This is a genomic window from Rivularia sp. UHCC 0363 (assembly GCF_034931125.1).
Classification (GTDB): domain Bacteria; phylum Cyanobacteriota; class Cyanobacteriia; order Cyanobacteriales; family Nostocaceae; genus Rivularia.
In genome coordinates this window covers 57,672-115,342 of sequence record NZ_JAYGHM010000014.1, presented here as the reverse complement: position 1 = coordinate 115,342, position 57,671 = coordinate 57,672, and the positions used below count along the sequence as shown (strand labels likewise).

Below are 57,671 nucleotides of genomic sequence, written 5' to 3'. Positions count from 1 at the left end.
ATTTTTTTCTTTAGTAAATCACTATCTGCTTTTAGGTGATAATTATCTTCACAAATTTCAGCATAAGCGCAGTAACTACAATTTTTATCGGATGCGATGGCTGAGTAATTTTCATTTAAAATTTGCTCTACCAGTACTTCAGCTTCTTTACCAGTTTCTTCTAGTTGAGCAGTATCGAAAGTATGTAAATAATCATGACGTAAATAAGCAATATGGGCTGTTTTACTATCTGTAGATTTTGCGTAAGCCCAAAGTTGAAAACGGTGATGTTGTGGGTCTATTTCTTGGTCGGTTTTAAAGTCTAATACCCAGTTTTCTCCTAATACATCAATAATTCCATTCAAAGTTAATTTTCCAATCTTCAAATTAACTGACTTTTCTCTTTCTCCTTGTTTAAACGGTGTAAAATCTGCGACTTCATCGAATCGTTTTGCTAATTCTAAAGCTGTTTTAACATCTTCTAAAGGTAAAGTATCATTGAAACTAGATAATATATCAATATCGCGAATATCTTTTTCTAAAGCTAAATGAGTCAACGTTCCTATTTGTTTCGCAGTACTAAATCCGGTTCCGATTCCCGGATTACCTTGGATAAAGCGGTATTTGAATCGTTTGGGACATAAAGCATATTCGCTCAAAGCTGTGACGGGTAATTCAAATAATCCCGAACCTACAGAATTGATAAGTAATTCACTTGGAACTTTTGGTAAAGTTGGTTCTAAAAGAACTGGGGGTTTTGCTAATTCTGGGTTGAAGGGAATAATATTTATAGGAATTCCCGCATTTGTTAAACCTGGTTTTAATAACTCTAACCCACCACCATTTTCCTTATTAGCTGTCAGAATTAATTGGTCGCGAGCGCGGGTTAAAGCAACATATAATATCCGTAAAGCTTCTGCTTGTTCTTGTTGTTTCCGCAGATATTCTAAATAAACATAAAGTACGGGTTTGATTGTTTCACTTTGTTCATCTTCTAATTTCAAGGCTACACCGCAACTAGGGTCAAAATATACTACTTCGCTGTTACTGGGTTTAGCACGAGTTAAATCGGGAATCACAACCACAGACCATTCTAAACCCTTCGCTGCATGAATCGTCATTAAAGCTACAGCATTTGATGTAGATAAAGGGAGACGGGGAATTTCTATCTCTGCTGCTGCTAAATTTTTCAAGCGACGTACCACTGCAAACACATCGCTGTTACCATGTTCTAACTGACGTACAAAATCGAAAAAACCTCGCCAATCGGCTTCTCGTCGTGCTGCTCCTGGTAAATTAGTAATTACCGCAGTGTAACCAGTAAGATGGTCTGCAAGTTGTAAAAGTCGAGTTGGTGATTCTAAATTTCTTTGGTTTAATAATTCACTTAATACTTGAACCGGACGCTGTAGTTCGGGAATATCTGATTTTTTTAACTGTTTCCACCAGTCGATTTTGGATTCTTCTGATTGATTTTGAATAAAGGTAAAAAGTACTTTATCGCTAATCGCAAAAAATGGACTGCGTAATACTGCTATCAAGGCTAAACTATCGCTGGTATCGGCTAAAAACTGCAACAAAGCCCAAGCATCTTTAGCTTCTCGCGTACTTAATAGATTACCACCACCACGATTAGCAACCGGAATTCCTAAACTTTCTAAAGCTTCACCGTAAACTTCTAAAGGCTCCCAAGTGCGGGATAAAATAGCAATATCTCCCGCAACTAAGGGACGCAACTTACTAGTCTTTTTGTCATGAATAATGGTTTGATTATCCAGCATTTCTTTAACTAATTTTGCAATATGTGCAGCTTCAGCCCGTAATGTTTGAGCTTTGAGAATTTTTGATTCTGCTTCAATGGCAAATACTCTAACTGCTGGATAATTATGCGGAGATTCTACACGATGAGCATCTAAATTTTGATGTAAATTTCCTAATAATGGTGTAAATATATGATTGATATTGTCAACTAAAGATTTATGAGTACGGAAACTGGTACTCAATATTTCTTGTGTTCCACCATTATTTTGAATTTCATCGCACCAACTGAGAAATATGTCTACATCTGCACGACGAAAGCCATAAATTGATTGTTTCGCGTCACCAACTATTGTTAATAAATTATTTTGGGTTAATTGTTTTAATATTTCCGATTGTACTGGGTTTGTATCTTGAAATTCATCGATTAAAAATGCTTTCCAACGTTGAGCATAATAAAATTGTACTTGATTATCTTGTAAAGCTCGTAAAGCACAAACTTCTAAATCGGAAAAATCTAAAAAACGTTCTTTACGCTTGACTCGATTAATATATTCTCGTACCAAATTAAAAGCTTCCCGAAGTGAGGGTAACATAGCTTTTAATTTCTCATCAGCAATACCAATTTCTAAAGTAATTAAACCAGCATTAAGAAAATTTTCTACCAAACTTCGTAATTCTTTGATGCTTTCCTTAACAGCTTCTAAACCTCCTTCAACCCAATTATTTTTACTACCAACATTTATTTTTAATCCATTAATAATTGATAATTCTTCCCTGGGATTTCCTCCCATTTCTAAATTATTAATGGCTTGCAATGCTGGTAAACGAGTTTGTATTTCTAATTTATCGTTTGCTTTACCGGAATAACTTTCTAAGGTATCCCTTGCATTTTTCCAAACTGGATTTTGCAACAACTCATTCAATGCTTGCTGTTGTAAATCTTGTGCTAATTGTTGCCAACTATCGGTATTTTGAGTGAAAGCTTTTTCCGCGCTAATAGGGTCAGAAAGTAGTATTTGCAAGCCTTGAGACATTAACGAATAAGGAACCCGATCGTAAAGTTGTATCGGCAAAGTATCCAATGCTTCATCCAACCACTGCTGAGTTTTAAGCGAACCTTCCAACTTATCCAAAACGGTAAAATCAGCAGGTACACCAGCAACTTCCGGATGCTCCTGACAAATCCGCATCGCTAAAGCATCGATAGTACTAATTTGAGCCGCTTCTAATTCTGCTATTAAATCAGTACGATTGGGGAACCGTTGAGAAACCGAACTACGAATTCGCGATCGCAATTCAAAAGCCGCTTTTTTGGTAAAGGTAACTGCAACTATTTCTAAAGGTGAAAAATCTGCTTGCAAATGGTGAAGATAGCGTTCTGCAAGCATATAGGTTTTACCAGTTCCCGCTCCTGCAATTACAGCGACACTACCACAAGCATAAGCTGCTGCTTGCTGTTGTAAAGTTAAACTCATACTGCACCCCCCTTACGACTTTGACGAGAACCCTTGCGACAAACTAAATCGTAAGCACAATAATTACAGGCTTTTTGATCGACATCTGGTTCTACTGGATAATATCCTTGTTCTAGGTGATTTTTAATTTTTTCCGCAGCAGCTTGGAGAGTTTCTGCACTGGGCTGTTTTTTGCTAATCTTCTTACCTTTAGTCACCGAATAATAATAAGCATCGCTAACAGTTTCCCCAGGAAATAAAGTACCCGCAACATCCATATATAAAGGCATTTGAATATCTATATTAGCTTTCCCCGCTTCATCTTTAATTCCTGGTGCCACTGAAGAACCACTTTTATAATCTAATAAAACTAAACCTTCTGGCGTGCGGTCAATTCTATCAATTCTTCCAGTTACTTTTAAACCATGCCATTCCCCAGTGAATTCGGTTTCTAACTGTATAATTTCCGCTCCTTGTTGACAAAAATCCGGTTGATTGCAAGCACGATTTAAAACTTTCAAATGTTCGCGCGATGTAATTGGTTTAGAAATATTCGGAATATATAAATGCTCTGAAAGAAAAAAAATAACACCTCAATTTTTTAATAGACTAATGGACTATTGACAGCGATCGCAATTTTTACCTTCACTAGAAGCGGATTGACTGCATACTCCACAATGGGGACAGATAAAAGCATTATGGTTATCTTTCATCCAGCAAGGAACGCTAAGAACATCTCTACCAAAAGTTCTTTCTACCCAACCGGGTTGACGATTGTCTCCTTCTACCTTTGTTGTCAGAATATAAGCATACTTCTTGGCACAACTTCCACAGGAACGAGTACCCCAGGTAATATCGCACTTACTACATCCACAACTGAAACATTGACTATTTAAAACTGTGAAACTATCTTTTAAATTACGACAAACTGGGCATATTTGTAACGGTTTGATACATTCACCAGCCTGAGATGGTAAATGTTTTATTTTTTCTAGCTTTTGGACTTCCCCTTTTTGTTTTGAAGCACGAGATTTTAATTGATTAATTAAGTTATTAATATTTGTGTTAAAAAGCTGTTCTTCTTCTAGTGAAGGTGAACGCAAAACTCGAATTTGATTGGATTTACTTTCTTTATTTATCCAATCTGTATTTTGCAGTAAATTATCTGGAATATTAATTGCAATAGTAGGTGGATATGATTGATAACGTTGACCGTTCAACCACCAATGAATAGCACGAGCTAATCTTTCAAGGCTAATAATATCAAGCGGGCTGACTGGTAAAATTGACATAGCAATTTCTTGAGGAAGCTTATCATTACCAAGGGTATTTATCTTTCGTTGAATCTGTAGTGGAAGTTTTTTTCTCTCTTCTTCTGTTCCGGGATAAAGAATAATAGTTTGATATTGGGTAATATTTTTAAGGCTATTAGAAAAGGTTTCAATTATAGATAAAATTGTCTCAGAATTATCGGTAGCAGTAAGGTTTGCCAATATTGGTACTAAACGCAAATATTTAATTGCATCTGATTTGAGCAAAAAGGAACCATCTTCAAGCCAAGTTAAGTATATGTTACCTAATGCTCCTTGAAATAGGATATCTTTATTATTGCGTGTAGGAATTTGATTATCAACAGCTTCAAAACCGAACCCCTTATTATTCCCATCTCCTGTTAAAGCCAGTCCGATTAAAAGGAGGCAAAAGGATTCAAATCCGTGTAAAAGCTTTTGATTTTCCTCAAAGACTTGACGAGAGTTTTTGATTTGTCCGCTATTTATTCGACTCCATTCTCTCCATAACAAATCAACATACCGATAATGCTGGTCATTAACTAAGATATTAGTCCTTTTGAGAGTATTTGCTACCACCGTGCGTTGCGGAATCGCTTTGTACAAATCGCTTCCCATCAAACCTTGTAATTTATACCGTAGCTGCAATAATTTTTGTAATGTTGCTTGTGCTTTTTTTAATTCTGTTGCACCATCACAATAATTTCCCCAAAGCGTGTAAATACGTTGTTTATTTCTCCAATGAATATCGCTAGTTGTACCAGATAAATATTCAGCGTCCTCAAATTGTTGTTGCAGAGCTTTTACTTGTTGAATACGCTGGCGTATATATATTAATAAGTTATCTACAAGTTTGACAGTAACTTTGTTTTCGTAAATGTCTAATAACTCTTCTTTGATCATACAAAGAATTCGTTTGGGAACAACAGAGCAAAAAGTTCGCCTTTCCCAATCTTCTGTGTGGGAAGATAGAAATTCAGCAGCATGAGGAGAAATTCTTTGAGCGCGAGAAACTGGTAATCTCTCGGTTTCCATCTTCAAGTAGCTTCGAGGACGACGACAAACTTCTTCAATATGTCCCAAATGCTTTTTTGTTGTTATTTCTAACGATTGTATATTAATTTTTTCTTGTATTTCTGGTACTAATGGCGGTAGTTTTACTAAATCATTCCAACTGGCTGAGTTAGATATTAATTGTTGTAGCTCAGAATCAAAAAATTGTAAGCTTTCAAATAGTATATCTGAAGGATATTGCCATTTAGAAAATTTTATTTCAACAGTTTTACCGTCATCAGAACGTATTGAGCAACGATTGCTTAAGTCAGGAAAAATATATTCTCTAGAATGTATCTTTAGTTCGCAAGTATTAAGAAATACTCTTTCTGAATCGGTAATAACTTGCCATTGACCTAAAATAATTTTTTCGGGGAGTTGCTTCGTAGTTTGTCCCGTAAAACGATTATAAAACAACATAATTAATATTCCTCTCCTGGCTCAAGTCTGCGTAGCTCTGCGTCAATAATTGCTAGCGATTGGTCTGGTTGTGTGTCTAAATCAAACCATTCTTTCAATAAATCATCCTTGAGCTTTCTTAAATCGCTTGACGGGATATCGTGGCGATCGCGAATTTTTCGTAATATTTTAGTGGCTAATATCTGATCGCAAGCTTCACCTTGGGTTCCTCCAGATGCAATGACTACGGGGACAAAATCTTTAATTTGTCGTTCCAATCGATTCCCCCAACCTACTTTAAATCGGCGTTCGAGAAAGTCTGCGAAGGTATCGTTCAAAAATTGATAAACTTGAGATGCTTCAGTTGCATACTTTGTTTGTGCGCGATTGAAGGACTTTATTAAGGCTTGATGGGAGATGGGATTTCTCGCTTCTAATTGTTCTGGTAGATTAAAACTTTGATCGTGACGACGCTGTAACTCCATGATATGGGAACGGTCGTAAGTTTTATCGGCAAATTCCAAAGTTGTTTCATCTTGGTTTGCAGTTCCGACAAACCAAACATTGGGGGGAATCGCAAGTCTGTTTTGATTTTGAAATAACTGGGGAGATCGTTTGTCTAAATCTGTTGTTAAACCAATTGTCGGAGAATCTTGTTCGACTTTGGAAAGAAAGTCAGCAAAGTATTGTTCGGGTCGCGAAAGGTTCATTTCGTCTAGTATGATGATATAAATCCGTTCGCGATTGCTTGGACATTGGGCTTCATACAGAGCTAGGAGAAAATCGGACTCGTAAAACTTTCTTTCAAAAGCATTAAAATATCCTATCAAGTCTTGGCGATCGCGCCAACCTGCTTGTACTTCCACTAACTTATAATCACCACCCGTAGCACGAGCGAAAGCAACGGGTAAGCTGGTTTTTCCCGTACCGCTAATACCTTGAAGGATATGTAACTGACTCATTGCTAAACCAGCCAGAAAAGCTCTAATATCTCGTTTGGAGTAATAAAGTCGCTTTTGAGTATTGTTATCGAGCATTGTAGGAGATAATGCAATACGCGATCGCAAATCTTCAGCAAATTCTTCTAAGTCAGGAATATGCTCGTGAAGCGGAATTTCTCTTTGTAATCTTGCATCAGCATCCATCCTAAAGCATTCAGGGAAAGGACTTTTATTTTTAGAATCAGATACAGCTTGATCTACTTCTGCTTTTAACTCTTCTAAAGCTGCTTTGAGACGAGTATTCCTTGCGTCTAATGCTTCTTTTTCATCTCGTATAGTCTCCAATTCCGTGACAGCAATACGGTTGGAAGTAACGCTTCTTTGAAGTTCTTGTAATCTGGTGCTGAGTTGAAAGCGTTCTGTTTCCCAAACTTCAAGTTGTGATTCTAACTCTTGTAATCTAGCAGCAGCAGTATCGCTGAGTTTTGATGCAAGTTGTTGTTCTAATACAGCTTTTTCACGTCGTAAATTTTCTAATTCTTCCAGAATCTCGTCAGGAGTTTTTTGTCCAAATCTTCTATCTGCTTCATGTCTTCTAACCAACTTAGCCTGAAACTGTTCTCTTAATTGTTGAGCAGATTTGAGACGTTCTTCAAGTACCTCAACTTTAACTTTTAACTCTTCTGTTATTACTGCTGTTTTTTGCTCAATCTTATCTGACAAAGCTTGCTTATCTTCTTTAAGTAATTCTCGCTCGGTTTCCAACTTTCTGTGTTCAAGTCGTAACTGTTTTCGCTGATTATCTATTTGCATTCGCGCTGTTTCTATTTCTTGCTCTTTTTCCGCAATTTCTTTTTCCATGAATGTACGCTTTTGAGCAATTTCAATATCTAACTTTTTTCGAGTTTCAGCAATATCTTGATACAGTTGTTCCCGTACATGACTCAATTCTTGACTTTGATTTTCAAGTTCAGCTAAAGCAGCGCGATTTTGTTTGATAAAACCTGCTTCTGCATTTAACTCACGTTCGCGAAGTTGTCTTTCTAAATTACTTAATTCTGCTGCACGTTGATTAAGCTTTTCTCTAACTTCAATTAATTGTTTATTTCTTTTATTAATTTCTTCCTTCTTTAATTCTATCTGTGTTTTATCCTCATCTAATTCTTTAATCTTTATTTCTACCTGTTCTTCTTTGACTTTAATATTTTCTATAGCTGTTTCAAAAATATTAGCCTGCTTCCAACAATCTTCTAGCTTAAAATCATTAGTCAGTGTTGAAGCGTTAGCAGATGATATTTGTTCTTCTGTTAATACTCCTTTTGCTTTTTCTGCAAAAGTATCAATCTTTTCTTGAGATGGTTTATCTCGATCGGATGCAGTTTTAGCAGAACTTGATAATACGGATGATTTGGGTTCAGAAGGTAGATTTCCCGATCTGTGGCGATTTTTTGAATTACTCATAAAAATTATAGTTAATTATAAAAGTTATCTATAGTTGATAATTAAGTTCTAACATTCTGGCAACGAATTCATAAACTGTCGATATTTGTTGCGATACTTCTGTTAATTCTAACCGCTGGCTTGTAGAATGACCGCTTTTATCGCGTAATTCAGCCAAGGTATTTAACCTAATTAACATATCTGGTGCTTCTTGAGCTACCAAATACAAGGGATGATTACTATGATTTCGAGCAGTTAATAAAGCAGCTAAAAGATGAGAGCGTAAAGAACCTTCACCATAATCACTAGCAGACTTGATTTTCCCACACTTGACGTAGAGTAAAGTATTGGGAAGAGGTATATCAAAACCTAATTTATCCGCAATTCCGTTAAGAATACTTTGATTATATTCTCTATCGTTCTTAGATATTATTTTCCAATTATCATTTGTGGGATATTTATTCCTAACAATTAGGAGAAGTCTTTCAAGAGTTTTCTGAGCTTTTATCAAAATGTCATCTAGTTTATCTGTTAAATACTTTTGATTCTCCAGATTTTTGGCTTCTACATGACTTCTTTCCATAGCCAATAAATCATCAAATAAATCATCCCATTTGCGTATATCTAAAGTTAGTTTATCTTCAACTCGGGATACAGCTTCATCATTAATCATTTGCATAAAATCATTAAAATTTGTACCCGATTCATCCGCATACTCAGCAATCATTTCTTGAATCAGTTTTTGTAAACCTCTCAAGGTAGAATTTTTCTTGATTTGAATTTCTAACTTTCTCCTGAGTCTGGGACTATCTCCCAATCCAAAAGGGTCACAAATATTCCAACTTGTAGAAGTAAATTCGTTTTCTGGTAAATAAATAAAAGTCGAAAGCCATACAGGAATTGGTTCTTCTTCAACAAAGGATATGCGTTTTAAATCAGGTACTTGTTCAAAATTCCATGCATCTTCATCATCATCTCTATCTTCGGAATTTTGATATCGTAATGCTTTACTATGTTTTCTAACTGCTTGTAAAATTTCTGATGCAGAAGGTTGTTTTTTGATAGTATTATCTACAGGTAAAGGCATATAAGCTCGTTGGTAATTTGGCTTTCCTGTAGTACCAAATACTAAATCTGGATAACCATCGTTATTGTATTTCACATCAATATATTCTTGACGCTCCATAAAACGGGGAAATAATTCTCCCGTCCAAACATCTTGAAAAATAAACCCAGCTACTAAGTCTTGTGTTTCTAAGTTTTCTGTTTCTAAAATATCTAATCCTTTATCAGTTAATAAACCTTGACGATTGATAAATCCTCTATCTGATAACTGTTTAATTATCAACGCAGCCAAATCACTTCCAATATCGAGTTTTTCTCCTATTTCTACAGCAGTAAATGCTCCTACACGACACATTCCTAAAACTGCTTTTTCGAGAATATTGATTTTTCTAGTACTAACTCTTGGTGCGACTACTCGATAACACCATGCTGGTAAAAGTAAATACCGTCGCTTGCTCCAGCGAGTAGAAGAACGGGGATTATAATTAATTATCTGTGTCTCTTTTTTAAAATCCATATTCGCAAAATATCAAATTATTTGACCGCATGATTGTTGACAAAGTTGATAAAAATCGACCAGTTCTCTTACAGCTAATGGTGCATTTTCTGTTTTTACCATTCCTAAGTCTCCTACAGTAATTAAAAGACGTTGTTGACGGCTCATTGCGACACAGAGACGGTTTTCTAACATTAAAAAGCCGTATTTTTTTGGATATAATTCTTCACTAGCTGCGTTGATATCATTGCTGCGAGTAATTGAGAGAAAAACCACATCAAATTCCTTTCCTTGAAAAGCATCTACTGTTCCCACTCTCAACCTTTCCACAATTTTACCTTCGTGATTTCTGGTTTCTCGGTAAGCAGAAACAATTTGATAATTTCCCTCATCTGTTAATTCCGCTATTCCCACATGACAAAGTGCTTTCCAAACTTCTGTAACTTGTGCCGAATAAAAGGCGATAATACCAAACGTCAGCCGCGTATCATGGTCAATTAAATGTTTCAACTCTTGAGCAATTCGTTTCGCTTCTATAGGACGAGATTTACTTCTTCCTTGAATTTCTTTACCAGCGTTTAATGGAACATTTAGCCAAGCTGCAACGATATTCTCATAACCGGGTAAATAATGAACGAATTCTTCTTCAACTCTACCCGCACGAATCGGCGGTTCTCCGTGATATTCGTAAAATGTTCTACTAACAAAATCTCCTAAAATAGGATGCATTCGATACTGAGCATCTAAAGTAACTGTTCTCTTGATACCATCATGCTTTTCTAATTCTTTCATCTGAAGGAATAACCGTTCAAAAAGACTTTTTCTTAATGCATTTTTGGTGACTTCTGTAGATTGTCCCAATTGACGTTCTATATCTTCTTCAAGAATATGAGGAAGTTGACGGTGGTCCCCGACAAGAATAATTCTTCTTTCGGCTTTAGACATGGGAATAAATAAATCAAGGGGGTTAGCTCTTGCTGCTTCATCTACTATTACTGTCTCGAATACAGCTTCATGGCTACCCGTCACCGACTGCATTTGTTTACCTGATGACTGCTGACAAGTAGCTGCCAGAACTACCGTGTAATCGCGCAGCATTTCTCTAACACCTTCAGGGTCAGTTTTTAAGTCTTCCAAATACTCAGATAAAACTGCTTCTACACCTGCTTTTGATTGGCGAACTCTTTGATACATTTCTTCTCTGACTTGATTAAGTAAATGCTCAATTTCTGGGTCAGCAATAGGAGTAGTAACGGGAACTTTTTGAGGAATTAATTTTTCTAATAATTTTTCCCGCAGCGATGCTAATTTATCCAAAAACGGCGGCATTTCTTCTTCCAACCAGTCCGCAGCATCTTGTAAAAGTTGCTTTTGGGAAGCATCTAAAATTTGCAACGGCTCCAAACGGCGAAGTGCTTTCATTGCTTGTAATGAACCATCATCAGAAAATGCTACTGGCTGGATTCTCAGAGATTTTACTGCTTTTAATGCTAAATCTCGTTCTTCTGAGTTTTCTGTATTTTGCAGGTCATATCCTTTAGACAGTCTGCTTTTGTATTCCAATAATTTATCGCTCAACTCACTTTTTATCTTTCCTTTAGTCAGTTCAAATATTTCTTTTATTAAAGTCGCCGTTTGTTCTCTGGTGCCGGGAGTTAAGATGTAACTTGAAACCCGATTCTGTACTTCTCGTAAATTAGCACTTTCCGGTAATTCCGGGAATGCGGCTAACTCTGCTTCCAAAGATTCGATGCGCGATCGCCGCCAGCGATCCACATTATCCGCAGTTTCATTACCTTGTGTTTTCCCACCTATCCTCACTGCTGGAAGTCCAAACACAACAGACTTTTCAGCGGCATTTTCCACAGCATCATGTTGGTAACTTGTCAACAGTAACCGATGAGATACACTGTTACCACAATCTTCACTAATTTCTGCTAATCTTACTTGCAAAGCACTAATGACTTTGGTTTTTCCCGTACCTGGGGGACCTTGAATTAAAGCGATATCGGGAGTATTCAAAGCTACTTGCAAAGCTTCTTGCTGTCGAGAAGTTGGAGAACCATTAAAAACTTTTTTGGTATCGGGAGAAAGCGGTTTATGTTGACGAGTACGACGGGTAGGAACGCGCTGATTTTCTAAAATTAACCCTAACTGTGGCATCGGACATTGAGCAGTTCTGATAAGTTGTTCTGCTTTATTACGACGTGTTAAACGAGTCACATCTCCTTGGAGTGAAATAAACAAAAAGCCTTTTTTGGGAGGAGATAAATCATCATCTAGATTTGCAGGGGCAATATCAATAGTAGTACGAGATAAACTTACATTTTCTATCTGTCCGACAAAAGATTTTGTTTGACTTTTGCTTTCTTTATCTAGACTAAAATTTGGCTGAAACTCGCTAGCTTCTACAGAAAAATTTGTTGCTCCTACAAGCATTCTCAGGCTTTGTTCTAAATGATTTTCTGGTACCAAGTGAAATCTGTAATTACCATTTGGTAAGAATTTATAGTTGTTATAGCTTACCCATTTAAACTGTTGGGCTTTATCAACAATGCTATCAATCTCTAGTTGATTATAATCTTTCCAAAGTGCTAAATAACTTTCTGATTTTTCAACAATTGAATCTAACTCATTACGAGTATCTTTTCGGATAGTACCTGCTAGTGAAATATCGCAAAAAGAAAACTTTGCTTCTACCAATACAATCGGTCGCTGCTCGTTATAATCCTTGGGTTGTCTTGCACTTTGTATGCTGTCAATAATTAGCTTATCATTTGAATTGCGGCGGATATTAATAGTTCTTCCCGTTCCATATAAACGAAATGTATTTTCTAAGCCGTTATGGATTATTTTACCTGCCTGAAGTAGCGCACGCTTACCCCCATCTTCTTTCAATTCTGGAAGCAAAAATTGTCCTGTCAGCCATCCGATAATTTTCTCAACTGGTTCTTTCTTATTCAGATGTCTGTCGCGAATATCTTCAACAATTTTTTCATCGATACCAATTTGTAAATCATCAGGTAATAAAAACTTTTGAGGAAATTCATGTATCTGTATCATCAAAGTTGTTGGTGATTTCTTCGGAAGTATCAAAGCCACCCAACATAAACGCGGTAAATTTCGCTCAATAATTCCTTGTAAAATATTTTTATTCTTTTGATCCGTTCCTCTAATCTCCCAAATATCTTCTTTGGAGTGACGTAGGAGAATTTCACCAGTATTTTCTGGCTGATATAAGAAAACTTCGTTTTTAACAGCTAATATATCTGTTCCTGTAAAAGCATTACGCTCTCTTTGTTCGACTTCCACGGTGTAAACCAGTCCGCTTTGAACATCGCTGATTCTCATACATTTTCTCCTGGAAACAGATAAAAACTAGCAAGACGATGGGAGCAATCAAGACTGTTGAAATGTAAGAGCCAAGAACCGTCTCTTCCAGTTTTTGCAGGAAAGCGTACCCATTTTTCCCGTACTTCCTTCTCTATTTGAGTTCCTTCAGATGTCAACCAGAAACATTGACCGTTAAGACTGCGTACTTTAATATTTTCTCCTTCTAAAACAAGTTCAATATTAGGATTATGACTATCTATACCAGTTCTACCGCTAATAATTCTATTAGTTAAAATTAAAGGCTCAGAAGAATTTAAAGCGAGAATTTGTAAAGGTTTTTGTTCTTTAAAACGTCCTTGTAGCATTTCCCAGCGTTGAATTGCAACTCGAACAAAAGTAGGTCTGGGATAATCGCACCAGGGACAATTTTTTTGATTTATGTAATATGTACTATTACATTGCGGGCAGCAAATAGTACAATCTGCTGCTGAATATAGTCTTTCAGCCCATTGTCCAACACCTGGTCTTTTAGAAGGTTGATTAAGACCTATTCCAAAACATTTTTTTGATAATTCTATTAGATATGGGGAAAGAACAATATCTCTCGGAAATCCCTGAGTAGTTGAGTTTTTATCATCTTCGGAGTCATCAATCCAAGGTAATTTTCCTTCCAAGGCTTGTGTTTCTAATTCGGGTTCTCCATCGTTAACCATATCCCCCATTAATGGGTGAACCAGAGATAAAGCTTTAAATGTTATAACAGCAAAAGCATGAGCATCAGTAAGAGTATTAACACCCGACTTTCCCGTAACTAATTCCGGTGCGCCAAATTCGGGAGTATAAACATTTATGGAAGATGAGGAACTGCTATCTTGAAGATTGTCAGCATCAATAAAACGGATAATATCATTATTGTTAACATCAGCAGATATAAAGATGTTATTAGGTGAAGGGTCGCTATAAACGAGTGCTTTACCGTGTAACTGAGCTAAACTTTCTGCACAACGCGCTAGTAATAATAAACGACGGCGAAGTCCCCCACCTTCCAAATACCATTCAACTAAGCAATTCGTATTTTTAGGAATATTAATTAGTTTGCTAATAGGAACCATGTCAGTCAAAAGTTCCATCACATAGCCAAGATATGGAGCTTCTAACATATATGTCGGACGTGCGACGAAAAGTTTTTCTATGTCATACAACATCTTTACCGATGTTAGTTGCTGTCTTAAAGCTTTACGACGTGCAGGGGAACGGTCAAAAATTATTTTTACTGCATAATTACCATTTTTTACAGCAAAAACAGCACCTTGTCCTCCGCGACCTAATTCTTTACCCAGTTGATATACATTTCTAAATTCGTCTACTACTCTTTTATTTTGCTCTGTCATTAAACTGCACCTCCCAAATCATTTCGATGCCAAAGAACCGCCAAAGTCTTATCATCTAGGTGTTTGGGTGTAGACCAATTTCGCAACTCATGACATAAAGCTCTCCACCTGGTTGCGGGTTCCATATAAGCGAATTCTTCTACGACACATTTGATAAAATCTCCTACCTGCTCCCCTATCAAATCGTCTGCTATCCCATCAGTAGCTAATAAAACAGCAGCCCCAGGAGCTAAACTTGGTCTAGTGATTACAGACCATTCTTTGGTTGACTTTGCTATACCCAAAGCCGTAGTTTGATTGCAAAACCCGGTACGCTCATCACCAATTAGAACAACTTTGCCATCGCTTTCCCTTATTGCGGCGATTCCATCCCCTAATTTTGCTACAAGTACTTCCCCAGAGGGAACAACCACAGCAAATACGCAAGTGGCAGCACTATCTTCCTCACTAATAGGTAATACCCGCATTCCCCACAGTATATGTACTAACCGTAATAACATTACTGGCGACGCACCTTTAATTTTTGCCCAGTATTGCAGTGCATCTTTTACCGCTCGACAAGCCATACGCGCTCCAGTGCGAGCATTTGGCTTAGAACCCATGCCATCACTAACTACAATAGCGGTACCAAAACTACCACGCATAACTTCCCAAGCATCTTCATTTGGACGACCTTCACGTTTGTGAAGCGGTCCTTTTACAGAAGCACCAAAGCATTGCACCTGAGTTAATAATTTCTGTGCCATCAGAACATTTCTAGGTCTTCAACATTACCAAAGTCTTTAATAGATACAGTATTGGGACTCACACTTCTAGAACGACTTGTCACGCTTATTGTTACCCAACGGAAGAACTGCCGAATTTGATGTGCTTCATCAGCGCGAAATACTGGTATATCTTGCTGCTGTTGATTTTGCAAAAATTCCTTTAGCACCTCATAGTCAGCATCCGAACCAATAGCCATCGACAAGCGCAATGCTTTAGAAGCTCTGGGGGAGTCGAGTAATTCCCGTAGCGGTTGTTTCCAGTCATCTGTGAGATGACCTGTTTGATTAGTCGGTTGACCGTCAGAAACCAAAACAATAGTAGGATGATAATCCCGGCTAGCTATTTGATTTTTATCTTCTACAATACCCTGAACTACCTCAAAAGCTTCTCCCATAGGTGTAGAACCAATCGCTTCCATATCAGTCCATTCAACCTCGGATGCAGCTTGCAAAGGTAGATGGATGTTAGCTCCACCTCTACCGAAAGTCACCACCGCAATATGGATTTCGGCACGAACATCTTCCTCCTCTTGGAAAGAAGAAATCATTTCGGCGATCGCCCTGTTAAGTGTTTCTATCTTGCCATCAACGCTCATACTCCCGCTAACATCTGCAAGGATTATGACAGGCATCTTTTTAGCAGCAGAAACAGTATATTTACTAAACTTGCCCATTTCAAGAATTATATTTTTATAAATTCAAACATCTTTTATTGGCGCTATGACCAATAAATTATGTAAGTATATTTGAAGGCTATACCCATGTTTAAAACAAATAAGCATAGTAAGACTAAGCTAAAAGTAACACTTTATTAAATTTTACAACTACCGGATTATCACCGAGATATCTTGAAACTTTACGGATTAGATAATAATTGAATTATGGTAAAAATATCCATAGATTAAAAGAAAACAGCATCTAGAGTAACCATTCCTCGAATTTCATTTAAAATATCTATATGATTAATAGACCTACAAAGGTTGATAAAATTTTTGTAAGCATTTGTATTAGGTAAAATTACTGTAGTTTGATTGATTTCAAAATTAAAATCGTCAGGAATGCGCCACTCCCGCTCATGAGTCCAATCAATTACATTAGTATCATCACTTAGTTCTAATCTCACAACCCGCCACAATTCATGACTCGATAAATAGTTTTTGGCATCTTGAGTATTATCATAAATTACTGGTCTTCCACCCTGACGATAAATATATGGCTTTGGAAACATTAATCCTGCACCCACATAACGCACCTTCGCTTGAGGATTTTTACTCCGATATTCTTGTTCTGAATAAATATTTTGTGATAACTGATAAAGTGGTGTGTCTTGGAAACAAACTGCTTTTCTTGCTCCACAGATAAGACCCGATTTAGTGGAACTACCAATCAAGCATTGTTCTTGAATAATTTTCATTAAGACTTCAATCGAACTAAATTCTTTACCATTTATATTTTTAGGTCTAGTTAAATGTATAAGATGTCCTGTTAAATCGGAGCGTGAAGCAATTCTCTGTTTCCAATTTTCTATTGTATAGGGCATAATATTTTCAATATAGCTTTGTGTAAGATTTATTTAGCTTTTGTACCTTAGCTAATCCCACCAATCTTAGTATTCCCATAAATTAAGTTAAACGAACACTTCTTAATAATTCGTATTTTAGTTAAGTAATATAGAAGTATATTGGGTTTTTTAAAGGAGTATATTTTGTCGTACACCTTCCAAACTAATACTTCATTTAAAAAAACATTTTGTTCTATTAAAACTAAATTTTTAGTTATTTTAATAAGTTAAATTATTTAAGATTCCTCACCAACACTTGAGTAATAGCTTCTAAGTAAAATTAAAAAAATAGTATCATAAAATTTATCCTTCGTCTTACGGAGCTAATTTACAAATCGTTTATTTCAATGCAACTGCAATATCCGAGTACAAGTATCCTTGACTAAGTAAAAAGTCGGCTAAACCTTTTATCTTTCCTCTTTTATAAGCAGTGGAATAACCTTTGATTTGCCGTTGCTTACAAAACAAGCGTAGGTTTCGGATACCCAAATCAATTAACAACTCAGCTTGTTTCTGCTTCTCAACAATTGTTATTGCTTCTTCTTTTATTGGTTGAATTATTTCCGATTCGGATTGTATATTAGTCACTTCAACCCAATCTAACTTGCAATCTGCTGTAAGATGTTGCTCACAATCGTAAGTTAGATAGCATAAAAGCCCAAATATCAAACAAAACAAAAAGATAGGAAACAATAAATCGTTGATAGTACAAACAATTTCGGGAGTTGTGATAAATTGAGTTGTGAACATTGCGATTTCCTCTAATTAATAACAATTGGGTAGCGGTTATCGATTACTACCCAGTAGTGGGGGAAAATCCCCCGTGCTGAGTAGTTCGTTACCGCCACTAATAACTAGAAATTAGAGGTGGAGGTTTCATTCATATTTAAGAAGAAAATTCAAGCTAAGAATCTAATTCATCCACGCCGTTATACAAAAAGTCAATCAACGTAGATAAATTGTAATTGTCTTTAAGCTTTGGAGGGCAAGCAGGGTTCAGGGCAAAAAAGGGTTCGCCATTATGTAAAAAAGTATGGACAACATTTGAGTCTTTCTCTTTTACAAATATCTTAAAATCATCCACACTAATTGTTGCATCTGCTCCTATTAGAAAAAGACTTGCTTTTTCGATAAAATCAGCGTGTGAATAATCATGCTGAAATTGTCGCTCTTGACGCAAGAAGTAGACATAATCAACAATATTTCCCTCTTCAAGCCCAGCTAGCCTATTAGAATAAGGAAGAAGCTTTCCATCAAAATCAAAGCTAAATTGACCATAGGTTTGAGGATGGAATAAACTAAGAAAATCGTCATACTTAAAAATTTTCCAACCATCTAATTTTTGAGCTAATGATGCAATAACTGCATCATCTTCATAAGGACGAAGCGCTTTCCTTTTATCCCAGTTTTTATCAGGACAATCGACTCCATCCCATCCATAAGGGTAGATACCGCAAACGATTTTATCTTCGCCGTGTAAATTTTGACATCCTTTGCAAGATTGCAAGTTGGAGGGATTAAAATCTCCTCCTTGACGTGCATGAATATACGAACGATGAATGTCCAAGTGTTCGCGTAATGCCTCTTCTGTTAATGGTTGATATGACGAAAAGGTTTTACCTACCAAACCTGGGTTAATTTCACTTTGATTTTCGTGGATTAACGCCAAATCTTCTTCATTCTCAGTAAGTACGCAATTGCATAGGTTGATTGAATTTGATTGCATACGAGGAGCAACCATCAACCTGTTAATTGATGGATTCCCTTTGATTTCCACGAAATAATAGGTGTAAACGCAAGGCTTTTTCACCTTTTCTTCTGGCTCACTTGCTAGTTTAAGGCTTGTAAATGATAACAGTTGATTACTTGATACTTCTTCCTCGCTCAATTCCTCATGCAACTTTTTTGAAACTGATGCTAATGCGAAAGCGGAGCTAATACTTCCCACGCCAACCGTAGATGAGATTAAAGCAAAACGCCACACATGATTCCAAGTATTTCCTTGCCGAACAATACCGCACTTTTGCAGTGAGTATCCTCCTACAGCAACAACTGCGGTAATACAGCCACTAAATACAGCAATCAGACAAGATGCGCCAAGAAAACAGCTAGCTTCATCCAAAAAACTTGATAATCTTCTTCGTAACATATGAACCTCCATACATTGTGTTTTAACTAATATTTATTAGCCCCGCACAACGCAGGATATGAAAACTTTTTAGTCAAACCTACTATCTACTAAAAGTGCGGTATTTTTAATAGCAATTAATTCGAGTTCGGTATCCTTAAAAGCTCCCAATGGCAATAGCAAGAATCGAACTTACTTTTACTCACCAGAACTGCCGGGTACCTCGCTTAAAATTAAATCAACTTTAGGCAATGCATCAATTGCCGTCTTCAATTCCTTCTCCTTCCCCAATCCATCTATTCGCTTTTTTATGACCATAGGTAGAAACTGTTCCCCAATTGGAGGTATCAGCATAATAATTCAACGCTTATAAGGCACAACAGAGGGCTTCTTTATTCTTGTTTATTTCTTCTTTCATAAAACTATGAATTCAATAAATATTGCTCAAGCTTTGTGGATAGAAAATTATTAGATAGTAAAAAATTATCTAACAAAAATTCAGGAGTAGGGGATAGTCGTATTATTACAACATCATTACCAGAACAACGATGATAATAATGAACTACCGGCGATTGAATTACTGTCAAATTATCATTACGAATTGCTTTAGCACTAACTAAACCATCCATAATGAATTTTGCAGCTGCCGCCGTATTATCAGCATCTCTACCAAAGTTACGTAAATACCAATGAAATTCAATCCAAATTTTATCATTTAAGGTAAATCCACAGTTCTTAACAAAGTTAGCGATTTTATTTGTCCACTGCTTTTTTAATTTATTACTTGGTTGCCAACCACTACGGGCAGTATTGATAATTTCATTCATAGTTGGCGGTAAGGGCATTTTAAGTTCATATATCATCTTCTTCACACCCTTGACTACTTAAAAAATTTTCTACAACAGTTCGATATTTTTTGTACGATTTACCGTCATATCGAGAAATATTAAATATTGCTTTAACTATCTCATCAACACGATAATTCCTTCTATATAAATTTAATATCGAGTTTTTGGATTCATCATCGAGCTTTATCTCAAAGCCAAAGCTATTATCAAATTTTGCTTTATTATCTTTATGGCTGAAGTTTATATTTCTAGAAAAAGTAAACTCTTCAATATCTTCTGGTTTCCACGCATTATAAATATCTTCCTGATTTATTGCTTCTTCCAAAAGCTTTTTAAAATATTCCGGTTCTTCTGCATCGCCGACATAAAGAGCTTGAAGCCGTACAATTTTGGTAGAAGTTTTATATAAAAAATCTCCATAGCCCAATAAGTTAGCAGCCAAGGTATTATCGTCGCCCAAGATAATACAGCTATCTTCCGGACGAGTAGTCGCAAATGCCGTTTTGGCAGGGAAATTACTCCGAATTAAAGGATTAATAACGTTTTTATCTGGACGTTGGGTGTAAAGCATTATGTGAATCCCCGCACCCCCAGCCTTAGCTAAAAGTTTCATCATGTCCAATTCAATAGCGTCGCAGTAATCTTTGTCAGTTAGCAAGTCAAAACATTCGTCTGCCCATGTCGCTATCCGAGTCATAATTAAATCTGGGTAATGCTTGCGATTGAATTCGGCTATCGTCTCTACACCTACCTTCTCAAACTCCCGATATCGGGCTTCCATATGCTCCACCAGCAAACTAAATAATTTGGCGCTAGATTCAGCATCTTTAGCTACGGGTGCAATTAGGTGAGGTAACTTAGAAAATTTGCTAAAAGTAACTCGCTTAACATCTGACAAAGCCAGTTGAACTACCGACGGGGGGTAACGACGTGCTAGGTAAAGTATCGCTGCTTTCTCAAATTGTGATTTACCCCCACGAGTTCTTCCACCACCAAGAATATGAGTAACGTTTTCGTCAGAGAGCGGGATATCAACATATTTCCCATCAACACCAACACCACCGGGGATGACAATATTGTGTATATCTATTGGTGAAGAGAAATCAGCGTAATCTTTGAAATAAACAATTTCTCTATACCTACGGGGGACATCAATAGCAGCACCTCCAGGAACAACAGACACCATTGGTGGGGTGTCCATATTCAAAGTGTCTCCAAGTTGCTGCACAAAGTCGTTACCAAAATCTTGAATTTTCTTAAATGACACCCCTTTACCCAATTTTATTTTGATGCGGTTAAAGGTGGGACCGCATTGTGCATCAATATATTCTGCTGCTATCTTAAATTCGGCTAAGGTATCTACAATCAGCTTTCCTGATTCGGAAGTTGTTATGTTCGGTTGTTCGATATCTGTTTTAGCAGATTCCAATGCCTCAATTGGCTCCACACCTTGAGCCTTGGATATCATTACCGCTGCGCGATCGCAATACTTGATTATCGTTTCATCAGTAGTTGAGCGGGCAATATCAATGAACCACTTAATCGGTTTATTGTCACAAAATGCCCTGTAAAGATGTTGCAGTATTATCCGATATGCAACTTCTTTATATGCAAAGTTTTTAATAGTCTCGCACTTTTTAATTAATTCATCAATATCAAGTTTAACTAGTTCGCTATGTACGTTATCTAATTCCCATGCGGAAGGAATGCGATTGATATTTATATAACGCAGTGCATACTTAGCAAACTCAAATTGCTCCAAGTTGCAGCTATTTGATAATTGATTTAGTATTGCTTCGTCGTTCTTATTTTGGTTTACTAAATAAAATATATAGTTAAATAATTCTGATAAATTGTTAAAATCACGCTCATTCTGCTCGTTATTGAAATCTAAATTATCAATAATAGCAATCGCATTGTCGTGTAAACTATCGGGCAAATTAGCAATAGTTGTTTCTAATATTTCATCTTTACTCATGCCACTGTCATGAGCATGAACTATAGCTTTATATATATAATTATCTAGTTCCATGACTAAATTACTCCGCGATTAATTAGTACTTCATTGATTGCCAATCGTCTGCGGTTTTGGTCAATATCAATGCATCCACGCTTCCATTGCGTTGAATTTCGAGGATAAGCAGCAAGCCTTGATATGTAATATGGTTCTCTACTACAAATGTTGAACAAGCCGGACGCACTTAAATTGAATGCATCAATTCGGGAGCGACGAATAGCATCATCAATAGATAATCCAAAGGATATATTATTTGCATAAATTTGAGGAAAATTATCGCTAACTCTAGGTGCTGCTTGATTCCATAAATCTACGGCATTAATATAGGCAGCAGTATGTTTATTTACATCAAGATTATGCTGTTGAAATAATTTATTTAATCGCGGTAAACGAGATTTTATTCGATGCAAACAGCCGCGATTTGCACCATCAATATCACCCGCTTTACTTTTACCGTAGTCGCTACAAAAGCCTTGATTTAATACTCGCTTACCTCCTATTTTTGATGGGTCAATATGACCATAATATAATGAGGTAAATTGACCATTTTTTTCGCAGTTCCCCTCAGCGCGGCAAATAGCAACATTACCGGGACTTTCAACATTAGCAAACAGTTTTTCAGCATTATTCCTATCTATGTAGCTGAAACCTTGATTGATTGATAATCCAAATAAAGGGGAGGACAGGATTAATAAAGATAAGATTGTGAGGTGATGGGGACGAATCATTTTTTTATCTTCGGCGTTGCTGTAGATAGGGACGCGGGTTTACTGGCTTATTATTTAGCCTCACCTCAAAATGTAAATGCGGTCCGGTGGAAAATCCCGTACTTCCCACCTCCCCAATCATTTGTCCTGTTACAACTCGTTGTCCTTTTCTTACAGAAAGCGCCTTCGCATGACCGTAAAGGGTTGACTTTCCCGCACCGTGATTGATGATAACAGCTTTACCATAACCACCTCTGGAACCAGCAAACTCAACTAAGCCTGCTTCAAAAGCATAAATTGGAGTACCTTCATCAGCTTTAAAATCAATACCGGAATGAAATTTACGTTCTCCAGTAAGGGGATGAATTCTCCAACCAAAGCCGCTCGTGATAGGTGAACCTTTTATCGTGGGAAAAGCTGTACTTTCTGATTCGGTCACGTTATTCGTAGTTTTTGCAAGTTGTTGGAGTAATCGAATCGGGAGTTGAGACTCAACCCATCCAGAAAATTGGGGAAACGCGATCGCCATACATAAAACCAAAGTAGAAAAACCATATTTCCAATTAGGGGAAATTGGATTTACTACCGCAGATCCTTTTGTATTCGTATCGGTAGTACTACTAAAATCAATCAGGAGTCGCATTGTGGCAGCCAAATCTAGCTTGAAGAACTGCTTCTAAGTCATTGTCAGGAAGGGAGCAATCCGGTTTTTGAGAAGGTGTTGTGGAAGTCTTTTTATTATTTAGTCTCGGCAACCTGACATAAATATTGGATAGTTTAATATTAGGCTGCCAAAACTTTAAGTATCCAGGTTGGGCTACATCAGCAAAGAATAAGCATAGTACCAGCCAAAATGTAATGCGGACAAACATTAGTCAACCAAATCCACAACTGGAGTTAGATTGGGCAAGTTCTCCGGCGTTAATTTAATCTCTCTATTCTGTACATAACCAGGTCCTGAATAATTACCATTGAGCATAAAGTTAATTCCACCAATTGCCAGCCATATCATTACGATGGCAATACCTACGGGAGAAGCAATAACGTCCTTGAGCCAGTAAAAGATATACCAAAAGTACCGGAGATTGTTGTGCGGATGAAAACGGTCTGCTCTCCAAATATCGGTAACAGGAATATGAATCTCCGGTACTCGTTGCACGTTTGGTCTATTTACGTGGTGTACTGTAACGGGTTGTTGCTCGTAACCTGTCGATGACGGTTCTACGTTGATAGTCGGTTGCTGATATTGCTGTTGACTCGCTTGTTGCAACATTTGCGATAATTGCTGCTGTGTTGCTAATTGACCGGGTTGAGAATAGTCAACGTTAAAATCTCTACGTCTATTGTTTGCCATGAATTATCTCCTATTTGTCAGTCCAATAATCTTCTTCTTCTAAAGCATTCTTGAATTGTTCGGGCGTTATCGGCACGCTACCGTCGGCAGTACGACGACGAAATTGAACTAAGTTTTGAAATTCGGGCTTAACACTTTCATATTGCTGGGATTGAATTGGTTCCATGTCGGGGATTGCAACATCATCGTTTAATTTTTGACTGTCGATTTCGGGTATAGATGGGGTAAGAGGTGTAATTGGAGCCTCAGTTGAATCAATACCAAGGTCAATGTTGGAGTTGTATTCCCAAATTGCCCAACCAATTAACCCGATGCTTGCTGCAAAAAATACTCCACCCGATAACCAATTCAAATTAGCTCCCGGAGATTTCATCATCGCAACAGCGGGACGCGATGAATCACCAACACTCGTCTTTATAGGAACCCGCTGCATGGCACCCAACACGTTAAACAGCGAAAGCACGAAACATATACCCGCGCCAATAAATTTGACATACACATCTATTAATCTCCTTTATCTTGTTTTGATTTTTTTAATTGCTGCAATTTCAACCTTCTCAGACGTAACGATTCGGCTATCCGTTGACGTATTATCGGTACTTCTGATAACTGCCGCACGGGGTCTTTATACCCTTGCACCCGCAAATAATTAGCTTGGGATAGAGCGTAAGGTTCTTGTACCGTTTGGATTTGCGTTACCATCTGATTCAAGTCAACAATCGGTCTATTTTGTAGATTCTCAGCATAATCTATGGCTTCTAACTTACCTAAAAGCAAAACCGCAGCACCACCCGTACTCAACTTTTGCTCAACTCTAGTACCATCAGTTTTGGTATAGCTATAGGTAAAAGTATTATTACCCGCTGCCACCTCAACCAAAGCATCCATCGTATCCTGCTTGGTAATAGCCAGTGCTGCCATGTGGTGCAATCTAAAAAAAGCTGATTTTTCATTACTCTGCTGGTTGTTAATATTTTGCAATATTTCTCCACTCCATTGCGCCGCAGCTAATTGCCGCCACCCCGTTAGCGTTACTTCTCCATCAACACTGGAGTTTTGTAACTCGTCGGGATGGAAGTCGGTGCGGGTAAGTTTTTCAATATAAACCCGCCGTCGGGAATCTACAATTTCTTTAGCGCGAGTAATAGCAGAAACACTAGATGGAACTTCACCGCGTCTACCTACAATAATTGCAGCAGCAGCCAGCACCGAACCCAGTCCAACCGTCGCACAACACACCCACAACACTATATCGATTTTTCTGCTGCGCTTTTTAGGTATAGCATTCGTATTACTCGAATTAAATTTGTCTCTTTTAGGAAGTAGCTGCATGGCTATAACCCGTTATCAATTATTAAATAGAGAGGTTCTCTTGAATAAGCTGCAAAAGTTGAACGCAGCATACAAACCCAAGCTCCACCAACAACTGCGCCCATCAGCAATAACAAAGGATTCAATGCAAGTGCTGCACCGACTCCCATCATTTGCCCTACAAATCCGCTGATACCGCATCCAGTCAATATTCCGCCACCAATATTAATTAAAAAATCTTTAATTGCTCTCATGATTACTAAATTCCCTGGTTATCTTTAAAATCAAAGTAAGCGCGATCGCAATTCCAACCAAGCCACCGAACAACGAACTACCAATAACTTTGGGTACATTTATTTCTTGTGGAGGAGATAACACGAATCCCGCTACCATCCCGGAAAAATTACCCAAAAACACAATCCCCATTCCCTGCATCGCTACAACCTTATATTGATTTGTCATTTGAGCAAGGTAAGAATCGCATATCGGCATCATCAAGGTGATGACTTCTCTGGCAAGGATTTTGTCTTGTGGCGAGATTTCAATTGTTGGGGCTGTATCGCTAACGATGGATGCGGCTCCTCCCCCCAATTGACTTTGCCGAAAAAATCGTTGTCGATGCGCTCGTAAATCTTGTTTTGATTTTCTTCTAATTCTGTAGATGTTTCTTGAGTTCCGTTAAATAACAAATCCTCCAACATTAAGGTAGAAGATTCGATAACTACTTTATGACGCAATGCTGCTAGCTGTTTTCCTCTAGCAACATCTGAATGCAGTAATTTAACAAAACTATTAGTTGATGCTTCTGAGGGTTTTACACCAAATCTTTGCTCAATATACTCATCTTCATTAAATTCATGCTCCTTACCCGAACGCTCATCGCGCATTTGTAACAAATGATTGGCAGCTTCTTCTAATGACATATTTTCAGCCGCAGCAACTTGTTTTAATTGAATCAGATGCTCTTCTACATCAGGTTTGAGAGTATTATCTTTATTTATTTTTAACTCTAATATTTGACATACTTTAGCTACTATTTCAGGGGTGGTTTGCAAACTTTGAGCTACTGCGTTGATGTGCTTCATTTCTTTCTATCCTCCTAATTACAACTTTTACAATTGGGTTTTGTTGTTCTTCTTCAGGAATATGCTTAGTCAAAAAATCGTACAAGCTAAGTCCGTTTGTTTGACGCATAAACTTATCTAATCCACCAGCAGGAATTACTTTGTGATTGAGTCGATGGAGGGTATTATCCCTCGCACCTCTCAGTTAGATCCGTGCGTACCCGTTTCCGTGTACACGGCTCCCGATATTCTTAAGCTTTGCGGCTTTTGCTCATGTGAATATAATCATGGCAAGACTCGTGTATCGCCACTAGATTTTTTGTTTTCCAGTTGTTATGATTACCGTCAATGTGATGTAAGTGAACTCGCTCTTCGCTTGTAAATTTCAAACCACATTTTGCACATGAATGGTTTTGCCTTTTAAGGGCTTTAGAGGTATGTCCGTCATATAACTTGCTGTTGCGTTGGCTCCAGTAGGTTATATCTCTGTCATAAGGAGATTTATTTCCTATAACCATGACGTGTTTGCTTTCGGAGTAGGAGACTTTTGGGAACGCTTTTTCTATCAACCTAGTGGTAGATTCTTTAGTGTTCTTGGTTTCCTTGTTGAATACCTTAAATGCTCTGTGATTGATGTGCCATAGTGAAAACCTTGAGCCATCCATCTTGCAGAATTTATGGTAGTTTCTCCAGCCTCTAACTATTGGTGCAAGCTTTTGGGCTTTTACCTTGGAACCATAATTCGAGTTATTGACGATTTTCTTAACTTTCTCACGGAATTGTTTGAAGTTGTCCACTGAGGGAGTACTTCTAAATTTTCCGTTGCTTTGTACTTTGAAGTGCCAGCCTAGAAAGTCAAATCCCGAAGTCGCGGCGGTTATCTTTGTTTTTTTCTCACTTACCTTCATTCCTCTATCAGCTAGGAATTGACTGATTCTTCCAAGTATCTCGTTCGCATCATCTTCAGGTCTGAGAATTATTACCATGTCATCCGCATAACGGATTGATGGTTCTATCATCTTACCGTTGATACCTTTGTATCTATGAATACTTTCAATACCGTTTAATGCGATGTTAGCTAATAGCGGACTCGCCACTCCACCTTGCGGTGTACCTTGTTCCGGGAATTCTGGATTTATTCCTGCTTTTAAGCATCGGAATATTCCTGACTTGATGCCTTTAGGGGCTATGAGGTTATCCATTATTGCGGTGTGACTTATCCTATCGAAGCATTTTTCAATATCGAGTTCTATGACTCGCTTATTTATTCCGTTGCTAGTTGAGCGCAGGTTAGTGAATAGGATTCTCTGAGCATCATGTGCTGAGCGTCCCGGTCTAAAACCATAGCTTTTTGCATGGAAAGTTGCCTCGTGTGCAGGTTCTAGGGCGTATTTAGCTAGGCATTGCCATGCTCTGTCTGCCATAGTTGGAATTTTCAGCATTCTGGTAGTTCCATCTTTTTTAAGAATGGGTATACTACGTAGCTTCTGGTGATGCCAGTTGTTACTAGTCTTCTTCAAAAGTGCTTCCAGTTCAAATCTCTCTTTAAAATTAAGAGATTTTTTACCGTCTACACCTGCTGTTTTCTTGCCTGCGTTTAGCTGAGTTACTTGACGTATAGCCAAAAATCTAGCCGCTTTGGACTTCAGAATAAGCTTTTGAAGTGACAAAGCTTTACGCTTGTCTCCTACTCGAATAGCTTTGAACACCCTGCATTGAAGGCGAAATAAGTCTTTACGGAATTTCTTCCAGTTTAGATTCTTCCAAGATTCACTAGTAGTTTTACTGTGCCTAATCATGCTCTACTTCCGCTAAGTGTTTTCTGAATACCTTGCAGCAATTACGCCGCATCCTACCCGAATCAAAGGGATTCCGTATCTCGTCTTACCTACCTGGGGTTCGACTGCCCCAAGACCTTTGATTCGTTTTTATTCGTTCCCTCAGATGATGAAGCATCATTTGATTGCCTCTTTTTGTTCCGTTAGGTGTAGCCAATTTAACCATCGGATACCCTGGATTCTTGCTGCTACTATTTAGAGGGTGCAGCGGGTATAATCTCCGATGAAGTCAAGGTTTTTGTGTCATGCCTTGCTTACGAGTAGGTTACTTTTCTAGGCTCAGTTTCACCGTAGGAACTCCCTGTTAGCACCAGTGTCAACCCATGACAGTCGTCTGATTGCGCCCTGTTCCCAGCTTCACTCTACAAGAATCGAGCCTGTTCGGTGTGGGCAGATAAGGAGTCACGCTTGAATCTAGCGGGTAGGACTTTCACCTACATCAACCTGAGAGTTCAGTGCTTAACACGTGGTTAAGTTTCACTGGCTTAGTTATGTACGGACTGATTACCGTGATTCACTAAACAACGAATCGCACCTAAATACTCTTCGTGAGTCAGCCGTCTTATCTTTGTCGCTACATAAAAAAGGTCGGCAATTTCTACTGCATCTAAAGCAAAGTAGCCGCCACGCTTTTTCGGCTTAACTATTCCCGCATATGGGTACCAGTACTGTAATGCCGCAATTGAAATCCCATATCTTTGGGATAGAGACTTTTGCGTATAAATAATGTTTTCTTCACATTTCATCGAAATTCAAAAAATACTTTAAGCAAGATAAACTCTCTTGAAAACTTGGCGACAAGAGTTGTGAACTTATTTTTATTACACAAGTCTTGTTGCTTTGGTTGAAGTTAAAATCAATTCAATCGGAACTTAAGTCGCTGTACTTTACACATATCATATAGACATAGATTTAGAAGCTTCACAAGGAAAATTGCATATTCAAGCAAACTTTCTGAGTTTTCGGAATTTGTAGTTTTAAGAAAAATTATCGTTTACTCTGGTATTTGTTTGACCTTCATGGTTTCGCCTGGGTTTACATCATGTTGAAGTCCCAAAAACTCAGCGTATCGGCTTGGACTCCAACTAATGTTGCTATAACTTGATTATCTTCAACGCTAATTAAGGTATTATCAGCGTTGTCGTTCGTACCTTGTGTAATGGTAAGTTGTTCAAAACTCAAACCATCTGCTAATCCGAAATAATCTTCACCGATAACAAAATCGTATATTGTATCAGTTCCGCTATTAGGTGCGAGGACAAACATATCAATTCCACTAGCACCGTACAACGAATCATTAATAGAGACTCCCACCCAAATCTTCACCTGTGACAGCTATTGTGTTATGGAGAATTGGGATGCGGCAGGACATCCCAGCGAAGTCCGGGATGGAGAATTTGGTGGTCGAGTTGTAGTTGAACAGAAACGCCAGTTTACAGATAAAGAGAGATAAGTTATAAGAGCATAGTAAGTTTTTACTATCGGGAAGGCGGCGGGTTTAAGCCCTCTCCGTCGCTACGCGCACGACCGACCATCGCCCTTCCATACCCCTTGCTTGTAACTATAGTTCCCGTCTTAGATTTTGCGATCGCTATCTATTCGTGCATCTTTTTTTCTTCAAAGGTATTTATAGAGCGATACGCCGTAGGCATCGACTTCGTAAGACATAAATGCGATATTGGTTTGTACGGGCTGGCTCCAAGGCAATCGGCACGCGCCCTGGAAGGACGATCGCGGAGCGTCGGCAAAACGGTTGATCTGCGTAAAGCAGCTTCCTCTTGACGGTTGCTGCTTTTAATAACTATTAATCCATCAATTCCAACACTGACGGAAACCACCGCAACTGCTGGATTGTTTTGTTATTTCTACTCGCTTCTTGCAAAATCACCTTACCGTGCTGCTTGCCTAGTTCGGTTGGTAAATACAGCGGCTGCCCATCCTTCTTTGCTGTTGGACTAGGTTCGAGTCAACAGTACCAAAGCAAAATACACAGGCGATCGATCGCTTCACTAATCTCTTTCGCTGTTGGCTGTTGAACGCTTAACTCTTCTTATGGTTGAGAAGTTGGTTGCTGCCAACCTTTAATTTGCTGCATTCAAATTCTGATACCAGTAGCTATGAAAGCTTTGCAAGCGAATCTTGCTTGTTCGGTGCAATATCTCCCAGCATCGAACAAGCAAGATTCGAGGATAATAGTGATCGCTCCCTCTAATCTTTCCCAAAGGGTTGTCCCCAGCGCGTCCAGTTTTTTTATTGAACGGACTTTAACGATTTTTTTGCGTTTGAGCAATTTCGGTTAGTTTTTGAAAAAATTCTTCTCTAGTAATTTCAGAATTCAAAACTTGGTCGTGATCAGCTTTTAACTTGTTTTGAGCTTCAATATCAAAATTTACAATGCTTTGGGGACTCATCATTCCAACAACGCCATCTTCGTCCATAGGTAAGCTTCTAAGAAAACTCCGATAATATTTTGAATCGTGCTTTTTATTCCACTCATCAAGTGGAAAAGTTTTAATCGGATCAAATATTTCAAGTGCAACTCTACGCGCATCAGCTTCAGTATTCCATACCGTTAAACTGTCAAATCTTGTCGCTCCCGGTGGTTGTGCCATTACTAACCACTTACCAGACCTTTTTGACTGCTCTACCCAAGTATAAGAAAAACCTTTTTCACCAGGATTAGTTTCGGTAACTACACAGCAGTATCTGTCTTCGTTGTCGCTAAGAACTTGAAAGTTTAAGTTTGGGTTGCTAATTGCTAAATCATTAGCAACTCGTTTTAAAATTGCAAATCTTTTCTTGGTAGTATGAAATACTGGTATTAAATTGCGATTCGCTTTGAGATTGTTTAATAAGTAACTCGATTTGAGTCTTGATACTTGAATAAGCTTTGTCTGGTTTTGGATTTGGATTAAAGCCCTTAGACATAAGCACTCATAAAATTAACTGCTATATTTCATGTCTTTAATAATATGTCGATGGATAGTAATGTAATTTGTGGGTTGTTGCACAATTAGGACAAATACTATGTGATTTTGCAAAATGTGGGTTGTAAAGACCCAATTAGTAAATTAATTTTCCTTAGTTTCAGCAACTGCATTACCCAATCTTTTGAGAATCTTGAGAACAATATCCAGCTCGTGGTTGACCGGGAGCAGAGAGTAAGCCCGTGAAAAACCGTATAGGGGCTGTTCGGCGCTGAAATCCAATTTGAGAAAAATAAATTCATCTCCATTGGTAGCTAGTCCAAAAGCTAGATTACCTTGTCGTGGCTGGGCAAGCATATAGGCAAAGAGTTGGGGAAGGGCAACACCTACAGGAATCGCGCTTCGTTTGGATTCAAGCGATAGAATCCATAAATTATTGTTAACTACTAAGGTGTCAATAAAACCACGGAGAGTTTCTACCGTATCATCAATAACTAGTTCTACTCCGAAGGGAGAACGGATTTGGTATGGCTCGTCAAGAAATCCGGCTAGTTCCAGAAGTGGGGACACAATAAGCAAATTAACAGTACCTTCCAGAAGGAAGCCGTCTTCTTGCTGGTAATCAAACCGCTTCTTAATCTTGCCAACTCCGGCTTTTTCTTCCTGGGATAATTCTTGCAACTCCTCGGATAACTCGCTGAAAAATGCCAGGTCTTTGGATTGTTCTAAGTTGAAGCTTCTTTTTAAATCTTTGAAGCTTTTGATTCTATCGGTGACGGCTAAGGTCATTTATAATAATTATCTATAAAGGTAGTACAATGATACTGTAATTTATTTAAATAGGAATATCCCCGAATTTTTGAATCAATTCTGGAGTCATACTCGCCTTAGTCATTTGCAAGAAAGCTTGTATAGTTTCCTCAGCTTTAGCGCAAACACTTTCTACTGATTGGGTTTCCAAGTCTTTTGCTAAATGCTTGAGGATTACTATAGCAAACTTTTCACTTTCAGCTTCAGCATTTTCTTTGATAGGAATCAAAAGGTGGTGCTTAGGATTTGTGATGATTGCAAAAACGGGGCTTGAGATATAGCTGAAAAAACTTTCTGTTTCAGCGAATTCTTCCATTTTCCTAGCAACCTGGGCTGGTACCTTCTCGTCTTGGCAGAAAAGTTTAAAAAGCATCTAGAATCCTCAGAAGACCTCGAATGTATTTTTGAAATAGTCAAAAGCCAACATGAGTATTGAAGCGCATAAAAGGGGGAGTTAGTAAGAGGGCAGAAGAATAATAATTTACCAATTACCCATGAACCATTACCAATTACCAATTCCCCAATCAAATGCATCAAATAACAGTCGGCGAACTTAATATAGATGTAGTCAGAAAGAAAATCAAAAACTTGCATTTAGCAGTATATCCACCATACGGACGGGTACGAATCGCCACACCATTAAACATTGATGACGAAGCCGTGCGTTTATTCGCCATCTCCAAACTGTCCTGGATAAAAAAACACCAAGCAAACTTTAACTCTCAAGAGCGCCAATCAAAACGAGAATTCGTATCTGGTGAAAGTCATTATTTTCAAGGAAAACGCTATTTAATAAACGTTATTTATCACCAAGGAAATTCTAAAGTAGAAGTTAGGAATAATACCTATATTGACCTTTACGTCAAAGAAGGAAGCAACGAAACCCAACGCAAAAACGCCATGACTTCCTGGTATCGCAAACAATCAAAACAAGACATTCCCCAATTAATCGCCAAATGGGAGCAGATTATCAACGTTGAAGTAGAAGATTGGGGAGTAAAGCAGATGAAAACCAAATGGGGAACCTGTAACACCCAAGCAAAACGCATCTGGTTAAATCTAGAACTCGCTAAAAAAGATCGGCATTGCTTGGAATATGTTGTAGTGCATGAAATGGTGCATTTATTGGAGAGAAGTCATGGGGAGCGGTTTGTGGCTTTGATGAATAAATTTATGCCCAATTGGCGGTTTTATAAGGACGAGTTGAATCGTTCTGCCTTGGGGGATTATTGAGTTGGGTTTTGGGACTGCATTGTAAGTGAAGGGGTGGAATATTATTAAATAATATTTTATTTATCATCTGATCTCTGTAATTTTACGGATTTTCGGGTGCTGGTTTTGAATGTTCTTATAAAGACCTCAGCCCTTATCCCATGAACGAACAGCGTCAGCAAGACTATCTCAAGCTCATTCAAAGCCTGTTAGATTCGCCCAGTGGTGAAGAAGAGATTTTAGCCGCACACCAAGATTTACTTGATGTTGGATTTGTGCATACGGTAGAAGAATTAGCACAGATATATTCTCAACATGGAAATGAGAATACAGCAAATTGGTTGCAAAATTTGGCAAGTTATCTTAAAGAAGTGTTAAATCTAGATAATCAAGTAGATTTGCAATTTCTGAGTGAGGAGGAGATAGAAGCATATTTCCAATTCGTGGGGGAGGTGCTACAAGCAACCGCAGACAGCAAAGGTAATCCCCAGGTAGTCTACCCCTTACTGGCACAGAATACAGACAAGCTCGATGGAGTGTTTGCACAAATACTACGTCGCTTGGAAACAAATACACTGAGAGAAGTGAAAGCAGATGCAAAATTTATAGCAGAAGGTATTTGTGACTTTAGCAATTTAATTCAGCAATTCCCCTTTGGTAACAAAGCCAGCAATATGGAAATTGCTATCACTGGCTATAAAGTTGTGCTAGAAGTCTACACCAGGGAAGCTTTCCCTCAAGATTGGGCAATGATAAAAAATAATCTTGCAAATGCCTACAGCGATAGAATTAAAGGAGACAAGGCAGATAACATCGAAAATGCGATCAAGGCTTATACTGCTGCTTTAACTGTCAGAACCAGAGAAGCTTTGCCTCAACAATGGGCAGCAACGCAAAATAATCTCGCAATTGCCTACAGCGATAGAATTAAAGGAGACAAGGCAGATAACATCGAAAAGGCAATCGCTGCTTTTACTGCTGCTTTAACTGTCTACAAAGAAGAAGCTTTGCCTCAAAATTGGGCAATGACACAAAATAATCTCGCAATTGCTTACAGGGATAGAATTCAAGGAGACAAGGCAGATAACATCGAAAAAGCCATCGCTGCTTTAACTGCTGCTTTAACTGTCAGAACTAGAGAAGCTTTGCCTACTGATTGGGCAGCAACGCAAAATAATCTCGCAATTGCCTACAGCGATAGAATTAAGGGAGACAAGGCAGAGAACATCGAAAATGCGATCAAGGCTTATACTGCCGCTTTAACTGTTTACAAAGAAGAAGCTTTACCTCAAAATTGGGCAACAACACAAAATAATCTCGCAAATGCCTACAGGGATAGAATTCAAGGAGACAAGGCAGATAACATCGAAAAGGCAATCGCTGCTTTTACTGCCGCTTTAACTGTCTACAAAGAAGAAGCTTTGCCTACTGATTGGGCAATGACGCAAAATAATCTTGCAATTGCCTATAGGGAGAGAATTAAAGGAGACAAGGCAGATAACATCGAAAAGGCGATCGCCGCTTCTACTGCTGCTTTAACTGTCAGAACCAGAGAAGCTTTGCCTACTGATTGGGCAGCAACGCAAAATAATCTCGCAATTGCCTACTGGGATAGAATAAAAGGAGACAAGGCAGATAACATCGAAAAGGCAATCGCATCTTATAATGCTGCTTTAATTGTCAGAACCAGAGAAGCTTTCCCTACTGATTGGGCAGATACGCAAAATAATCTCGCAAATGCCTATAGGGAGAGAATAAAAGGAGACAAGGCAAATAACATCGAAAAGGCGATCGCATCTTATAATGCTGCTTTAATTGTCAGAACCAGAGAAGCTTTGCCTATTGATTGGGCAATGACGCAAAATAATCTCGCAAATGCCTACTATTCTAGAATTAAAGGAGACAGGGCAGAGAACATCGATCAGGCGATCGCATCTTATAATACTGCTTTAACTGTCAACACCAGAGAAGCTTTCCTTCAAAATTGGTCAATGACGCAAAATAATCTCGGACTTGCCTACAGCCATAGAATAAAAGGAGACAAAGCAGATAACATCGAAAATGCGATCGCTGCTTCTACTGCTGCTTTAACTGTCTACACCAGGGAAGCTTTCCCTCAAAATTGGGCAGCAACGCAAAATAATCTCGCAATTGCCTACTATTCTAGAATTAAAGGAGACAGGGCAGAGAACATCGATCAGGCGATCGCTGCTTATACTGCTGCTTTAACTGTCTTTACTAGAGAAGCTTTGCCTGAAAACCATGCACAAAGTTTGTTTGGACTGGGAATTACTTACCAAGACGCAAACAAGTTTGTCTTAGCATACAATACTTTTGAATCTGCCATTGCCACAGTAGAATCTTTACGGGAAGAAATAGTATCTGGTGAAGAAAGCAAACGCAAACAAGCGGAACACTTTAACAACGTTTATAGCCGCATGGTAGAAGTTTGCTGGCAATTAAATAAGATTACCGAAGCAATTGAATATGTTGAACGTAGTAAAACCCGCTATTTAGTTGAACAAATCCTCGAACGTGACTCTAAAACCATCTTCCCTCCAGAAGTAGTGACTCAATTAGAACAATACAGGGATGAAATAGCCGTAGGACAATATCAAATCCAAAATGGCAAAGCTGAAAATCCCCAAGTTCTAGCAAAACATCTCCAAGAATTGCGACAGCAGCGTAATGAATTGCAAAACCAATACTTACCCGTTGGTTATGGTTTTAAATTTGACTCCTTCCAACCTACTTTAAATGAGCATACAGCCATTATCGAGTGGTATATTCTCAACGATAAAATTCTGGCGTTTATTGTCACAAAACAAGGAGATGTAACAGTTTGGCAATCCCAACTAGAAGATCGAGAAGCTTTGGGAAATTGGATAAATCAATATTTACAGAACTATTACAATCAAAAAGACCAATGGCTGAATAACTTAGGGGAAGAACTCAATAAATTAGCCTCGATTCTGCACATTGATGAAATATTAAACCAAATACCAAAGCACTGCGATCAACTCATCTTAATTCCCCATACGTTCTTGCATTTATTCCCCCTTCATGCAATTCCAGTAAATCGAAATTCAGAAAATCCGCTTTGTCTTCTAGATTTATTTGCTGGTGGTGTGAGTTATGCACCCAGTTGTCAACTACTGCAACAGGTACAAAAACGCAAACGACCTAATTTTCAATCTCTGTTTGCGATTCAAAACCCCACAGAAGACTTATATCAAGATTATGAAAAGGATTTAGGAGCAGTTTCAGCTATCAAAAAACAATTTACTGATAACTATGTTTTGAAACAAGCAAATGCTAAAAAAGCTGAAATTCTCCATCATGATGAAAACACAAAACTTTTTACATTAAATGAAAAATTAGCTCAAGCTAATAATATATTTTTCTTTTGTCACGGTTTCTTTAATCCGAATTCTTCCTTAGATTCCGGTTTACAACTAGCCGATGAAAATATTACTTTGGCTGATATAATTTCTCACTTCAAGTTGAACAACTGTCGCTTAGTGACTCTTTCTGCTTGCGAAACAGGTGTGATAGATTCCAATAATGTGAGTGATGAATACATTGGCTTACCTTATGGCTTCCTTTTAGCTGGCAGCACCAATGTAGTTAGTAGTCTCTGGACTGTAAGTGCTACTGCTACCGCTTTATTGATGATTAAATTTTACGAAGAATTACAGACACAAAGTAGTATTGCAATAGCTCTCAATACCACTCAACGCTGGTTAAGGGATACTACAGCACAAGGATTTCAAGATTGGCTGAAGAACTCACAACTAAGTAAGGCTTGGCAAAGAGAACTAGATAAATATTTTGCCCAGAACTATAGTGCAACTACCAAACCCTTTGAATCACCTTTTTATTGGTCAGCTTTTTTTGTTACAGGTAAAGGAGTATAGTTAATGTCAATTTACCAAAATAGTATTCCTACTTTATAACTGTGGATAAAATGATTTTTTAGAGTTTAAATGAAGTAATTGTGTAAAAGCTAGTCAGAAATAAGGACTTAGCAGAAGCATAAAGTATAACTAAAAACTCAGCTTACAGGTTTTATAAAGTTGCTCGAGTACCGCGACTAACACCACAACGGTTAATTTGAATATCAAATTATTGGCTAATTTCCGTAGTTTTCCGGAATTTAGGGTACCGATGTTGATTTTTTATCATACAATGTGTGGTTGCTCACCCCCTTACTCATGAAAGAACAGCGTCAACAAGCCTATCTTCAATTGATACAAAACCTGCTGAGTTCTAGTAGCAAAGATGAAATACAAGAAATTTTGGCAGCAAACCAATATTTACTTGATGCAGGTTTCTTGCAGACGGTAGAAGCATCAGCACAGATGTTTTCGCGGCAGGGAGATGAGAATAAAGCAAATTTCTTGGAAGCCTTGGCAAGTTATTTTAGGAATTTTCTATTTTTGATGCAGGTACTCCAAAAAACTGAGTCAAGCCAAGGTGATCCGCAAGTAATTTATCCTCTGCTTGCAAAGAATACAGACAAAATTAATGAAGTATCAATAGAAATATTGCGTGAGTGGGGCGTAAATGTACTCAGAGATGCACAAATAAATCAGGCAAAATATCTAGCAGAAGTTATTCAGCTTTTTAGCAGTATAGTTAGTAGATTCCCCTTGGGTAACACAGTTAGCAATATAGAAATTGCCATAACTGGCTTTAAAGTCGTCTTGACAGTTTACACCCAGCAAGCTTTTCCCTATGAATGGGCAGGTACACAAAATAATCTTGCTAATGCTTACCTTTGTAGAATCAAAGGGGAGCAAGAAGATAATTTAGAATTAGCAATTGCTTGTTATCAAGAAGCTTTGAAAGTACACACTTTTGAAGCATTTTTCTATGATTGGGCAAGGACGCAGAATAATCTTGCTATGGCTTACTTTTACAGAATCAAAGGGAAGCGAGCGGATAATTTAGAGCAGTCACTAGTTTATTCCCAAGAAGCTTTGAAAGTATTTACTTTTGAGGCATTTCCCTATGATTGGGCAGGTACACAAAATAATCTTGCTACTGCTTACATTGAAAGAATTAGAGGGGAGAAAGCAGATAATTTAGAGCAGTCACTCGTTTGTTTTCAAAATGCTTTAAAGGTCAGAACTTTTGAGGCATTTCCTTATGATTGGGCAAGGACGCAAAATAATCTTGCTAATGCTTACATTCAAAGAATTAAAGGGGAGAAAGCAGATAATTTAGAGCAGTCACTCGTTTGTTCCCAAGAAGCTCTCAAAGTAAATACTTTAGATACCTTTCCTGTTGATTGGGCAGGTACACAAAATAATCTTGCTAATGCTTACATTGAAAGAATTGAAGGGGAGAAAGCAGATAATTTAGAATCTGCGATAACTTGTTCCCAAAATGCTTTGAAAGTGTATACTTTTGAAGATTTTCCTTATGTTTGGGCAAAGGTTAAAAACAATCTTGCTAATGCCTATATTTACAGAATCAGAGGGGAGAGAGCAGAAAATTTAGAACTGGCAATTGCTTGTTTGCAAGAAGCTCTCAAAGTACAGACTTTAGAGACTTTTCCTGTTGATTGGGCAACCACGCAAAATAGTCTGGCTACTGCTTACCTTGACAGAATCATAGGGGATAAAGCTGAAAACCTAGAGCAGGCACTTGCTTGTTTTCAACAAGCTTTGAAATTATATACTTTTGAAGATTTTCCCAATAAATGGGCAAGAACGCAAAATAATCTGGGTGAATTTTACTCCGACAGGATAAAAGGGAATAAAGCTGAGAATTTAGAACTGGCGCTCGCTTTTTATCGGAATGCTCTGAAGGTCTATACTTTTGAAGCTTTTCCCTATGAATGGGCAATGATGCAAAATAATATCGCTACTGCTTATATTAAAAGAATTAGAGGGGAGCAAGCAGAAAATCTAGAACTGGCAATTGATTGTTTTAAAGAAGCTCTTAAAGTAAGAACTTTTGACGCTTTTCCTGTTGATTGGTCAGCCACACAAAATAATCTCGGCGCTGCTTACACTGAGAGAATTAAAGGAGAGCGAGCAGAAAATTTAGAACTAGCAATTGCTTGTTTGCAAGAAGCTCTTAAAGTAAGAACTTTTGAAGCTTTTCCTATTGAATGGTCAAGCGCACAAAATAATCTCGCTCTTGCTTACACTGAGAGAATTAAAGGAGAGCGGGCAAAAAATTTAGAATTGGCAATAGCTTCTTGTAATGCTAGTTTGGCTGTAAGAACACACGAAGCCCTTCCCCAAAATCATGCAGAAACTTTATTTATCCTTGGGAAAGTTTACCAGAATGCAAACCAGCCCAATTTAGCTTATACTAGCTTTGCATCTGCCATCACCACTACAGAATCCTTACGAGAAGAAATAGTTTCTGGCGAAGAAAGTAAGCGCAAACAAGCAGAAAAATGGAACGAGCTTTATAGCAACATGATAGAAGTGTGCTTGGAATTAGGTAATATCACAGAAGCAATCGAATATGTTGAGCGTAGTAAAACCCGCAATTTAGTTGAACAAATCCTAGAACGTGACTCAAAAACTATCTTTCCTGCAAATATTGTTACTCAATTAAAAAAATACAGAGATGAGATAGCTACAGGACAATATAAAATTCAAAATGGCAAGGCTGAAAATCCCAAAGCTTTAGCACAACATCTGCAACATTTGCGACAGCAGCGTAATAAATTACAAAACCACTATTTACCTGTTGGTTATGGCTTCAAATCTGATTCATTCCAGTATATTTTGGATGAGCGTACAGCCATTATTGAGTGGTATGTTCTTAAGGATAAAATTCTGGTATTTGTTATCACCTACAAAGGAGAGTTAAATGTTTGGCAATCCCAAACAGAAAACCGAAAAGCTTTGGGAAATTGGGGAAGTCAATATTTGCGGAATTACGATAACAAAAAAGAAGAATGGCAGAATAGCTTAGGGGGAGAACTCAAAGAATTAGCCTCCATTTTGCACATTGATGAAATATTTGCCCAGATACCAAATCACTGCAATAAACTTGTCTTAATTCCCCATCACTTCCTGCACTTGTTACCCCTTCATGCACTCCCAATAAGTCAAAATTATGAGAATTCACCTTGTCTAATGGATTTATTTACTGGTGGTGTCAGCTATGCTCCCAGTTGTCAAATACTGCAACAAATACAAAAGCGAGAACGTCCTGATTTTCAATCCCTGTTTGCGATACAAAACCCTACAGAAGACTTATATCAAGACTATGGTAAGGATTTAGGAGCAGTTTCAGCTATCAAAAAACAATTTACAGATAACTATGTTTTAAAAGAAGCAAATGCTAAAAAAGCTGAAATTCTCCATCATGATGAAAACACCAAACTTTTTACATTAAATGAAAAATTAGCTCAAGCTCACAATATATTTTTCTTTTGTCACGGTTTCTTTAATATTAGTTCCTCCTTTGATTCTGGTTTACAATTAGCCGATGAGAATATTACTTTGGCTGATATAATTGCTCATTTCAAATTGAAAAATTGTCGCTTAGTCACTCTTGCTGCTTGCGAAACAGGTGTAATTGATTTCAATCTGAGTGATGAGTACATTGGCTTACCCTACGGTTTCCTTTTAGCTGGTAGCACAAATGTAGTTAGTAGTCTCTGGACTGTAAGTGCTACTGCTACTGCTTTATTGATGATTAAATTTTACGAAGAATTACGGACACAAAATAGTATTACAGTAGCTCTAAATATAACTCAACGCTGGTTAAGGGATACTACAGCACAAGGATTTCAAGACTGGCTGAAGAATTCATCACTGAGTTTAGCTTGGCGAAGAGAGCTAGATAAATACTTTGCCCAGAACTATAGTGCAACTATTAAACCCTTTGAATCACCTTTTTATTGGTCAGCTTTTTTTGTTACAGGTAAAGGAGTATGATTAATGTCAATTTACGACAATAGCATTCGGGCTTTTATTCAAGTTATTGAATCTAAATCTAACTTGATTTCTCATCAAGATTGGGATGAATTGCATCAACTATCTAGCAATTTCCCAGAAGATGTGGAAGAAATATCAGAAATAATTGAAAATTGGTTACAATTTGATTCCCGCAATCAAATTCTACAAGCTTATGAGCAGAAACTAGAAGTAATCAGTTCTTCATCTTCCATTGACTTAGATAAAAATTTGGGTATAGCTAATAGCCAATCTCCTACTAAACCCAATCAGCCTAGCCTACCTTACAAAGAACTGTTAGATAATAGCATTAAAAAGAACTCGCCTTTGTTGAATCCCCCACCACCTAAACAGCAGCAGTGAAGAATTTTACCATCAGTCTTTATACTTTCCATCTGCGCCATAGTTTGACGGATGCTCCCGATGAAGTTGATGTAGATGCTAACCTTTTATGGGAAAATCTAGCAAAGCTGGGTGAAAATTCACTTTTATTTTCTTATTTGAAAGATTTACGGTCAAAATTAATTTGTTATCACAATGGCAATTACTACCCCGAAGCTGAGCAAGGTATGCAAACTGAGTGGTTAACAGATTCTGGCAGCATAGATTTAGGTAGCATTTCTACAACAGAAGGTTTTAGAATTAATGCCAAGATTCAGCCTTTTGTACTTAATGATACTTATGCTGCGGATCTTACTCTTTTCCCAGAATCACCCCACATACCCATTGATGTAGCGCAACTGCAACATTTCCAACCAACTTCTCTGCTACCACATAATATTCAAGCATCTCTAGGACAAACGTTATGGATTTATGGGGAAGTAGATGCAAATGAAAACTGTCAAGAACTTGCTAACCAATACGCAGTTGCATTGTTTGCAGGAACAAACTTAAATCCGGTTTTTATCAAGCAGGGTGAAATTTTTGGTAGTTTACTATTTGAATACGAAGCAGCCGATCCCGATGATGCTCAAAACCTAACTAAAAAATCTCATATTTTGATATGCCTGAATAATAATCAAGCTCAAACACCAAAACTAGCAGGTGAAGCCTATGACTGGCTATTAAATTTACTCTGTTGTCGTCACAAAATTCTTTATATTTATCAGCAAGCTCGCAATCGCTACCCAGAAGCAAGAGTTATTTATAGTTACTTAGAAAAAAAGATAAAAGATTTTTCCAATCTTATAGCTGATTCCCAAGACCTACAACCACTCAAAGAATTACTGGCAGAAATGCCACAAAAAAGCCTTGAATATGCTCGTTCTCTTCAAGACTTAGAATCACATTACACAGCTATTTCTACAAATATAAGTAATTACAAAACTTGTTTAGAAAAAATTACCGCTATCGGAGGAGATACTCCCAAATTCTGGCAAGACTTTCTAAATCGCGCCGAAAAGCAATGGCAGCAACAAATAGAAACCTACCTCAAATATCTTACCCCCGGTCAAAACCTCTTTGAGCAGATGATTGGGATAATTCGCGGCATAGTAGAAGTAGAACAAGCTAAACGCGATCGCTCTTTAGAAAATACCATTCAAAGATTAGGTATAGCCTTTGGCGGCGGTGCAATAGTTTCTGGTGTTGTCACGCAACATATAGATAAACCCTTCGCACCAGGGATAATAAATTTTAAGTACCCAGTTCACCCCCTAGCATCATCTTTGCTGTGGAGTTTTGTGGCTACCACCTTTTTTTGGTTCTTAGCGTGGTTGTTTACTAAACCCAAACGGAAGAGGAATATACGAAGTTAGTCGCATGACAAGCGCTATGTTTCTGATACTAAGACTCAAAATGAAATTTTACACGATGAAGAATTAAGCAAACTACTCAAAGAGTTGGGTGAAGATTACTAGCAATTAGAATTACTTGATAATTACCCCATGTTTACCAGAAAGTGTCCCCAATGTGGTATAGATTTTGACCGGAATTACACGGCACGAGTTCATTAGGATTGTCCCGAATGCGGCGGTTGGAAAGATGATTCAGTATAAAATTTCACGATTCAAAAACGCGATCGCACAACTTCTTCAAAAACTCTACTGACATATTAAGTTTTTTTGCAATTGTTTCAATTTTATAATTGTCGGGATAATCTTTACTGAATAATAAATCCGAAAGCAATTCTATTCTTTTTGTAGTTCTTGTTTCAACAAGCTTGTCAAGCTGCCCTTGCAATAATTGAAAACCCTGAGAAACTACAAGCAATTGCTCTTCAGGAGATAGTGACTTCATCCAACCAGCAGCAGCATCTGGGGAAAGGGTTGACTCGGATTCATTATCTATCTCGATCTCGCTTACTGGGGTAGGTTGAAGTAATTCTTCTAAAGTTATAAAACCATTTAGATAAGAGTAAGAAATATTTATAAGAACAACCGATAAAGCTTACTAGCCTTTCTAAGGAATCTCGGCTTAGTTCTGATTGGCATCTTTCCCAAGAACCCCAGGTGGCAAAACTAATACCCTTTAACTCTTTGCTTCGTTTTTTGGTAAACGAACGTAACGACTCTTCCCCACGAAGCCGTTTGCATAAGGCAGAAAGCCGTTGCTTATGTTCGTCATCATCATTTGACATAAATAACTTTGATTCTTTTGCAAAAAGTTACTTATAAAAATGAGAAAACTTTCACTAACTAAAATGGCGATCGCACAACTTCCTTAAATCTTCCACCGACAGATCCAACTTTATTGCAGTTTCTTCAATTTTGGAATTTTCAGGATAGGTATTGGCGGACAATAAATTTAATAGCAATTCTATTTTCTCTTTAGCTCTTGCTTCAACAAACTTATCAAATTCTTCTTGAAATGCTTGTAAACCTTGAGTTGCGACAAATAGTTTATCTTGTGTAGCTAGCGATTTTACCCATGCCGTAGTCACTTCTGGGGAAAAATCTGATTCTTCATTTGGCTTAAAGTTATTAGAAGAAGGTTGAAAAAGTTCTTCTAAGCCTATGAAGTTATTTAAGTATCCGCCAAGCGCTTCGTGAGAACAACCAATAAATTTTACTAATTTATCCAAAGAGTCCTTACTTAAATCTGCTTGACCTCTTTCCCAAGCGCTCCAGGTAGAAAAATTAATACCTCCCAATTCTTTGGCACGCTTTTTTGTGAAAGAACGCACTGATTCATCACCACGAAGCTTTTTACATAGTAAAGAAAGACGTTGTTTGCGTCCATCGTCTTGGTGCATCAATAATATATATCTCTAATTCTGTTACTGCACAAGCTTTACGAAATTTAACAACTAAATCTAAAAATGTGTGGCTATTATCTACATAGCGTGTTGACTTTACCATCACAAAGTATTAATATCTAAATTAATCGCAAATTATCGGTAATAAAGATTAATTGCGACAACCGCGAAAACATTGAAAAATCGAGGATTGAAACAAAAATTAACCCAAAGCGCTTTTTATCTCATTCCCAAGCTGAAATAAAACCTTTTCTCTATTAAAATCTGCTGCCGCTCGTGCAGATTCTGCAAGGATTGTATCAGTATTGGGTGTAAGCTTTAGTGCGCCACCAAGGTATCCGAGGGATTTGCAGTAATAGTCTGACAAATTAGTGGAAGCTAATCGCTTTACCCTAGCATAATCGCCTTGAACAAAAGCATTACGTGCTTCTTGATGCAGCTCGGTTTCTGGTTCCCCAAGAACGTCAAGAATTGCATCTACAGCTTGTTGTACCTTTTCTTTTGTAAATTCTGTAATTTGTTGTGGTGCCTGTACCATGTTTTACTCCTTACCAATTTTCAAAATCGTCGGCTGCTACTTGAGAAGCATAAAGCGGTTCCCACAAACGGTCAAGATGGTCTGCGACTATTCTTGACACGAATCCAATACCCTTATCGGTGTCGGTTAACTTAAAGAGGAAAAAGTCGGTCTAAAAAAAGACTCGACTACACTTGACGAATGGGTACGATACCATGCAACGACTACAAAAATCAATTAGCTACCAAAAAATCTATAAATATAGATGCCGACCCGGTAAAGCAACTGAAAACTTTGACAATAATTGATAAAACATCATTTTTGTCAAAGTAATTAATTTTGGCTTAATAAGCTCAATATATCTTTACCTATAATTTGTTGTCTTCTTCTTCCCATCTTTCTTCTAATTCTTCAACGGAAATATTCTCGCTTTTCGCCATATCCGCGACTTGTTCTTTAATAAGGTTTGTGTTTGCTTCTAATCTCGAAGAAATTATCTGACCTGCGAAAGCGGTAGGTTGTTTCCCATGAATTTTAGCCCAATGCAACAGTTTTTTATAGTTGTACTTCGATATCGTAATAGTCAATCTGGTGTTATGAGGATCAATCGCCATAGTAGATTTTTTAGAACTTTTCATATATATTCCCTTACGCTTTGGGTCAAGTCCAGAAATTTCAACAGGTTTTGCCTTCTGTCATAAAAACTATACAATTAATTGAGAAAAGTTTTGTACTAGAGATGCTCTAGCTATGATATCGTATTTTAAAGTTCACAAAAACCATAAAGATTATGAAAAGTTACGAAATGCTCAAAACCCTACCCTCGGAAAATATCGAACCCCGCCATTTCTTGCGTTACTGCTTCGATATTGACCAACTTTCATCCGAAAACATTTTGGAAGAAGAAACTAGTTTCGGATACTGCTCTAAATGTGTCAAACTGCTCTCCAAGATATTAGGAATGAAGAGAAAGACGGTTCGTGAATGGGGTGAAAATCCCAACTTTGAAGGTATGCCTCATTATGCCAAAGTTACTTGTAGCTACGCGCAAGCAGCACTATCAAAGGAAGAATTAAACAGAATTATTCATCACGATTATGAAGCGCCAGCAGTAAGCGCGATGGAATTTATAGAGGAGATACTTTTACTCGGATTATCGCCATCGGAAAGATTGAAAGTAATTAGTTCCACCAAATTTCGCGGGCAATGCTTTACTTTACTATCCCAAACTTTAAACATATCCAAACGCAGGTTATACGAATGGGGTTGTGATATGGAGTTGCGCGATATGCCCCAACATTACGAAATTACCTTGGGATATGCGATCGCAGTCTATAAAAAAAGACAGCAAACTAGTGCAAAACAAAGTGCTGCTTAATATTTGAGTTGGTCAAATAAATAAAATTTGGTCTTAAAGGAAGACCAAACAACAAAATCAGAATTTATTAATACCATGCAACTACTACAAAAATCAACCTACCAAAAAACTCATAATATTATAGATGCCGACCCCGTAAAGCATCTGGAAGCCAGCACCATAGAATATCTCCACATGAGTTTCCTGCTTTACGAATACAAGAACGGATACAGCAAGCGAGAGTATCGAGAACTACTCGACGGGTACGGTTGGGATAAGGGGAGTTCAGAAGAAAGACGGGCGCTCAAGTTAGCAGAACATTTCCAAGATTTTGCTCATCGTCCCCATGCTCTAATCCAAATCCCCGTTACGACGTTATTAAGATTATGCTCAGAGAAATACAAGCCGATAATCGAAGAACTAAACCAACTTGACGAAGATGATATAACTTGCGATCGCGTTCTTGGTTTAATCAAAGAAAGGCAAGCATTACTTAAGAAAGAGAAGGAATTGGAGTTACCAGAAAAACCTTCAATATGGCATAGAAATTGCAGGGGTGAACGCTACGCGCAGTTTCCACCCGTATATGAAGATGACCAGCAGACGGGAGTATTAACTCAAAAGCTAATGGATGAGTACGGGCTAATACCGCAAGCAATACTCAGAGAGGCAGTTGCTGATTTATATCAGAAGATTAGGGAAGGGCAACAAGAAGAAAGCGCTGCCCGTGATGTGAATGGTGTTGGTGTGAGAGTGAATGATGATAATCATTATAGTGAACCAATCCCATCAGTCAATCAAATCCCAACCGTCAAAGATAAGTGGCAAGAATTGAGCGAACAACTGCAAGCTGATGTTGATGATATCGGCTTCCTTGATCATCAAACGGGCAACTTAATTGCGGAGAATTGCCAGCGATGGGAAGCAGCAGTTCCCCAAGAAAAAAGATGGAATGCCATATCGAATATAGTTCGGCATGATGGAACATCCCTCAAGCATCTTTCTAATTATGCCGTCAACCACAATCCCCTGTGGCGAGAAACTTGGGGTGCAACTTTGGCTAGCTATCAAAACTTCGAGCAAGAGTTGGCATGGGTAGACACCGACGTTCGTAATGACGCTCTCGTATCAATGGGATTCGATATACCTGCTACTGTAGAAATTAAAACAGGGAATCTTCGGAACAGACAAGGTAAGGTAATCGGATTAAATGGGGAGAATATCACTCCCATCCTGGTTAAAGTTGATGGTTTCAATAATTATTTCCATTGGAGCGAGTTAGAAGTAGTCGAAGAAACAAGTAGGTTTAGGTCTTATACTAGCGCCTCAGAAGCACAAGAATATTTAGAGGAACCCCAAGAGTCGGATTTAGAGTTAGAACCGACACCCCTAGACAAAGCAATCGATGTGCTAATACAGGGAAATTGGGAAGATATTAGAAACATATTTAACCAATATCCAGAAATTAAAGGAGAAGCCTGGAATTCTCTCTGTATTGAGCAAAAACGGAGGGTGATTGATATCACTCCGGATAGTGTCAAGGTATTAAATAAAGCCAAGAAAGAGGGTGTTATCGAGGAATATAAGGAGATTACGAATGGGGTGTATGAAATCAAACTTCCAGGAACGTTAATATGGGAAAATCGAGCCTTTCATGAAATTGAGATATATCATCAGCTGCGTCGATGGCGAGATATGTCTTACTCGGTTAACTGAGCTTTTAGTTATTGTATAAAAAAGTTTCGATGGGTGCATCCGTTTCAGAATAAAACGCTCTGGGGAGAACGAAAGTGAAAGAAATTTCTGAGTCTGACCGTTGGAATCCGGCACATTTCGGCGAAATGCCGCGTAAACTCGATTCAGATGGCAATCCGATGATTTTTTGGGATGACAGCATCGAGCCACCAGAACCGGATGACTATGACACATTAATCGAATATGAGGAGGCATGGCACCAATGGGAACAAGAAAACTCCGACAGCTTGATTTGTGCAGCGGAATTGGAGGCGGTTTCCCCCTCTCCGGAATCATCACCGGAAAAGTTCAACTATGCGGACTCTGTGAAATCGACTCGTTTTGTAAACAAATCTTGCAAAAACGGTTCCCCGGTGTGCCAATCTACAACTCGGTGCGGAACCTCCGAATTGAGAAAGAACCAATCGACATTATTACCGCATCACCGCCATGTCAGCCTTTTAGTATTGAAGGTCATCGAAGGGGAGAAGCCGACGAACGAGATTGTATACCCGCAGTTTTGCGACTTGTTGCTAGAATCCAACCCAAATTTTTCTGCCTCGAAAACGTACCCGGATTATTGTCGGCTCCCCAATACCCAGGAGACAAACCCGGAACATATTTTCAACAGATGCTGCGGCAGCTTTATGCATATGGGTACGATGCAGAATGGGTTGTTATCGGAACGCGATTTCGCTTCGGAACCAAATGGTCGGGAGAAAGACTCTTATTCATTGCCACGTCCAGGAGCGTTAAGTTGGAGTGGAAAAGGACGACCCCCTGGAAATACCAAATCGGAAGCCAAGGCCAAGAAAATTGCGTTAATTGGCAAGAAGGAAGTATTCAACCCCGAATGGCTAGAAATACAGTTTGGGCTGCCAATCGGCTGGACATCCCCCCAGGAGTGCCGAGCGGCAACAGAGTTACTCGCGCTCGCCGAGCAGTCCTTGGAAATTGTCTAGATGTACGGCTTGCTCAAATCGTTTGGGAGCGAGTACTTTATCTCTATTCGCTTATTACCATCTAAAAAAACTTCTAATTCTGACAAATCCAAGCACCCCAATAAAATGGATGTGCCAAAGGTTTATCATCTTCCTGACAATCAATTTGCATTTGCGCTGGCAATTCCCGCAATTTCAAAAGTTCTTTCAAAATATCCACTCCCAAAGCAGATTTTCTCAACTCTTTGACCGTAATATTACGAATATAGTTTTGAGCATTTTGTAACGCTGCGATGGCATCCATACCAGCTTGATAGTTATCAAAAAACCGTTCCATTAATAAAGCACTTGTTCTATCAGGTACTTCCCACAAACTCATCACCAATGCTTTTGTACCGGCAACCGCAAATGCTCGACGCAAGCCAAATACACCTTCACCAATTTTAATATCTCCTCTAGCGGTGTTGCAGGCTGATAATACTGTAAGTTCGTTGGCTTGCAAATCTAAACTCGCGATATCTTGGGCAAATACTATTCCTTTACCGGCATTTTCGGGTAAAATTCCACCGGATAGCCAAGTTTTGGCTCCTGCTAAAGCCAGTGCAGAGCGCATCATGGGGTTGGAAACTTGTTTGGTATCAGGTAAAAATAATCCGTGAGTAGCGATGAGCATAATTTTCGGGCATTTACCGTTGATTAAATGAGTTTCTAAGGCTTGTTCACCCATGTATAATTGTACATCTTTGAGCTTATTAGCAACGGTTTCACCCAGGAGTTTGGTGCTAATAGTGCGTGATAAATTTTGGCTGTCAAATGTATCAATAAATTCTTCATTAGAAGGTTGTTTTTGTTGCTCGGTGTGATTAGGTACAGCTAAATCAAAATCTGGATCTGCAATTATGATTGGTTTATCAGCGATGTCTGCAATCCCTGAATGGGAGCGTAAAATATCTCTTCCTACTCCTACATAGGAAACGGTATATTCATCCATTAACAGACGTTTACCAGTTTCATCTATGGGTAATATTTGCAACGGGACTGAGTTTAAATTGCCATCGGTTGCAAATATTAATTGTTGGCAGTTATTACCAAGTTTTTCTCGTATCGGGGCTAATATAAGTTTACTAAGTTGAATCGAATCGGTAGGATTATATTGTTTTATTTGTAGTTTGGGTTTGGCTGGGATAGATGTTTTAAAGCCCAATGTTGGAGTATTGACATCGGATGCTCTTGTGCGGAATATTTGAATTAACCGATCAATTTTTTCGACTTCACCTAAGTCAACCATTTGCACTGTATCGGGTTGTCCGGCTGGTAAAATAAAGGCAAGATAATGGAAAGGCTGCCATTGCGTTTCTCCGTTGGCTCGAATGGCTTGGAAGTTAAACACATCAAATTGCACGAATTCAATCAAGACTGAATTAGCTGGTAATGAAACTGCGATCGCGTTACGGTTGGGAATTTGTTCTGATAGCTGGATTTCTGGTACTTGTGCTGCGATTCGTTTTTGTAGGTTGTCGTATTGGGTTTGAAGTTGAGTTAAATTAGTTTGATAATTGGCAAGATTTTGGGTTTGACTGGCTGAAATTGTCAGATGTATGATTTGATTGCTCAATTCCCGGAGTTGCTGAAATTCCGATGCTAGATGTGGATATTTCCCGTTATAAATGGCTTGGTTTTGAGCAGTGAGGGATGTTGCTGATAAGCCTTTACGTTTGAGAATAAAATCAAATGCTGATTGTATGGCTTGCTGTGAGTTGGAAAAATATTGGTAAATTAGGGATAAGAATAAATCGAAGTTACCTCTAATCTTATCAATAAACGCTAAACGGTCATTTTCTGAGCTAAAAGCAAAGACATTACTAATTAAATTATCGTGGATATGACTGGCTTGGATACGGTAAGATAAAGCTTCTTGATAACGTTTTATTGCAGCGTACAAGGTTGATAGATTATTTAAACTGAATGCGACATCTGGATGATTTTCTCCCAATAATTTCTTTCTTAGGGATAAAGCTAAATTGTAATATTTCTCTGCTTCTGCATATTTCCCTTGAGCAAGGTAAATTTCTGCTAAATTATTATAGCTGTTGGTAATATCGGGATGTTCTTCACCGAAGATGTTTTTTCTAATTTCCAATACCTGTAAATGCAATTCCTCTGCTTCGGGAAAACGTTCTAAACTACCATAGACTGTAGCAAGATTATTTAAAGTTGTGGCTACCTGGGGATGATTATTACCAAACTGACTTCTAATAATTAAAAATACTTCCGTAAATAGCTTTTCTGCTTCTGCATATTTAAACTGAGCATCATAAAGTACTGCCAAACTATTCAAAATTCCCGCAACATCGGGATGCATTTCTCCCAGTAAGCGTTTTGCTAATCGATAATTTTCTTTGTATATAGCTTCTGCTTGAGAATATCTTCCTTGTAAGCGGTAAATTTCTGCTATTCTATTTAAACTTTCAACAATATCGTGATGCTCTTCTCCGAATATATTTTTTCTAATGGCTAAAGCCGTTAAATATTTTTGTTCGGCTTGAGAATAATTTCCTTGTCTTTGATAAACTAGCGCTAAATGGTTTAAGTTATCGGCGTAATTAGGATGATTTTTACCGTATGCTTTTTCAATTGAATCAAGTGTTTTTAAACAAATAGATTCTGCTGTTTGATAACGTCCTTGATAAGTATAGAGAACGGCAAAATTATGTAATATTTGGACAATATCGGGATGTTCTGGATTTAAAAACAATTTTCTAATGTCGTAAGCTTGTTGATAAACTTCTTCAGCTTTTAAATAAAGTCCTTTAAGTAGATAAACATTACCTAAATTATTTAAACTTTGAGCAACTTCTAAATGTTCTTTTCCAAATAAAGATTTTCGTATTTCTAACGCTTGTAAATGAATTTTTTCCGCATCTGCATAACGACCCAGATTTTCAGAAATACCGCCAAGATTATTTAAAATAATAGCAATAGAGGGATGTTTTTCATTCCCCAAACATTTTTTGCCTAATTCAAAAGCTTGGGTATAATAGTCTTCAGCTTCCGTAAAACGTCCTTGAGAATCATATAAAGCAGCTAAATTATTTAAACTCGCTCCGACATTCCAATCTTCTTCACCAAGCAATTTTTTACGCATTGCTAATGCTTGTAGATGTATTTTTTCCGCATCTTGATAGCGTGCTTGGTTTTCATAGATTGCAGCTAAATTATCCAGACTTTGAGCAACATCGGAATGTTTTTCTCCAAATAGAGATTTTCGCATATTTAGGGCTTTAATATGCATTTTCTCTGATTCAGCATAACGTCCTTGCTCTCGATATACTTCAGCAATATTATTTAAAATAGTTGCAATTTCTTCGTGTTCTTCACCAAGGTGAATTTTCCACAGATGCAAAGCTTGAAAAAAATAGTTTTCAGCGTCGGAATAATTACCTTGAATTACGTAAAATACAGCCAGATTATTTAAACTTTGAGCAACATCGGGATGGTTTTCTCCCAATAATTGCTTTCTCATTTCTATGCTTTCAATCAGCAATGATTGGGCATCTGGATAATTCCCTTGAATTCGATATAATTCTGCGAGGTTATTGAGGCTATCTGCTAATGCTGGATGTTCGCCAATTTTTTCTTTAGTTAGTTTAATTGCTTTTTTGGTGATTGATATTGCTTGTTTTATATCACCTTCCCCGGCTAATCTTACAATTTCTCGGTTGAGTTGGTTTACTTGTTCGAGGGTTTGGGAGATGTTGTTTTCCATGGTTTTTCTTTTTTTAACGCAGAGGAGCGCATTCGCGATCGCCGTAAGGCGCGGCTCAGCGTCTCGCAGAGAAGGTAGCGCAGAGTTTCGCGGAGTTAATGAATTTTGACTTTTAAAATATGGTGCGTGACGGTATCCACAATTTGTTTGATTATGTTTGATATATTCTCGTAACCGTCACAGCACCCTACTTTTTTACTTAATAACTTGATATTCTGTATATAAAATTTGTCTTTCTGTATTACCATTAGCGTAATCTAGTAACGTGTTTAGATAATCTTCGTTTAGCGTTAAAGGCTCATCACTTGGTTTTGGTAGCCATTGTAAATTGGGAATTTTTGGAGTAACTACGGCTAAAATCTGCTCTTTCCCTGGATTACCTTTAATGAGAAAGGAAGTTATAGGAGAATCTGCTTGCGGAAGAATTATTTTACCAGCTTCTAATTTATTTTGAGGAGCAAAACAGGAAGGACAAAAACAAGATACTTCCTCTGACGCATCTTTAAGTAGCAGCAGCAAATACCCCTGCATATTTAGGTTGACTTCAACTTGAATATAACTTCCTATACGCACGGACTTTTCGTAGCGACTGGGTAATTTAGTTCCCCAACCGAGGGTTTCCTCTTTGGTTAAGACTAATCCCATCTCTTCTGTAGGTGAACCAAGTTGTATCAGCTGCAACCAAATTTTATCTAAGGGAGTTAATTCTTCTTCGGGAAATGCAGCAATATCTTGCCAATCTAACTTTAACTCGTCACAAATCTTTGTAAATAATTGGCGTTGAGTGGGTTTACCGTTAAAAAATCGGTTAATGGTACACCAAGCTGCAATACCGTCTGCACTACCTTCATAAGACAAAGACTTTTGAGTCAAGTTTTGCCGTTCTAAGGCTTTCCGCAGTATTTCTTGACCTTTTAGTGATGCATTTAAGGAGCGGCTACTCATGATAATTCAAGATTTAAAAGAGAACCTTTATTAAGTCATATACGAAGTCATACATCTGAGTCAATAAATCATATACATACTCATATGTGCTACTGCAAAAATGGTGGAAGTAAAAACAAGCTCAGATGGTGCGTGACGGTATCCACAATTTGTTTGATTATATTTGATAAATTATCGTGACCGTCACAGCACCCTACTTTTTTTACTTTTTACTTCTAACTTTTTACTTAATCGCCATGTTTACTTTTGAACAGCTACATTTTGCGTGGTTGCAGGTTCGTGCGGGGAGTAAATCTGCTGGTATTGATGGGATGTCGGTTGAATTATTTGAGTCTAATTATTCCTATGAATTACTTAAGATTGAATCTCAAATCAAGCATGAAAGTTACACTCCCAGCCCCGCAAAAGGATTTTATATATCTAAAAAAGATGGTAGCAAACGCTTAATTGGTATTCCTACTGTTCGGGATAGAGTTGTGCAGCGTTTGTTACTTGATGAATTATATTTTCCTTTGGAAGATACGTTTGTGGATTGTAGCTATGCTTACCGTCCGGGACGTAGTATTCAGCAAGCAGTACAGCATTTATATGGTTACTATCAATATCAACCTAAATGGGTTATCAAAGCTGATATTACGGAGTTTTTTGATAACATCTGCTTGGCTTTATTGCTAACTGCGCTGGATAAATTAAAGCTTGAATCAATTGTATTGCAGTTAATCGAGCAGCAACTTAAGTCCGGAATAATCATTAAGGGACAGTATCAAAATGCTGGGAAGGGGTTGTTACAAGGTGGTATTCTTTCGGGTGCTTTGGCTAATTTATATCTGACTGATTTTGATAAAAAATGTCTAAGTCAGGGAATAAATTTAGTTCGATATGGGGATGATTTTGTTATTGCTTGCAGCAGTTTCGCGGAAGCTAATCGGATTTTGGACAAAATTACTCGGTGGTTGGGAGAAATTTATTTAACTATTCAACCAGATAAGACAGAGATTTTTACTCCTGGTGATGAGTTTATTTTCTTGGGTTATCGCTTTGCTAAGGGGGAAGTCTATGCACCACCACCTCCACCTCCAAAACGTCCCGGTGAATGGGTAACGAATGATTCGGGTACTCCTTATTTTCGTCCTAAGCAACGTCCCTACAACTTCAAATCCACTCCTCCGAAAGCTTGCGATATCAGCAAACCTCTAGCATTCCCCCGTGCAGCAATTTCTCACTATTGGCAGGATTTTATGAGTACATTATACGTTACCGACCAAGGTGCTTATTTAAGCATTAAAAATCAGCAATTTCAGGTTTTTTATCAACAAGTATTGAAGATAAAAATACCAGCAGTCAGAGTGAGTAATATTGTTTTGTTTGGTTGCTGTAATGTTTCCCACGGTGCGGTGAGTGCATCTTTAAGAAGAAGAATTCCGATAATGTATTTATCCCAAAAAGGAAGATATTTTGGTAGATTACAAACCGAAGGTAATGCTAAGGTTGGATATTTAATGCGTCAGGTGGAATGCAGTCAAAATCCGGATTTTATTAGAAAGCAAGCTGAAGCAATCCTTTGGGCTAAACTACATAATTCTCGTGCATTACTATTAAAACTAAATCGTCGTCGTCCGTCAAAAATTGCAATTTCAGCAATCGATTTAATTGCTGAATTAATGGATAATTTACCCCAAGCTGATTCTATGGATGCTCTACGAGGGTATGAAGGAAAAGCAGCTACAGTCTATTTTCAAGCGCTGGGTTCATTATTTGTGGGAGATTTTTCTTTCTCTAAGCGTACTAAAAGACCGCCAACCGATCCAATTAATAGTATGCTCAGTTTGGGATATACTTTACTAAGTCAAAATGTTTTTTCTTTTGTTCAGTCTGTAGGGCTACACACGCATTTTGGAAATTTGCACGTTCCTCGCGATAATCATCCAGCTTTAGTCTCAGATTTAATGGAAGAGTTTCGCGCACAACTAGTAGATTCGTTGACAGCTTATTTAGTCAATTCTCGCATTTTTGACATTGAAGATTTTACAAATCCCGACGAGCGTGGAGGAGTTTATTTTCAAACTCATGCGCTAAAAAAATTCCTCAAACATTGGGAAGAAAAGCTACAATCAGAAATAACTCATCCCCACACCGAACAAAAAGTACCTTTTCGTCGTGTTATTGAATTACAAGTTAGGGAATATATTAGTTGTTTGACGGGTAAAGTTGAAATTTATAGACCAATGGTTTGGAAGTTGTAAGGTTGATCATTTCATTAGTTAACCTTATAGATTATAAGTGATTGATAAGTATCTGAGGGGGTATAACAATCTTTGAAATGTCTATTATTTCGTTAACCCCCTCGGATCTATTACTGGTTACGGGTTTTAAGGTGTTAGAAATGTTGTTTAGTAATAAGAAGTATCAAAGATTTCTAGTAAATATTGACCCCCTCAGAATTAGGGGTGTAGAATTGTTTCAGGGAAAGGGTTCTATGAGCCTAGCCTTTGACTTTTTGTAAGTCGAATAAAAATGGAAACAATAATCCGCTGTGATAGATTCTGTTATTAAGATTGTTCTTTGACTTTTTGTAAGTCGAATAAAAATGGAAACTTGTAAACGTCTTCATCCGTTGATCCGTCATCAGCGTCTTTGACTTTTTGTAAGTCGAATAAAAATGGAAACTTGTCTATGGAAATCCATAAGATTTCCTTTAAGCTGAATACTTTGACTTTTTGTAAGTCGAATAAAAATGGAAACAGATTATCAAAAGGCGATTTACACCAACTAGCAATGCTTTGACTTTTTGTAAGTCGAATAAAAATGGGAACTCTTCAATTTTGCCTCTGAAATGTAGCGTTTTGCTACCCTTTGACTTTTTGTAAGTCGAATAAAAATGGAAACTCAATTATAAATTCTGTTGAAGGCGCAGCTGCTTGCTTTGACTTTTTGTAAGTCGAATAAAAATGGAAACTGTTTGAACAGGTTCGGGAGTTTTTTCAACTCCTGTCTTTGACTTTTTGTAAGTCGAATAAAAATGGAAACTCATAGTCGAGAGGTATGAAACTGTCTATACGGCAAGTACTTTGACTTTTTGTAAGTCGAATAAAAATGGAAACAATTCAACGTTAACAGAATTGACACCTGGAACAGTTTGCTTTGACTTTTTGTAAGTCGAATAAAAATGGAAACCTTTTTTGTCAGTTCTGAAATCAAACCTATTTACCTTTGACTTTTTGTAAGTCGAATAAAAATGGAAACTTAGTGTCGCTTGGAGCTGCTTCATCGGCTAGGGCGGCTTTGACTTTTTGTAAGTCGAATAAAAATGGAAACAGCGAAAAAAATATAATCCCTAGACTTTTTGAAAGCCTGGGGATATTTTTTAACAGATTTACCTATATTCAATAAATAAACGGGAATAAGTCAAATAATCTTTTGAATTTATACCTACAACAAAGTCATATAACTCATATACAAACTCATATAAAAATAGCCTTTACTGCGATACGTACTAATATACGTGTTTGAGAAGATAGTGATAAGTCAAAAGGAAAAGAGCAAAGAAAGTTTTCTTTTACTTTGAAATTCACATCTTTACCACATCAAACTTATGTCAACAATTTACCTGACCGAACCAAACGTATCTTTCAAAGTCCACACTAAGTATTTGAAAGTATTTCACCAAAACCAACAAAAATTCTTTATCCGCGTCAATAACATTAGCCAATTTATCATTTTCGGTAATATCAAATTACCAAAAGATGTAATGCAAATTGTTCGATTAAATCAAATTCCTGTCCTATACTTTTCTCACACAGGTGAATATATCGGACGTGCGGAAAATCCATCCACAGTTCAAGCAAAATACTTAAATTACCAACGTCAAAACTTACATGACAAAGAATTTAATCGTGCAACAGCAGAAAGCATTATTTGGGCAAAACTGCACAACCAACATACTTATTTACAAAGTTGGACTCGTAACTACAACGATTACACAATCCAACGTGCTTTAAACTATTTGACGCTATTGATGGATAACTTATCAATAGCACCATCTACCGAAGAACTGTACCAATATATTGAAGAAGCAGACAAAATTTACTCTACAGCTGTTGCTTCCCTGCTGAGTTTATATAGCTCAAATTGCTACGCAT

General features: G+C 37.8%; 46 protein-coding genes, 1 pseudogene and 1 CRISPR repeat array (2 of these 48 cut by a window edge). Of the genes and pseudogenes, 10 read left to right on the top strand and 37 right to left on the bottom strand.

Annotation, left to right across the window (positions count from 1 at the left end):
• From brxF to VB797_RS10470, 31 genes and pseudogenes are all read right to left on the bottom strand, one after another.
• Positions 1-3,215 carry the 5' portion of a BREX-3 system P-loop-containing protein BrxF gene (gene brxF, locus VB797_RS10620; protein WP_323237641.1) on the bottom strand. 493 nt of this gene lie to the left of the window's left edge, so 3,215 of the gene's 3,708 nt are visible here — the first part of the coding sequence; the start codon lies at positions 3,213-3,215; its stop codon lies off the left edge, out of view.
• Positions 3,212-3,715 (bottom strand): PD-(D/E)XK nuclease family protein, encoded by a 504-nt coding sequence (locus tag VB797_RS10615; protein ID WP_323237640.1) that lies wholly within the window; start codon positions 3,713-3,715, stop codon positions 3,212-3,214. The genes brxF and VB797_RS10615 overlap by 4 nt, the downstream gene beginning before the upstream one ends.
• A gap of 96 nt (positions 3,716-3,811) precedes the next feature.
• Positions 3,812-5,956, bottom strand: coding sequence for a hypothetical protein (locus VB797_RS10610; protein WP_323237639.1), 2,145 nt, complete (start codon positions 5,954-5,956; stop codon positions 3,812-3,814).
• A gap of 2 nt (positions 5,957-5,958) precedes the next feature.
• Complete coding sequence (locus VB797_RS10605) at positions 5,959-8,337, bottom strand: hypothetical protein (protein ID WP_323237638.1); 2,379 nt, start codon at positions 8,335-8,337, stop codon at positions 5,959-5,961.
• 28 nt (positions 8,338-8,365) lie between these two features.
• A complete protein-coding gene (locus VB797_RS10600) occupies positions 8,366-9,898 on the bottom strand; it encodes a hypothetical protein (RefSeq protein WP_323237637.1) in 1,533 nt (510 codons plus the stop codon).
• 12 nt (positions 9,899-9,910) lie between these two features.
• A complete protein-coding gene (locus VB797_RS10595; RefSeq protein ID WP_323237636.1) occupies positions 9,911-13,228 on the bottom strand; it encodes a DEAD/DEAH box helicase in 3,318 nt (1,105 codons plus the stop codon).
• Complete coding sequence (locus VB797_RS10590; protein ID WP_323237635.1) at positions 13,225-14,601, bottom strand: protein kinase domain-containing protein; 1,377 nt, start codon at positions 14,599-14,601, stop codon at positions 13,225-13,227. Before VB797_RS10590 ends, VB797_RS10595 begins: the two co-directional genes overlap by 4 nt.
• Complete coding sequence (locus VB797_RS10585; RefSeq protein ID WP_323237634.1) at positions 14,601-15,347, bottom strand: protein phosphatase 2C domain-containing protein; 747 nt, start codon at positions 15,345-15,347, stop codon at positions 14,601-14,603. The genes VB797_RS10590 and VB797_RS10585 overlap by 1 nt, the downstream gene beginning before the upstream one ends.
• On the bottom strand, positions 15,347-16,000 hold the full coding sequence (locus VB797_RS10580) for a vWA domain-containing protein (protein ID WP_323237633.1): 654 nt from the start codon (positions 15,998-16,000) through the stop codon (positions 15,347-15,349). Before VB797_RS10580 ends, VB797_RS10585 begins: the two co-directional genes overlap by 1 nt.
• Before the next feature lie 269 nt (positions 16,001-16,269).
• The gene (locus VB797_RS10575) at positions 16,270-16,908 is read right to left on the bottom strand and encodes a hypothetical protein (protein WP_323237632.1); all 639 of its coding nucleotides are present in this window, start codon (positions 16,906-16,908) and stop codon (positions 16,270-16,272) included.
• A 360-nt stretch (positions 16,909-17,268) separates the two neighbouring features.
• Positions 17,269-17,679 carry a hypothetical protein gene (locus VB797_RS10570; protein WP_323237631.1) on the bottom strand — a complete coding sequence of 137 codons (411 nt, stop codon included), beginning with the start codon at positions 17,677-17,679 and terminating at the stop codon, positions 17,269-17,271.
• 154 nt (positions 17,680-17,833) lie between these two features.
• A complete protein-coding gene (locus tag VB797_RS10565) occupies positions 17,834-19,078 on the bottom strand; it encodes a hypothetical protein (protein WP_323237630.1) in 1,245 nt (414 codons plus the stop codon).
• A gap of 177 nt (positions 19,079-19,255) precedes the next feature.
• Positions 19,256-19,411 (bottom strand): hypothetical protein, encoded by a 156-nt coding sequence (locus VB797_RS10560; protein ID WP_323237629.1) that lies wholly within the window; start codon positions 19,409-19,411, stop codon positions 19,256-19,258.
• A gap of 68 nt (positions 19,412-19,479) precedes the next feature.
• On the bottom strand, positions 19,480-19,902 hold the full coding sequence (locus VB797_RS10555; protein WP_323237628.1) for a hypothetical protein: 423 nt from the start codon (positions 19,900-19,902) through the stop codon (positions 19,480-19,482).
• Positions 19,903-19,909: 7 nt separating this feature from the next.
• Positions 19,910-21,937, bottom strand: coding sequence for a DNA translocase FtsK (locus VB797_RS10550; RefSeq protein WP_323237627.1), 2,028 nt, complete (start codon positions 21,935-21,937; stop codon positions 19,910-19,912).
• Between the two features lie 2 nt (positions 21,938-21,939).
• Positions 21,940-22,650: a hypothetical protein gene (locus tag VB797_RS10545; protein WP_323237626.1), complete on the bottom strand. Its 711-nt coding sequence runs from the start codon at positions 22,648-22,650 to the stop codon at positions 21,940-21,942.
• Positions 22,651-22,654: 4 nt separating this feature from the next.
• Complete coding sequence (locus VB797_RS10540; RefSeq protein WP_323237625.1) at positions 22,655-23,272, bottom strand: M23 family metallopeptidase; 618 nt, start codon at positions 23,270-23,272, stop codon at positions 22,655-22,657.
• Positions 23,256-23,501: a hypothetical protein gene (locus VB797_RS10535; RefSeq protein WP_323237624.1), complete on the bottom strand. Its 246-nt coding sequence runs from the start codon at positions 23,499-23,501 to the stop codon at positions 23,256-23,258. The genes VB797_RS10540 and VB797_RS10535 overlap by 17 nt, the downstream gene beginning before the upstream one ends.
• Positions 23,501-23,983, bottom strand: a complete 483-nt coding sequence (locus VB797_RS10530) for a hypothetical protein (RefSeq protein WP_323237623.1) — start codon at positions 23,981-23,983, stop codon at positions 23,501-23,503. Before VB797_RS10530 ends, VB797_RS10535 begins: the two co-directional genes overlap by 1 nt.
• 10 nt (positions 23,984-23,993) lie before the next feature.
• Complete coding sequence (locus VB797_RS10525) at positions 23,994-24,482, bottom strand: hypothetical protein (RefSeq protein ID WP_323237622.1); 489 nt, start codon at positions 24,480-24,482, stop codon at positions 23,994-23,996.
• 5 nt (positions 24,483-24,487) lie between these two features.
• The gene (locus VB797_RS10520) at positions 24,488-25,315 is read right to left on the bottom strand and encodes a phage terminase large subunit family protein (RefSeq protein WP_323237621.1); all 828 of its coding nucleotides are present in this window, start codon (positions 25,313-25,315) and stop codon (positions 24,488-24,490) included.
• A 2-nt stretch (positions 25,316-25,317) separates the two neighbouring features.
• Positions 25,318-25,548 carry a hypothetical protein gene (locus VB797_RS10515; protein WP_323237620.1) on the bottom strand — a complete coding sequence of 77 codons (231 nt, stop codon included), beginning with the start codon at positions 25,546-25,548 and terminating at the stop codon, positions 25,318-25,320.
• Positions 25,535-25,756 (bottom strand): hypothetical protein, encoded by a 222-nt coding sequence (locus VB797_RS10510; protein ID WP_323237619.1) that lies wholly within the window; start codon positions 25,754-25,756, stop codon positions 25,535-25,537. The genes VB797_RS10515 and VB797_RS10510 overlap by 14 nt, the downstream gene beginning before the upstream one ends.
• A 32-nt stretch (positions 25,757-25,788) precedes the next feature.
• Positions 25,789-26,379 carry a hypothetical protein gene (locus VB797_RS10505; protein WP_323237618.1) on the bottom strand — a complete coding sequence of 197 codons (591 nt, stop codon included), beginning with the start codon at positions 26,377-26,379 and terminating at the stop codon, positions 25,789-25,791.
• A 230-nt stretch (positions 26,380-26,609) separates the two neighbouring features.
• Positions 26,610-28,157, bottom strand: a complete 1,548-nt coding sequence (locus VB797_RS10500) for a group II intron reverse transcriptase/maturase (RefSeq protein WP_323237617.1) — start codon at positions 28,155-28,157, stop codon at positions 26,610-26,612.
• A gap of 575 nt (positions 28,158-28,732) precedes the next feature.
• Positions 28,733-28,942: pseudogene (locus tag VB797_RS10495) on the bottom strand (hypothetical protein); the annotation flags it as partial.
• 289 nt (positions 28,943-29,231) lie between these two features.
• Complete coding sequence (locus VB797_RS10490) at positions 29,232-29,510, bottom strand: hypothetical protein (protein ID WP_323237616.1); 279 nt, start codon at positions 29,508-29,510, stop codon at positions 29,232-29,234.
• 281 nt (positions 29,511-29,791) lie between these two features.
• A complete protein-coding gene (locus VB797_RS10485) occupies positions 29,792-30,034 on the bottom strand; it encodes a hypothetical protein (protein WP_323237615.1) in 243 nt (80 codons plus the stop codon).
• 426 nt (positions 30,035-30,460) lie between these two features.
• Entirely contained in the window at positions 30,461-30,808 is a 348-nt protein-coding gene (locus tag VB797_RS10480; RefSeq protein WP_323237614.1) for a hypothetical protein, read from the bottom strand.
• A 459-nt stretch (positions 30,809-31,267) separates the two neighbouring features.
• On the bottom strand, positions 31,268-31,912 hold the full coding sequence (locus VB797_RS10475; protein WP_323237613.1) for a type I restriction endonuclease subunit R: 645 nt from the start codon (positions 31,910-31,912) through the stop codon (positions 31,268-31,270).
• 46 nt (positions 31,913-31,958) lie between these two features.
• Complete coding sequence (locus tag VB797_RS10470; RefSeq protein WP_323237612.1) at positions 31,959-32,306, bottom strand: hypothetical protein; 348 nt, start codon at positions 32,304-32,306, stop codon at positions 31,959-31,961.
• Between the two features lie 155 nt (positions 32,307-32,461).
• On the opposite strand from VB797_RS10470, the gene VB797_RS10465 reads away from it, so the two are divergent.
• The 5 genes from VB797_RS10465 to VB797_RS10445 all read left to right on the top strand — a co-directional run bounded on the left by VB797_RS10465 (position 32,462) and on the right by VB797_RS10445 (position 42,833).
• Positions 32,462-33,166, top strand: coding sequence for a SprT family zinc-dependent metalloprotease (locus tag VB797_RS10465; protein ID WP_323237611.1), 705 nt, complete (start codon positions 32,462-32,464; stop codon positions 33,164-33,166).
• A gap of 140 nt (positions 33,167-33,306) precedes the next feature.
• Positions 33,307-37,062: a CHAT domain-containing tetratricopeptide repeat protein gene (locus VB797_RS10460; protein ID WP_323237610.1), complete on the top strand. Its 3,756-nt coding sequence runs from the start codon at positions 33,307-33,309 to the stop codon at positions 37,060-37,062.
• A 297-nt stretch (positions 37,063-37,359) separates the two neighbouring features.
• Entirely contained in the window at positions 37,360-41,058 is a 3,699-nt protein-coding gene (locus tag VB797_RS10455; protein ID WP_323237609.1) for a CHAT domain-containing tetratricopeptide repeat protein, read from the top strand.
• 3 nt (positions 41,059-41,061) lie between these two features.
• A complete protein-coding gene (locus VB797_RS10450) occupies positions 41,062-41,439 on the top strand; it encodes a hypothetical protein (RefSeq protein ID WP_323237608.1) in 378 nt (125 codons plus the stop codon).
• Complete coding sequence (locus VB797_RS10445) at positions 41,436-42,833, top strand: hypothetical protein (protein WP_323237607.1); 1,398 nt, start codon at positions 41,436-41,438, stop codon at positions 42,831-42,833. The genes VB797_RS10450 and VB797_RS10445 overlap by 4 nt, the downstream gene beginning before the upstream one ends.
• A gap of 244 nt (positions 42,834-43,077) precedes the next feature.
• Here VB797_RS10445 and VB797_RS10440 read toward each other — a convergent pair whose 3' ends face one another.
• The 4 genes from VB797_RS10440 to VB797_RS10425 all read right to left on the bottom strand — a co-directional run bounded on the left by VB797_RS10440 (position 43,078) and on the right by VB797_RS10425 (position 45,403).
• On the bottom strand, positions 43,078-43,314 hold the full coding sequence (locus VB797_RS10440) for a hypothetical protein (protein ID WP_323237606.1): 237 nt from the start codon (positions 43,312-43,314) through the stop codon (positions 43,078-43,080).
• A gap of 394 nt (positions 43,315-43,708) precedes the next feature.
• A complete protein-coding gene (locus tag VB797_RS10435; protein WP_323237605.1) occupies positions 43,709-44,269 on the bottom strand; it encodes a helix-turn-helix transcriptional regulator in 561 nt (186 codons plus the stop codon).
• Between the two features lie 205 nt (positions 44,270-44,474).
• Entirely contained in the window at positions 44,475-44,810 is a 336-nt protein-coding gene (locus tag VB797_RS10430) for a hypothetical protein (protein ID WP_323237604.1), read from the bottom strand.
• A 347-nt stretch (positions 44,811-45,157) separates the two neighbouring features.
• The gene (locus VB797_RS10425) at positions 45,158-45,403 is read right to left on the bottom strand and encodes a hypothetical protein (protein WP_323237603.1); all 246 of its coding nucleotides are present in this window, start codon (positions 45,401-45,403) and stop codon (positions 45,158-45,160) included.
• Between the two features lie 176 nt (positions 45,404-45,579).
• On the opposite strand from VB797_RS10425, the gene VB797_RS10420 reads away from it, so the two are divergent.
• The 3 genes from VB797_RS10420 to VB797_RS10410 all read left to right on the top strand — a co-directional run bounded on the left by VB797_RS10420 (position 45,580) and on the right by VB797_RS10410 (position 48,907).
• Positions 45,580-46,167 carry a hypothetical protein gene (locus VB797_RS10420; RefSeq protein ID WP_323237602.1) on the top strand — a complete coding sequence of 196 codons (588 nt, stop codon included), beginning with the start codon at positions 45,580-45,582 and terminating at the stop codon, positions 46,165-46,167.
• A gap of 75 nt (positions 46,168-46,242) precedes the next feature.
• Positions 46,243-47,862, top strand: a complete 1,620-nt coding sequence (locus tag VB797_RS10415; RefSeq protein ID WP_323237601.1) for a hypothetical protein — start codon at positions 46,243-46,245, stop codon at positions 47,860-47,862.
• A 241-nt stretch (positions 47,863-48,103) separates the two neighbouring features.
• A complete protein-coding gene (locus tag VB797_RS10410; protein WP_323237600.1) occupies positions 48,104-48,907 on the top strand; it encodes a DNA cytosine methyltransferase in 804 nt (267 codons plus the stop codon).
• A gap of 8 nt (positions 48,908-48,915) precedes the next feature.
• Here VB797_RS10410 and VB797_RS10405 read toward each other — a convergent pair whose 3' ends face one another.
• Positions 48,916-52,587: a CHAT domain-containing tetratricopeptide repeat protein gene (locus tag VB797_RS10405; RefSeq protein ID WP_323237599.1), complete on the bottom strand. Its 3,672-nt coding sequence runs from the start codon at positions 52,585-52,587 to the stop codon at positions 48,916-48,918.
• 195 nt (positions 52,588-52,782) lie between these two features.
• Entirely contained in the window at positions 52,783-53,532 is a 750-nt protein-coding gene (locus VB797_RS10400) for a DUF4384 domain-containing protein (protein WP_323237598.1), read from the bottom strand.
• A gap of 236 nt (positions 53,533-53,768) precedes the next feature.
• Here VB797_RS10400 and cas1 (VB797_RS10395) point away from each other — a divergent pair, with 236 nt between their 5' ends.
• Both cas1 (VB797_RS10395) and cas1 (VB797_RS10390) read left to right on the top strand, forming a co-directional pair.
• A complete protein-coding gene (gene cas1 / locus VB797_RS10395) occupies positions 53,769-55,775 on the top strand; it encodes a CRISPR-associated endonuclease Cas1 (protein WP_323237597.1) in 2,007 nt (668 codons plus the stop codon).
• 244 nt (positions 55,776-56,019) lie between these two features.
• Positions 56,020-56,847: direct repeats of the CRISPR family, unit length 35 nt; unit sequence CTTTGACTTTTTGTAAGTCGAATAAAAATGGAAAC.
• 277 nt (positions 56,848-57,124) lie between these two features.
• On the top strand, positions 57,125-57,671 hold the 5' portion of the coding sequence (gene cas1 / locus VB797_RS10390) for a CRISPR-associated endonuclease Cas1 (protein ID WP_323237596.1). Its footprint extends 497 nt past the window's final position; 547 of the gene's 1,044 nt are visible here — the first part of the coding sequence; its start codon is at positions 57,125-57,127; its stop codon lies off the right edge, out of view.

Bases quoted from the DNA above. Each gene is read 5' to 3' on its own strand.
- VB797_RS10610 (WP_323237639.1), bottom strand. From the start codon at position 5,956: ATGTTGTTTTATAATCGTTTTACGGGACAAACTACGAAGCAACTCCCC.
- VB797_RS10605 (WP_323237638.1), bottom strand. From the start codon at position 8,337: ATGAGTAATTCAAAAAATCGCCACAGATCGGGAAATCTACCTTCTGAA.
- VB797_RS10600 (WP_323237637.1), bottom strand. From the start codon at position 9,898: ATGGATTTTAAAAAAGAGACACAGATAATTAATTATAATCCCCGTTCT.
- VB797_RS10595 (WP_323237636.1), bottom strand. From the start codon at position 13,228: ATGAGAATCAGCGATGTTCAAAGCGGACTGGTTTACACCGTGGAAGTC.
- VB797_RS10590 (WP_323237635.1), bottom strand. From the start codon at position 14,601: ATGACAGAGCAAAATAAAAGAGTAGTAGACGAATTTAGAAATGTATAT.
- VB797_RS10585 (WP_323237634.1), bottom strand. From the start codon at position 15,347: ATGGCACAGAAATTATTAACTCAGGTGCAATGCTTTGGTGCTTCTGTA.
- VB797_RS10580 (WP_323237633.1), bottom strand. From the start codon at position 16,000: ATGCCTGTCATAATCCTTGCAGATGTTAGCGGGAGTATGAGCGTTGAT.
- VB797_RS10575 (WP_323237632.1), bottom strand. From the start codon at position 16,908: ATGCCCTATACAATAGAAAATTGGAAACAGAGAATTGCTTCACGCTCC.
- VB797_RS10570 (WP_323237631.1), bottom strand. From the start codon at position 17,679: ATGTTCACAACTCAATTTATCACAACTCCCGAAATTGTTTGTACTATC.
- VB797_RS10565 (WP_323237630.1), bottom strand. From the start codon at position 19,078: ATGTTACGAAGAAGATTATCAAGTTTTTTGGATGAAGCTAGCTGTTTT.
- VB797_RS10560 (WP_323237629.1), bottom strand. From the start codon at position 19,411: ATGCTGATACCTCCAATTGGGGAACAGTTTCTACCTATGGTCATAAAA.
- VB797_RS10555 (WP_323237628.1), bottom strand. From the start codon at position 19,902: ATGCCCTTACCGCCAACTATGAATGAAATTATCAATACTGCCCGTAGT.
- VB797_RS10550 (WP_323237627.1), bottom strand. From the start codon at position 21,937: ATGGAACTAGATAATTATATATATAAAGCTATAGTTCATGCTCATGAC.
- VB797_RS10545 (WP_323237626.1), bottom strand. From the start codon at position 22,650: ATGATTCGTCCCCATCACCTCACAATCTTATCTTTATTAATCCTGTCC.
- VB797_RS10540 (WP_323237625.1), bottom strand. From the start codon at position 23,272: ATGCGACTCCTGATTGATTTTAGTAGTACTACCGATACGAATACAAAA.
- VB797_RS10535 (WP_323237624.1), bottom strand. From the start codon at position 23,501: ATGTTTGTCCGCATTACATTTTGGCTGGTACTATGCTTATTCTTTGCT.
- VB797_RS10530 (WP_323237623.1), bottom strand. From the start codon at position 23,983: ATGGCAAACAATAGACGTAGAGATTTTAACGTTGACTATTCTCAACCC.
- VB797_RS10520 (WP_323237621.1), bottom strand. From the start codon at position 25,315: ATGCAGCTACTTCCTAAAAGAGACAAATTTAATTCGAGTAATACGAAT.
- VB797_RS10515 (WP_323237620.1), bottom strand. From the start codon at position 25,548: ATGAGAGCAATTAAAGATTTTTTAATTAATATTGGTGGCGGAATATTG.
- VB797_RS10510 (WP_323237619.1), bottom strand. From the start codon at position 25,756: ATGACAAATCAATATAAGGTTGTAGCGATGCAGGGAATGGGGATTGTG.
- VB797_RS10505 (WP_323237618.1), bottom strand. From the start codon at position 26,379: ATGAAGCACATCAACGCAGTAGCTCAAAGTTTGCAAACCACCCCTGAA.
- VB797_RS10500 (WP_323237617.1), bottom strand. From the start codon at position 28,157: ATGATTAGGCACAGTAAAACTACTAGTGAATCTTGGAAGAATCTAAAC.
- VB797_RS10480 (WP_323237614.1), bottom strand. From the start codon at position 30,808: ATGGCACAACCACCGGGAGCGACAAGATTTGACAGTTTAACGGTATGG.
- VB797_RS10475 (WP_323237613.1), bottom strand. From the start codon at position 31,912: ATGACCTTAGCCGTCACCGATAGAATCAAAAGCTTCAAAGATTTAAAA.
- VB797_RS10470 (WP_323237612.1), bottom strand. From the start codon at position 32,306: ATGCTTTTTAAACTTTTCTGCCAAGACGAGAAGGTACCAGCCCAGGTT.
- VB797_RS10465 (WP_323237611.1), top strand. From the start codon at position 32,462: ATGCATCAAATAACAGTCGGCGAACTTAATATAGATGTAGTCAGAAAG.
- VB797_RS10460 (WP_323237610.1), top strand. From the start codon at position 33,307: ATGAACGAACAGCGTCAGCAAGACTATCTCAAGCTCATTCAAAGCCTG.
- VB797_RS10455 (WP_323237609.1), top strand. From the start codon at position 37,360: ATGAAAGAACAGCGTCAACAAGCCTATCTTCAATTGATACAAAACCTG.
- VB797_RS10450 (WP_323237608.1), top strand. From the start codon at position 41,062: ATGTCAATTTACGACAATAGCATTCGGGCTTTTATTCAAGTTATTGAA.
- VB797_RS10440 (WP_323237606.1), bottom strand. From the start codon at position 43,314: ATGAAGTCACTATCTCCTGAAGAGCAATTGCTTGTAGTTTCTCAGGGT.
- VB797_RS10435 (WP_323237605.1), bottom strand. From the start codon at position 44,269: ATGCACCAAGACGATGGACGCAAACAACGTCTTTCTTTACTATGTAAA.
- VB797_RS10430 (WP_323237604.1), bottom strand. From the start codon at position 44,810: ATGGTACAGGCACCACAACAAATTACAGAATTTACAAAAGAAAAGGTA.
- VB797_RS10425 (WP_323237603.1), bottom strand. From the start codon at position 45,403: ATGGCGATTGATCCTCATAACACCAGATTGACTATTACGATATCGAAG.
- VB797_RS10420 (WP_323237602.1), top strand. From the start codon at position 45,580: ATGAAAAGTTACGAAATGCTCAAAACCCTACCCTCGGAAAATATCGAA.
- VB797_RS10415 (WP_323237601.1), top strand. From the start codon at position 46,243: ATGCAACTACTACAAAAATCAACCTACCAAAAAACTCATAATATTATA.
- VB797_RS10410 (WP_323237600.1), top strand. From the start codon at position 48,104: ATGGGAACAAGAAAACTCCGACAGCTTGATTTGTGCAGCGGAATTGGA.
- VB797_RS10405 (WP_323237599.1), bottom strand. From the start codon at position 52,587: ATGGAAAACAACATCTCCCAAACCCTCGAACAAGTAAACCAACTCAAC.
- VB797_RS10400 (WP_323237598.1), bottom strand. From the start codon at position 53,532: ATGAGTAGCCGCTCCTTAAATGCATCACTAAAAGGTCAAGAAATACTG.
- cas1 (WP_323237597.1), top strand. From the start codon at position 53,769: ATGTTTACTTTTGAACAGCTACATTTTGCGTGGTTGCAGGTTCGTGCG.